This window comes from Streptomyces sp. NPDC015131 (genome assembly GCF_043079975.1).
Taxonomy (GTDB): Bacteria; Actinomycetota; Actinomycetes; order Streptomycetales; family Streptomycetaceae; genus Streptomyces.
In genome coordinates this window covers 111,972-169,642 of sequence record NZ_JBIBVB010000005.1, presented here as the reverse complement: position 1 = coordinate 169,642, position 57,671 = coordinate 111,972, and the positions used below count along the sequence as shown (strand labels likewise).

Annotated in this window: 46 protein-coding genes, 2 tRNA genes and 1 pseudogene (1 of these 49 only partly in view); 30 read left to right on the top strand and 19 right to left on the bottom strand. The window is 72.7% G+C overall.

Translation table 11 applies throughout. The features are described from left to right. The 3 genes from ACF08D_RS20935 to ACF08D_RS20925 form a co-directional block, all read right to left on the bottom strand. On the bottom strand, positions 1-130 hold the start of the coding sequence (locus tag ACF08D_RS20935) for a hypothetical protein (RefSeq protein WP_392224247.1). Its footprint begins 347 nt before the window's first position; only the first 130 of its 477 coding nucleotides appear in the window; the start codon lies at positions 128-130; its stop codon lies off the left edge, out of view. A gap of 246 nt (positions 131-376) precedes the next feature. After that, positions 377-664, bottom strand: a complete 288-nt coding sequence (locus ACF08D_RS20930) for a hypothetical protein (protein WP_392224246.1) — start codon at positions 662-664, stop codon at positions 377-379. Positions 665-1,086: 422 nt separating this feature from the next. Then, positions 1,087-1,551, bottom strand: coding sequence for a hypothetical protein (locus ACF08D_RS20925; protein ID WP_392224245.1), 465 nt, complete (start codon positions 1,549-1,551; stop codon positions 1,087-1,089). A gap of 202 nt (positions 1,552-1,753) precedes the next feature. Between ACF08D_RS20925 and ACF08D_RS20920 the strand changes: the two are divergent. Next, positions 1,754-2,469: pseudogene (locus ACF08D_RS20920) on the top strand (site-specific integrase); the annotation flags it as partial. 67 nt (positions 2,470-2,536) lie between these two features. Here ACF08D_RS20920 and ACF08D_RS20915 read toward each other — a convergent pair. Continuing rightward, positions 2,537-2,610, bottom strand: a tRNA-Pro gene (locus tag ACF08D_RS20915). Positions 2,611-2,744: 134 nt separating this feature from the next. Further along, on the bottom strand, positions 2,745-3,683 hold the full coding sequence (locus ACF08D_RS20910; RefSeq protein WP_392224244.1) for a metallophosphoesterase: 939 nt from the start codon (positions 3,681-3,683) through the stop codon (positions 2,745-2,747). Positions 3,684-3,761: 78 nt separating this feature from the next. Here ACF08D_RS20910 and ACF08D_RS20905 point away from each other — a divergent pair, with 78 nt between their 5' ends. After that, complete coding sequence (locus ACF08D_RS20905) at positions 3,762-4,226, top strand: GatB/YqeY domain-containing protein (protein WP_392224243.1); 465 nt, start codon at positions 3,762-3,764, stop codon at positions 4,224-4,226. Positions 4,227-4,328: 102 nt separating this feature from the next. Here ACF08D_RS20905 and ACF08D_RS20900 read toward each other — a convergent pair whose 3' ends face one another. Next, the gene (locus ACF08D_RS20900; RefSeq protein WP_392224242.1) at positions 4,329-6,593 is read right to left on the bottom strand and encodes a transglycosylase domain-containing protein; all 2,265 of its coding nucleotides are present in this window, start codon (positions 6,591-6,593) and stop codon (positions 4,329-4,331) included. Between the two features lie 648 nt (positions 6,594-7,241). Here ACF08D_RS20900 and ACF08D_RS20895 point away from each other — a divergent pair. After that, positions 7,242-7,586, top strand: coding sequence for a WhiB family transcriptional regulator (locus ACF08D_RS20895; RefSeq protein ID WP_058940833.1), 345 nt, complete (start codon positions 7,242-7,244; stop codon positions 7,584-7,586). A 70-nt stretch (positions 7,587-7,656) separates the two neighbouring features. Here ACF08D_RS20895 and ACF08D_RS20890 read toward each other — a convergent pair whose 3' ends face one another. After that, positions 7,657-9,045: an ArsA family ATPase gene (locus ACF08D_RS20890; RefSeq protein WP_392224241.1), complete on the bottom strand. Its 1,389-nt coding sequence runs from the start codon at positions 9,043-9,045 to the stop codon at positions 7,657-7,659. Next, positions 9,042-10,004 carry an ArsA family ATPase gene (locus tag ACF08D_RS20885; protein ID WP_392224240.1) on the bottom strand — a complete coding sequence of 321 codons (963 nt, stop codon included), beginning with the start codon at positions 10,002-10,004 and terminating at the stop codon, positions 9,042-9,044. Before ACF08D_RS20885 ends, ACF08D_RS20890 begins: the two co-directional genes overlap by 4 nt. Before the next feature lie 72 nt (positions 10,005-10,076). Between ACF08D_RS20885 and ACF08D_RS20880 the strand changes: the two genes are divergently transcribed. The 4 genes from ACF08D_RS20880 (at position 10,077) to ACF08D_RS20865 (ending at position 12,657) form a co-directional block, all read left to right on the top strand. Next, complete coding sequence (locus tag ACF08D_RS20880; RefSeq protein ID WP_019992579.1) at positions 10,077-10,235, top strand: DUF4177 domain-containing protein; 159 nt, start codon at positions 10,077-10,079, stop codon at positions 10,233-10,235. Continuing rightward, positions 10,232-10,702 (top strand): RidA family protein, encoded by a 471-nt coding sequence (locus ACF08D_RS20875; protein WP_392224239.1) that lies wholly within the window; start codon positions 10,232-10,234, stop codon positions 10,700-10,702. Before ACF08D_RS20880 ends, ACF08D_RS20875 begins: the two co-directional genes overlap by 4 nt. A gap of 126 nt (positions 10,703-10,828) precedes the next feature. Continuing rightward, positions 10,829-11,830, top strand: coding sequence for an NUDIX hydrolase (locus tag ACF08D_RS20870; RefSeq protein ID WP_392224238.1), 1,002 nt, complete (start codon positions 10,829-10,831; stop codon positions 11,828-11,830). Further along, on the top strand, positions 11,827-12,657 hold the full coding sequence (locus ACF08D_RS20865) for an MBL fold metallo-hydrolase (protein ID WP_392224237.1): 831 nt from the start codon (positions 11,827-11,829) through the stop codon (positions 12,655-12,657). The genes ACF08D_RS20870 and ACF08D_RS20865 overlap by 4 nt, the downstream gene beginning before the upstream one ends. A 122-nt stretch (positions 12,658-12,779) precedes the next feature. On the opposite strand, the gene ACF08D_RS20860 is transcribed toward ACF08D_RS20865, so the two are convergent. Then, a complete protein-coding gene (locus tag ACF08D_RS20860; RefSeq protein ID WP_156693126.1) occupies positions 12,780-13,454 on the bottom strand; it encodes a Crp/Fnr family transcriptional regulator in 675 nt (224 codons plus the stop codon). Positions 13,455-13,760: 306 nt separating this feature from the next. Between ACF08D_RS20860 and nth the strand changes: the two genes are divergently transcribed. The 3 genes from nth (at position 13,761) to ACF08D_RS20845 (ending at position 17,032) form a co-directional block, all read left to right on the top strand. Beyond that, positions 13,761-14,771, top strand: coding sequence for an endonuclease III (gene nth, locus ACF08D_RS20855; protein WP_392224236.1), 1,011 nt, complete (start codon positions 13,761-13,763; stop codon positions 14,769-14,771). A 310-nt stretch (positions 14,772-15,081) separates the two neighbouring features. Further along, positions 15,082-15,753: an NUDIX hydrolase gene (locus ACF08D_RS20850; RefSeq protein WP_392224704.1), complete on the top strand. Its 672-nt coding sequence runs from the start codon at positions 15,082-15,084 to the stop codon at positions 15,751-15,753. Positions 15,754-15,832: 79 nt separating this feature from the next. Next, a complete protein-coding gene (locus tag ACF08D_RS20845; RefSeq protein ID WP_392224235.1) occupies positions 15,833-17,032 on the top strand; it encodes a MarP family serine protease in 1,200 nt (399 codons plus the stop codon). A 92-nt stretch (positions 17,033-17,124) separates the two neighbouring features. Here ACF08D_RS20845 and ACF08D_RS20840 read toward each other — a convergent pair whose 3' ends face one another. The 6 genes from ACF08D_RS20840 to ACF08D_RS20815 form a co-directional block, all read right to left on the bottom strand. Beyond that, complete coding sequence (locus ACF08D_RS20840) at positions 17,125-17,307, bottom strand: hypothetical protein (RefSeq protein ID WP_392224234.1); 183 nt, start codon at positions 17,305-17,307, stop codon at positions 17,125-17,127. 224 nt (positions 17,308-17,531) lie between these two features. After that, positions 17,532-18,467 carry an alpha/beta fold hydrolase gene (locus ACF08D_RS20835; RefSeq protein ID WP_392224233.1) on the bottom strand — a complete coding sequence of 312 codons (936 nt, stop codon included), beginning with the start codon at positions 18,465-18,467 and terminating at the stop codon, positions 17,532-17,534. Continuing rightward, the gene (locus ACF08D_RS20830) at positions 18,464-18,958 is read right to left on the bottom strand and encodes a phage holin family protein (RefSeq protein ID WP_392224232.1); all 495 of its coding nucleotides are present in this window, start codon (positions 18,956-18,958) and stop codon (positions 18,464-18,466) included. The genes ACF08D_RS20835 and ACF08D_RS20830 overlap by 4 nt, the downstream gene beginning before the upstream one ends. A gap of 38 nt (positions 18,959-18,996) precedes the next feature. Then, entirely contained in the window at positions 18,997-20,520 is a 1,524-nt protein-coding gene (gene nhaA, locus ACF08D_RS20825; protein ID WP_392224231.1) for a Na+/H+ antiporter NhaA, read from the bottom strand. 378 nt (positions 20,521-20,898) lie between these two features. Beyond that, a complete protein-coding gene (gene acs / locus ACF08D_RS20820; protein WP_392224230.1) occupies positions 20,899-22,854 on the bottom strand; it encodes an acetate--CoA ligase in 1,956 nt (651 codons plus the stop codon). Between the two features lie 228 nt (positions 22,855-23,082). Next, the gene (locus ACF08D_RS20815) at positions 23,083-25,641 is read right to left on the bottom strand and encodes a bifunctional SulP family inorganic anion transporter/carbonic anhydrase (protein WP_392224229.1); all 2,559 of its coding nucleotides are present in this window, start codon (positions 25,639-25,641) and stop codon (positions 23,083-23,085) included. Positions 25,642-26,240: 599 nt separating this feature from the next. Here ACF08D_RS20815 and ACF08D_RS20810 point away from each other — a divergent pair. Beyond that, complete coding sequence (locus tag ACF08D_RS20810) at positions 26,241-27,518, top strand: hypothetical protein (protein ID WP_392224702.1); 1,278 nt, start codon at positions 26,241-26,243, stop codon at positions 27,516-27,518. Positions 27,519-27,592: 74 nt separating this feature from the next. On the opposite strand, the gene ACF08D_RS20805 is transcribed toward ACF08D_RS20810, so the two are convergent. Beyond that, the gene (locus ACF08D_RS20805) at positions 27,593-28,579 is read right to left on the bottom strand and encodes an ATP-binding protein (protein ID WP_392224228.1); all 987 of its coding nucleotides are present in this window, start codon (positions 28,577-28,579) and stop codon (positions 27,593-27,595) included. A 124-nt stretch (positions 28,580-28,703) separates the two neighbouring features. On the opposite strand from ACF08D_RS20805, the gene ACF08D_RS20800 reads away from it, so the two are divergent. Next, positions 28,704-29,597, top strand: coding sequence for an oxidoreductase (locus ACF08D_RS20800; RefSeq protein ID WP_392224227.1), 894 nt, complete (start codon positions 28,704-28,706; stop codon positions 29,595-29,597). A gap of 735 nt (positions 29,598-30,332) precedes the next feature. On the opposite strand, the gene ACF08D_RS20795 is transcribed toward ACF08D_RS20800, so the two are convergent. Beyond that, the gene (locus ACF08D_RS20795) at positions 30,333-31,163 is read right to left on the bottom strand and encodes an HAD family hydrolase (protein WP_392224226.1); all 831 of its coding nucleotides are present in this window, start codon (positions 31,161-31,163) and stop codon (positions 30,333-30,335) included. A 579-nt stretch (positions 31,164-31,742) separates the two neighbouring features. Between ACF08D_RS20795 and ssd the strand changes: the two genes are divergently transcribed. The 7 genes from ssd (at position 31,743) to ACF08D_RS20760 (ending at position 36,715) form a co-directional block, all read left to right on the top strand. Next, on the top strand, positions 31,743-32,870 hold the full coding sequence (gene ssd / locus ACF08D_RS20790; RefSeq protein ID WP_392224225.1) for a septum site-determining protein Ssd: 1,128 nt from the start codon (positions 31,743-31,745) through the stop codon (positions 32,868-32,870). Further along, positions 32,867-34,018, top strand: a complete 1,152-nt coding sequence (locus ACF08D_RS20785; RefSeq protein WP_392224224.1) for a TadA family conjugal transfer-associated ATPase — start codon at positions 32,867-32,869, stop codon at positions 34,016-34,018. Before ssd ends, ACF08D_RS20785 begins: the two co-directional genes overlap by 4 nt. Continuing rightward, complete coding sequence (locus tag ACF08D_RS20780; RefSeq protein ID WP_392224223.1) at positions 34,015-34,860, top strand: type II secretion system F family protein; 846 nt, start codon at positions 34,015-34,017, stop codon at positions 34,858-34,860. Before ACF08D_RS20785 ends, ACF08D_RS20780 begins: the two co-directional genes overlap by 4 nt. Next, a complete protein-coding gene (locus ACF08D_RS20775; protein WP_392224222.1) occupies positions 34,857-35,642 on the top strand; it encodes a type II secretion system F family protein in 786 nt (261 codons plus the stop codon). The genes ACF08D_RS20780 and ACF08D_RS20775 overlap by 4 nt, the downstream gene beginning before the upstream one ends. 26 nt (positions 35,643-35,668) lie before the next feature. Continuing rightward, positions 35,669-35,908, top strand: a complete 240-nt coding sequence (locus ACF08D_RS20770; RefSeq protein ID WP_392224221.1) for a DUF4244 domain-containing protein — start codon at positions 35,669-35,671, stop codon at positions 35,906-35,908. Continuing rightward, positions 35,895-36,260 carry a TadE family type IV pilus minor pilin gene (locus ACF08D_RS20765; RefSeq protein ID WP_392224220.1) on the top strand — a complete coding sequence of 122 codons (366 nt, stop codon included), beginning with the start codon at positions 35,895-35,897 and terminating at the stop codon, positions 36,258-36,260. Before ACF08D_RS20770 ends, ACF08D_RS20765 begins: the two co-directional genes overlap by 14 nt. 113 nt (positions 36,261-36,373) lie before the next feature. Continuing rightward, positions 36,374-36,715, top strand: coding sequence for an Rv3654c family TadE-like protein (locus ACF08D_RS20760; RefSeq protein WP_392224219.1), 342 nt, complete (start codon positions 36,374-36,376; stop codon positions 36,713-36,715). A gap of 598 nt (positions 36,716-37,313) precedes the next feature. Here ACF08D_RS20760 and ACF08D_RS20755 read toward each other — a convergent pair. After that, positions 37,314-39,893 (bottom strand): DEAD/DEAH box helicase, encoded by a 2,580-nt coding sequence (locus tag ACF08D_RS20755; protein ID WP_392224218.1) that lies wholly within the window; start codon positions 39,891-39,893, stop codon positions 37,314-37,316. Positions 39,894-39,972: 79 nt separating this feature from the next. Between ACF08D_RS20755 and ACF08D_RS20750 the strand changes: the two genes are divergently transcribed. The 11 genes from ACF08D_RS20750 to ACF08D_RS20700 all read left to right on the top strand — a co-directional run bounded on the left by ACF08D_RS20750 (position 39,973) and on the right by ACF08D_RS20700 (position 56,992). Beyond that, positions 39,973-40,326, top strand: a complete 354-nt coding sequence (locus ACF08D_RS20750) for an STAS domain-containing protein (protein WP_126885862.1) — start codon at positions 39,973-39,975, stop codon at positions 40,324-40,326. A gap of 377 nt (positions 40,327-40,703) precedes the next feature. Further along, positions 40,704-41,162: an ATP-binding protein gene (locus tag ACF08D_RS20745; protein WP_392224217.1), complete on the top strand. Its 459-nt coding sequence runs from the start codon at positions 40,704-40,706 to the stop codon at positions 41,160-41,162. Between the two features lie 400 nt (positions 41,163-41,562). Then, positions 41,563-43,953, top strand: a complete 2,391-nt coding sequence (locus ACF08D_RS20740) for a sodium-translocating pyrophosphatase (RefSeq protein WP_392224216.1) — start codon at positions 41,563-41,565, stop codon at positions 43,951-43,953. Positions 43,954-44,256: 303 nt separating this feature from the next. Continuing rightward, complete coding sequence (locus ACF08D_RS20735) at positions 44,257-44,952, top strand: small secreted protein (RefSeq protein WP_392224215.1); 696 nt, start codon at positions 44,257-44,259, stop codon at positions 44,950-44,952. 106 nt (positions 44,953-45,058) lie between these two features. Then, entirely contained in the window at positions 45,059-46,594 is a 1,536-nt protein-coding gene (locus ACF08D_RS20730) for a methyltransferase (protein WP_392224214.1), read from the top strand. A 457-nt stretch (positions 46,595-47,051) separates the two neighbouring features. Then, positions 47,052-47,249, top strand: a complete 198-nt coding sequence (locus ACF08D_RS20725; RefSeq protein WP_392224213.1) for a hypothetical protein — start codon at positions 47,052-47,054, stop codon at positions 47,247-47,249. Between the two features lie 299 nt (positions 47,250-47,548). After that, positions 47,549-50,395 carry a type I DNA topoisomerase gene (topA, locus tag ACF08D_RS20720; RefSeq protein ID WP_392224212.1) on the top strand — a complete coding sequence of 949 codons (2,847 nt, stop codon included), beginning with the start codon at positions 47,549-47,551 and terminating at the stop codon, positions 50,393-50,395. Between the two features lie 232 nt (positions 50,396-50,627). Further along, positions 50,628-53,894: a dTMP kinase gene (gene tmk / locus ACF08D_RS20715; protein ID WP_392224211.1), complete on the top strand. Its 3,267-nt coding sequence runs from the start codon at positions 50,628-50,630 to the stop codon at positions 53,892-53,894. Positions 53,895-54,043: 149 nt separating this feature from the next. Beyond that, complete coding sequence (locus tag ACF08D_RS20710) at positions 54,044-55,249, top strand: DNA polymerase III subunit delta' (RefSeq protein ID WP_392224210.1); 1,206 nt, start codon at positions 54,044-54,046, stop codon at positions 55,247-55,249. Positions 55,250-55,301: 52 nt separating this feature from the next. After that, positions 55,302-56,840: an alpha/beta hydrolase gene (locus ACF08D_RS20705; protein WP_392224209.1), complete on the top strand. Its 1,539-nt coding sequence runs from the start codon at positions 55,302-55,304 to the stop codon at positions 56,838-56,840. Positions 56,841-56,915: 75 nt separating this feature from the next. Continuing rightward, positions 56,916-56,992 (top strand) — tRNA-Thr (locus tag ACF08D_RS20700). A gap of 64 nt (positions 56,993-57,056) precedes the next feature. On the opposite strand, the gene ACF08D_RS20695 is transcribed toward ACF08D_RS20700, so the two are convergent. After that, positions 57,057-57,626 carry a hypothetical protein gene (locus tag ACF08D_RS20695; RefSeq protein WP_392224208.1) on the bottom strand — a complete coding sequence of 190 codons (570 nt, stop codon included), beginning with the start codon at positions 57,624-57,626 and terminating at the stop codon, positions 57,057-57,059. Positions 57,627-57,671 lie beyond the last annotated feature (45 nt).

The window sequence follows — 57,671 nt, the reverse complement described above, 5'->3', positions numbered from 1 at the left end:
GCACGCCGGCGAGCATCACCCCGCCGGCCGCCCACCCACCGCGCCCCCCACCCTCGGGAGGGCCACCGGTGTGATGCGCGTACGCGTGCTGTGCCGACCCGCTGCCGGGCCCGGGCGCCTGATCACTCATCCCCCCACGCTCCCCCGCCCCCCCGCCCCCGGCCACCGCACCCACCCACCCGGGTGACGTTCCAGGTGGCGCAGCCGCCGCTTCATGAGCTTCTTTCACGGCGGTACGGGGACGGGGCGGGTTTCCCGGGGTCGATGTGCTGATCGCGCCATGCCGACCGTGCGGCTGGACCTCCTGGGTCCCGGCGTCGTAGGCGACACCGTCCGACGAGCCGGCGGTACGCCGTACTGGCCCACGCGCGTATGCCTACTCCGGCGGCATGGGCTGCTCCGGGGCGCCTTCGAACAAATAGGCGTAGAGATGCCGCAGGTAATGCCGCAAGGTGGTTTTGTCGGGAAACTCGATGTTCGTAAGCCGCTCATACTCCGCCACCCCGAAGGAATCGTCACGAAGCATGTCGGTGAAGCCGTCCCGCACCGCTTCGACGTACGACTCGCTGCATCCCATCAAAGTAGGCCGCAGGTACCCACTCGTGTCGTACGCCTGTTCAAGGTCCAGATAGGTATTGAGGAATCCCTCAAAGCGATCATTCATGCCCGGTGCACACCTCCTGTGACACCGTCAACTGTATTCCCGGCACGGCTTCAGTTGGGGCCGTAGAATTTCGGTGCTCCATCGGCGTCGAGGGTGACGCACCGAGCTGATCCCGCAACGCTTCATCGTCCGGGTAGAGGTGGCGCGCGGGTGCATGGCCTTTACCGGCTTGGCGATCGTCCAGCTCCTTGATCCTGTCATCGACGACCTGCGGGTCCAGTGGCCCAGCGGCTCCACCGTGCCCAACTCCGGGGCGACGCCGCCCGGCGCCCCATGGCTTGTGCGCCTCCACTGCCCGGAGCGAGTGAGGACGATCAGTCGGCAGTCCCGCCACTGTTCGTCGGCGTTGTCCCGCAGTTGGACACTCACCGCTCAACGACCCCTCATGGCCCAGGTTCGCCCCGGCCGCCAAGCAGCTGACTTCAGAGGTGTAGCTTCGCTACCCTCACGAGATGGGCAATGCCGTCCCGTGTATGCGTCCTTCGTTGATCCAGCTCTGACCGGCTGTCGGTCTTGTGTACGGCCGTGATCTCGGCAAGCAGGCGTTCACCCTCGCAGCTCAGCTCTTCATTGTCGGTGAGCATCTGCATGCGGAATAGAGCTTCCTGAGCCTTGGATCTGAGGTCGTACGCCCGGATCTGCACAGCCTCAGCGGCTTCCGGAGGAGGCTGCTCATGCGTACAGAACCAGAGGTGCACGAGACACCGCCGATAGTTGATCAAGGCCGCCGCGTAGGCCGTGTAGGCGTCCAGCCGTTCCTGACGCAGCTTCTCGTCCCGTGTGAACTGGTGGCCTCTCTCAGTGGTGCGCCGCTGGACTCCCAGGGTGATCCCCGAACCAAGCAGCGTGCCCAAAACGGCGATGGCGCTGGCGATTATGGCTTCCACCCCTGTAGAAGACCACGGTTCAAGGCAGTCTGTGATCGTTTTCCACGGGAGCGGCTGCGGCGCATACCAGGGGAGTAGGGCCTCTGTATGAGACAGGGCTTGCGGGCCCCACCGAGCCTCTGCCCACCACCCGCCCCGAACACCCATCCCGTCTGCCGTCGACCCACACTCCGTGGAGCAGGCGCAGTGCGCCTGGTGCCGTGTCTGCTCGGCTCCGCTTGGGTCGACGGCAGACGGGATGGGAGTCCCCACCGCCACACCCCACTTGCCGGCACTCGCGTACGGGCCCCTTGCTCAGGCCGAAGCCGTGCTCAAGGGTGCAGAGGGGGCCTCGATGTACACGTACATCGTCGTCGCTCTGCTGACCGGAGCCCGTACGGAGGAACTGCGGGCGCTCACCTGGGATCACGTCTTCCTCAAGGGCATCCCGGACGCCGATCCGCCCCAGCCCCCGCACATCGCCGTGTGGCGTTCGGTCCGGCGGGGTGGAGATACCAAGACCCGGAAGTCCCGGCGAACGCTGGCCCTGCCGGCGCGCTGCGTCGAAGACCAGGGGTGGGACCGGCTCGCCGCTGACGAGGAGTGGGAGGAACACGGGCTCGTCCTCTCCTCGGCTGGGCAAGCCCCTCGATGCGGCCAATGTCCGCCGCGCCTTCCGGCAGGGCGCTCAAGGACGTGAATGGGATCAACGCCGACGAGTGGACGCCCCGGGAGCTCCGGCACAGCTTCGTGTCTCTGCTCTCCGACCGTGGCGTCCCGCTGGAAGTGATCTCGCGTCTTGTCGGGCACTCGGGGACGGCCGTCACCGAAGAGGTCTACCGGAAGCAGATCCGCCCCGTGATCCAGACTGGTGCCGTGGTCATGGACGGGATCTTCGGCGTGGATCCGCAGCGACTGTGGACACGCGGGAAGCGGTAGTCACGCAGACAGAAACAGGTGAGGCACCTACGGATATCCGTAGGTGCCTCACCTGGTGTTTCAGCTGTCGGGGTGGCGGGATTTGAACCCACGACCTCTTCGTCCCGAACGAAGCGCGCTGCCAAGCTGCGCCACACCCCGATGTCGCCGGTTGTCGCGGCGACGTCGTTTACTTTAGCCCACCGGGGCCCGGGGACGAAATCCGGTTTCGGACCGCCCCGGGCGCCCGGCCGCGCGGGGCCTTCCCGGGCCCTGTCGCGCCCCCGGGGCCGGCGTCAGCCCCGCGGGGTCAGCGTCAGCAGCGTGGCCTCCGGGGGGCAGGCGAAGCGGACCGGGGTGTAGCGGTTGGTGCCGCAGCCCGCCGAGACGTGGAGGTACGCGGTGTTGCCGCCCGCCTCGTGGGTCGACAGGCCCTTCACGCGCTCGGTGTCGAGGTCGCAGTTGGTGACCAGCGCCCCGTAGAAGGGGACGCACAGCTGGCCGCCGTGGGTGTGGCCCGCAAGGATCACGGGGTAGCCGTCGGCGGTGAACGCGTCCAGGGTGCGCAGGTATGGGGCGTGGACGACGGCCAGGGACAGGTCCGCGTCCGGTTCCGGGCCGCCGGCGACCCGCTCGTACCGGTCCCGCTTGATGTGCGGGTCGTCCAGGCCCGTGAAGGCCAGCTCCAGGCCCTCCAGCTTCAGGCGCCCGCGGGTGTTGGTGAGGTTCAGCCAGCCCGCCGCGTCGAAGGCGTCCCGGATGTCCTCCCACGGGTTGTGGACGGCCCCCACGGCCGGGGCGTTGCCGTTCAGGCCGTGCCGGCCCTGGGCCTTCTCGATCAGGTAGCGGGCCGGGTTGCGGAGCTTGGGGCCGTAGTAGTCGTTGGAGCCGAAGACGTACACACCGGGGAACTGGAGCAGCGGGCCCAGCGCGTCCAGCAGCTCCGGCACACCGTCCGGGTCCGAGAGGTTGTCCCCGGTGTTCACCACGAAGTCGGGGCGCAGCCCGGCGAGCGCCTGGAGCCACGCCCGCTTCTTCCGCTGGCCGCTCACCATGTGGATGTCCGAGACCTGGAGCATCCGCAGGGGCCGGGTGCCCTGGGGCAGGACGGGGAGGGTGATCCGGCGGAGACGGAAGGAGCGGGCCTCGAACCCGGCGGCGTAGGCCAGGCCGGCCGCGCCGACCGCTGCGATTCCTGCGGTGACTTTCAGGGGGACTCCGTATCGCGCGCGCATGGCGCCATCGTCCCAGAACCGCCGGGGCGCGGGAAATGCGCGGGCGCGCAGGTCACGGCACCTGCCACACTGGTTCGTATGACCACGCTCAAGTCCACGCTTCAGGAAGACCTCAACGCCGCGATCAAGGACCGCGACGAGCTGCGCTCCTCGACGCTCCGCCTGACCCTCGCCGCCATCACCAAGGAGGAGGTCGCGGGCAAGGAGAAGCGCGAGCTCTCCGACGACGAGGTGCAGAAGGTGATCGCCAAGGAGGCGAAGAAGCGCCGCGAGGCGGCCGAGGCGTTCGGCCAGGGGGGCCGCGCCGAGCAGGCCGAGCGGGAGCGGGCGGAGGGCGTCATTCTCGACGCGTACCTGCCGAAGCAGCTCGGCGACGACGAGCTGCGGCAGATCGTGGCCCAGGCCGTCGAGGAGGCCCGGGCGGGCGGTGCCGAGGGCCCGCGCGCGATGGGTGCCGTGATGAAGATCGTGAACCCCAAGGTCGCCGGCCGCGCCGAGGGCGGCCGGGTCGCCGCCGTCGTCAAGCAGCTGCTGGCCGGCTGAGCGGCCACAAGCCCGCGAGCCGAGCGGCCACTGCATACGAAGGGGCGCCCCCGCCGGATCTCCGGTGGGGGCGCCCCTTCGCTCGTCGTACCGCGTACGGCGTCAGCGCCAGCCGCCGCCGCCGTCCTGGCCGCCGCCGATCACGCCCGGCGGGAGGGTGATGCCGCCCCAGGGCCTCCCGGGCTTGTCGTCACCGCCGCCGGCGCCGCCGTCCCGGCCGCCCTGGCCGCCACCGCCGCCCTGGCCGCCGCCTCCGCCGCCGCCCGGCTTGTTGTCGCCGGGCTTGCCCGTGCCCTTGCCGTCCTTCGGCGCCTCGGGGATGTGGATGTCCACGAAGTCGGGCGCCTCACGGCCCTCCAGGGCGCCGTTCATGGCGTCCTTCCAGATCGGGCCCGGCACCTCGCCGCCGAAGACCTTGGCGTGGTAGCGGCCGCCGATGCGGATGGAGAACATCTCGACGTCCTGGCTGGGGCTGCCCACCCACACGGCGCCCGCCATGTTCGGGGTGTAGCCGACGAACCAGGCGTTCTTCCGGGAGTCGGTGGTACCGGTCTTGCCCGCGTTGTCGCGGTTGCCCAGGCCCGCCTTCTCACCCGTACCGGAGTCGATCACACCGCTCAGCAGCGAGTTGATCGAGTCCGCGGTCCGCTCGGACATCGCCTTGCTGCAGTCGGTCTTCGGGACCTTCAGGCTCCTGCCGTCGGCGGTGGTGATCGCCTCGATGGCGGTCGGGGTGCAGTACGTGCCCCGGTTGGCGAAGGTCGCGTACGCGTTCGCCATGTTCAGCGGCGACATGCCCTTGGAGCCGAGCGAGATCGCGGGCACCTCCGGCAGCTTCTCGTCATTGCCCTGCACGGCGCCCAGCTTGGTGGTCATCTCCATGACCGGGCACATCCCGATCTCGCCGATCATCTGCACGAAGTACGTGTTGACCGACATGGCCATCGCCTCGCGCAGCGCGTACGGGCCGACCTCGGCCTCGTTCTCGTTCTCCACGTTCTGCCCCTGGTTCTGCCAGGGCTTGCCGCTGCACGTGGACACGGACTGCGGATAGGGCATCCGGTACGGCGAGGAGTACGTCTGCGTCGGCGGCTTGCCCTGCTCCAGGGCGGCGGCGGCCACGAAGGGCTTGAACGTCGAGCCGACCGGGAAGCCGAAGTTCGACCCGCCCATGCTCTTGTTGACCGAGTAGTTGATCTGGGTCTCGTTCTTCCCGAAACCGTACGGCCGGGACTGCGCCATGGCCATGATCTTGCCCGTGCCGGGCTGGACCATGGTCACCGCCGTGGCGACCTTGTCCGTCTGGTGGACGTGCTCGCTGATCGACGCCTGCGCCGCCTTCTGCGACTGCGGGTCCAGCGTGGTCCGGATCGTCAGGCCGCCCCGGTTCCAGACCTTGTTGCGCTCCTCCCGGTCCTTCCCGAAGACCGGGTGGGAGAGGAAGACCTCGCGTACGTAGTCGCAGAAGAAGCCCGCGCCGTCGACGGCGGTGATGCAGCCGTTCTTGGGCTTGCTGACCTTCAGCTTGATCGGCGTCGCCTTGGCGCGCTCCGCCTCCGCCTCGCTGATGTCCCCGACCGCGGCCATGCGCGCCAGCACGACGTTGCGGCGCTTGGTGGCCTCCTCCACGTCGTTGACGGGGTCGTAGCGGCTCGGCGACTGGACGATCCCGGCCAGCATGGCCGACTCCTCCAGGGACAGGTTCTTGGCGGGCTTGGAGAAGTACCGCTGGGCGGCGGCCTCGATGCCGTACGCCTGCTGGCCGAAGAAGGTGATGTTGAGGTAGTTCTCCAGGATCTTCTTCTTCCCCAGCTCCTCCTCGACCTGGATCGCGTACTTCAGCTCCTGGATCTTGCGGCCGAGGGTCTGCTGGGTGGCCTCGGCGACCTTGTCGGGGTCGTCGCCGGCCTCCTCCACGAAGACGTTCTTCACATACTGCTGGGTCAGCGTCGAGGCGCCCTGGGCCACACCGCCGGACTGGGCGTTGCGGTTGAGGGCGCGCAGGACGCCCTTGAGGTCGATGGCCCCGTGCTCGTAGAAGCGCGAGTCCTCGATCGCGACGATCGCCTTCTGCATGTACGGGGAGATGTCCTTCAGGTCCACCACCGTGCGGTCACGGGAGTAGACCGTGGCGATCTGGCCGCCCTGCGAGTCCAGGATCGTGGTGCGCTGGCTCAGCGGGGGGCGCTTGAGGTTGGCCGGGATCTCGTCGAAGCCCTGCACCGTGCCCTTCGCCGCGAGCCCCAGCGCTCCCGCGGCGGGCAGGGCGATCCCCGCCAGGACGGCTCCGGCGAGCACGCTGACACCGACGAACTTGGCGGCCTGCTGGGTCCCGGTCAGACCACCGCCCGAGCGCTTTTTTGGCATGGCAGCAGCCTAATCCGTCGGTGGTGGCGTTCCGAGGGAGCGGGTGCCCTCCGGGCCGTTCGCGTACCAGGTTGTGACATCCGGGAGGGTGCCTTTGCCCGATCGGGCGGACGGGGTGGGGGTCACCCCGGCGGCCGGGCGCGGCCGGGTGGGTGCCCGGGGGCGAGGCGGGCGCCGGCGCGGGGCCGGGCGGGACGTTCCTCCTCGTTTTCCGGACACGCGGCCAGGCATTGGCCTAAGCTATTCACAACTGTCACAGCAGTTGCGGCCACGGCGTCCCCCCACCTCCCCCCGGGCCCCGATTCCGAGCCGCGCCGGTCCCCCTCAGTGGTCAACCCATGTTGACCCGTTGTCCCCGTCAGTACTTATGCCGTACGACCGGTTTTCCCCGCCGCGTGCGGCCGTCCGCCCGGTGATTCCGGGGGGCGCTCAACCGGATCGCCCCGCCCCGCGTCTTTTATGACGCATGTCTGTCGCTCACTCCCCTGGGTGATCTGCCGCGTACGCATAGTCCGTTCGGACCATTCAAGATTGGGCCCGAAGGGGGTGTTGCGCTGTGCCCACCTTCCGTAACGTCCTCAACTGGTGGCGGTGAATATGCCGCTGCCGCCGTGGGGGAGCCTCGATTCGGGAGAGGACGGCGCCGGTATGGGCTGGGTAGCTGACTGGAGTGCGCAGGCCGCCTGCCGCACTACCGATCCGGACGAACTGTTCGTACAAGGAGCGGCGCAGAACAGGGCCAAGGCGGTGTGCACCGGGTGTCCGGTGCGGACGGAGTGCCTGGCCGACGCGCTGGACAACCGCGTCGAGTTCGGCGTGTGGGGCGGGATGACGGAACGTGAGCGGCGCGCGCTGCTCCGGCGCCGGCCGACGGTGACGTCGTGGCGCCGCCTGCTGGAGACGGCGCGCACGGAGTACGAGCGGAGCGCGGGCATCCTGCCCGTCGCGCTGGACGACGACGAGACGTACGAGACGTACGCGGCGGTCGGTTAGCCGGCCGCCCGGGACGGGCGTTCACCGGCATCCCCACCGGCCCCCACGGCCGTCACTGCTGTCACGGCCGTCACATGTGACCGGCCGCCAGACGGTCGCCGATGGCGCGCAGGCCGTCCAGATCGTGCACATCACCCGGGAGCGCGGGCACTTCGGTCACCGCCACCTCGGGATGGAGCGAGGCGAACCGGTCCCGCGTGCGCCGCTCCCGAGCCAGCACCTGCATCCGCTCCGCGTGGAGGCGCAGCAGACCCGCCGTCAGCTGGGCGACGGCGGGCGGCGCGGCGGCGGCGACTGCGGTCCCGACACCGTCGGTCCCCGCGCCATCGGCCACGGCGCCCTCGGCCACGGCGGCGCTGTCGGTCACTGCGGCATCGGCCACGGCGGCGCTGTCGGTCGTACGATCGCCGGCGCGGTCGGTACGGGTACGGGCTGACGCCGTGGAGTGGCCGGCCTCGGGCTCGGGGGAGTGGGCCTCGGGGCCACGAACACCAGTCTTCCCGTCGCCCTGATCCACAATGCGGCCCTCTTCAAGATTTTCCGCGGCGGCCAGCGCCCGCTCGGCCGACAGCCGCGCGGCCCCGCTGCCGTGGACGCGGTTGAGCACCAGCCCCGCCAGCGGCATCCGCTCCGCCGCCAGCCGCTCCACGAAGTACGCCGCCTCCCGCAGCGCGTCCCGCTCCGGCGCGGCGACCACCAGGAAGGCCGTGCCCGGCGCCTGGAGCAGCCGGTAGGTGGCGTCCGCCCGCGTACGGAAGCCGCCGAACATGGTGTCCATGGCCGCCACGAAGGTCTGTACGTCGCCGAGGAGCTGACCGCCCAGCAGCTTCCCCAGCGTGCCGCTCATCATCGACATGCCGACGTTCAGGAACTTCATCCCCGCCCGGCCGCCCACCTTCGCCGGCGCCATCAGCAGCTTGATGAAGGTGCCGTCCAGGAACGACCCCAGCCGCTTCGGCGCGTCCAGGAAGTCCAGCGCCGACCGCGACGGCGGGGTGTCGACCACGATCAGGTCCCACTCGTCGCGCGCCCGCAGCTGGCCCAGCTTCTCCATCGCCATGTACTCCTGCGTGCCCGCGAAGCCGGCCGACAGGGACTGGTAGAAGGGGTTGGCCAGGATGGCGGCGGCCCGCGCCGGGTCCGAGTGCCCCTCGACGATCTCGTCGAAGGTGCGCTTCATGTCCAGCATCATGGCGTGCAGTTCGCCGCCGCCCCTGATGCCGCCCACCCGGCGCGGGGTGTTGTCGAGCTGGTCGATGCCCATGGACTGGGCGAGCCGGCGGGCCGGGTCGATGGTGAGGACGACGACCTTGCGGCCGCGCTCCGCCGCGCGTACGCCCAGCGCCGCCGCCGTCGTCGTCTTGCCCACCCCGCCCGCGCCGCAGCACACCACGATCCGGGTCGCCGGGTCGTCGAGCAGCGGGTCGACCTCCAGGCCGGGAGCCCCGTCGAGAGTCATGCGCCCACCCCGAGCTTTCTCAGTTCCTTGGCCAGCCGGTAGACACCCGCGATGTCCGCGCCCTCCCCGAGGAAGGGCAGCTCGTACGTCGGGACCTGGAGCTTCGCCAGCGTCTCGCGCTGCTCCCGCTCCAGCTCCACGCGCTGGGCGTGCTCGGCGGCCTGGTCCAGCAGCGGCCCGACCAGCCCGGCCGGGTCGCCGATGCCCGCCGCGGCGAGCGCCCCGGTGATGTCCTCCCGGTGGTCGCCGGCCGCCGCCCGTACCGCGTCCTCGTCCAGCACGTGCGGGCGGACCATGTTGACCACGACCCCGCCCACCGGGAGGTCCGCCTCACGCAGCTCGGCGATGCCGTCGGCGGTCTCCTGCACCGGCATCTCCTCCAGGAGGGTCACCAGGTGCACGGCCGTCTCCGGGGACTTCAGGACCCGCATCACGGCCTGCGCCTGATGGTGTATCGGGCCGATCTTCGCCAGGCCCGCCACCTCGTCGTTGACGTTCAGGAAGCGGGTGATGCGGCCGGTGGGAGGGGCGTCCATGACGACGTGGTCGTACACGAAGCCCCCCTGTTTCTCCCGCCGGCGCACCGCCTCGCACGCCTTGCCGGTCAGCAGGACGTCCCGTACGCCGGGGGCGACCGTGGTGGCGAAGTCGATGGCGCCGAGCTTCTTGAGGGCCCGGCCCGCCGAGCCGAGCTTGTAGAACATCTGGAGGTAGTCGAGGAGCGCCCGCTCGGCGTCGATGGCCAGGGCGAACACCTCACCGCCGCCGGGAGCGACGGCGATCTTCCGTTCCTCGTACGGCAGCGCCTCCGTCTCGAAGAGTTGTGCGATGCCCTGCCTGCCCTCGACCTCGACGAGGAGGGTCCGCCTGCCCTCGGTCGCGAGGGCGAGCGCGAGGGCTGCGGCCACCGTCGTCTTACCGGTACCGCCCTTGCCGCTGACGACCTGGAGCCTGCTCACGTATTCGAGCCTAACCAGTCCCGCCGCGGGCTACGCAGGAGGCTGCCTTCGGCAGCGGATACAGTCGGCCCCATGACCAAGTGGGAATACGCGACCGTGCCCCTTCTCGTGCACGCGACCAAGCAGATTCTGGACACCTGGGGCGAGGACGGCTGGGAGCTCGTCCAGGTCGTTCCCGGGCCGAACAACCCCGAGCAGCTCGTGGCGTACCTGAAGCGGGAGAAGCCGTGACCGGCCGGGTGGAGGCGACCCTCGCCGAGCTGGGGCTGACCCTGCCGGACGTGGTGCCGCCGCTGGCGTCGTACCAGCCGGCGGTCCGGTCGGGCGTGTACGTGTACACGGCGGGCCAGCTCCCCATGGTGGACGGCAAGCTTCCGGTCACCGGCAAGGTGGGCGCCGAGGTCACGCCGGAGGAGGCCAGGAAGCTCGCGCGGATCTGCGCGCTGAACGCGCTGGCCGCCGTGAAGTCGGTCGCCGGGGACCTGGACCGGATCGCACGCGTGGTGAAGGTCGTCGGGTTCGTCGCCTCCGCGTCGGACTTCACCGGGCAGCCGGCCGTCCTCAACGGCGCCAGCGAGCTGCTGGGCGAGGTCCTGGGCGACAAGGGCGTCCACGCGCGCAGCGCGGTGGGCGTCGCGGTGCTCCCGCTGGACGCGCCGGTCGAGGTCGAGATCCAGGTGGAGCTGGTCGCGGACTGACCGGTCACCGGTTCCGGCGGTTTTGCCGTACGGCCGCACACGGCCCCGAGCCCCGGTGGGCGCGGGGCCGTTGCCGTATCCATCTTTCCTCTCGAACATCCCGCCGGATGCGCATAGCATCCGGCCATGCCCAATGGTCAGTGGTACCCCCCGGAGTGGCCCGACCGCATTCGCGCGCTCGCCGGCGGCACGCTCACGGTCGCGGAGCCCCGGCGCGCCGCGACCGTCCTGCTGCTGCGGCAGCCCGCCCCGGGAGCGGTCGGGCCCACCGGGCCCGAGGTGCACATGCTGCGCCGCCGTACGTCGATGGCTTTCGCCGGCGGCGCGTACGCCTATCCGGGTGGCGGCGTCGATCCCCGCGACGAGCAGCCGGTGCGCTGGGCGGGCCCGCCGCCCGCCGCGTGGGCGGCCCGGCTCGGGGTCGCCGGGCCCGCCGAGGCGCAGGCCGTGGTGTGCGCCGCGGTGCGCGAGACGTTCGAGGAGTCCGGCGTCCTGCTCGCCGGCCCGACCGCCGGCTCCGTCGTCGCGGACACCACGGGCGAGGACTGGGAGGCCGACCGGCTGGCCCTGGTCGCCCGCGAGCTGGCCTTCGCCGACTTCCTGGAGGCCCGCGGCCTGGTGCTGCGCTCGGACCTGCTGGGCGCCTGGGCCCGCTGGATCACCCCGGAGTTCGAACCGCGCCGCTACGACACCTGGTTCTTCGTGGCCGCCCTCCCGGAGGGCCAGCGCGCCTCCAACGCCTCCACCGAGGCCGACCGCACCGTCTGGATCCGCCCCGCGGACGCGGCGGCCGGCTACGACAAGGGCGAGCTGCTGATGATGCCGCCCACCATCGCCACGCTCCGGTCCCTGGAGCCGTACGGGACGCCCGCCGAGGCGCTCGCGGCCGCCGCGGACCAGGACCTCGCCCCCGTACTGGCGCAGGCCCGCCTGGAGGACGGCGAGGTCGTGCTGACCTGGCCGGGGCACGAAGAGTTCACCAAACGGGTCGGCACGGAGCCGGGAGCGCGTACGGAGTCGGGTGCTCGTACGGGGCCGGGAGCGCGTGCTCGTACGGAGTCGGGTGCACGGACCGAGCCGGGGGCCCGTACCGGCGCGGGGGACGTTGTGGGGGAGGAGCAGGGATGAGTGACGCCGCCGCACTTCCCGGGCAGCCGCGTGGAGCGGTGACGTCCGGTCCGGCCACCGCGCGGGCCGTCAACGTCCTCGCGCCCAACCCGTCCGCCATGACGCTGGACGGCACCAACACCTGGCTGCTCTCCGAGCCGGACTCCGACCTCGCCGTGGTGGTCGACCCCGGCCCCCTGGACGAGGGCCATCTGCGGCGGGTGGTCGACACCGCCGAGAGCCTCGGCAAGCGGGTCGCACTGACGCTGCTGACGCACGGCCATCCGGACCACGCCGAGGGCGCGGGACGGTTCGCGGAGCTGACCGGCACCGCCGTACGCGCCCTGGACCCGGCGCTGCGGCTCGGTGACGAGGGCCTCGCGGCGGGGAGGGCGATCGAGGTCGGCGGCCTGGTCCTGCGCGTGGTCCCGACGCCCGGCCACACCGCGGACTCGCTCAGCTTCCACCTGCCGGCCGACCGGGCGGTGCTGACCGGCGACACGATCCTCGGGCGCGGTACGACGATGGTGGCCCACCCCGACGGGCGGCTCGGCGACTACCTGGACTCGCTGCGCCGGCTGCGGTCGCTGACCGTCGACGACGGCGTCCACACCGTGCTGCCGGGCCACGGGCCGGTGCTGGAGGACGCCCAGGGGGCGGTCGAGTTCTACCTGGCCCACCGCGCCTCGCGGCTCGCCCAGGTCGAGACGGCCGTCGAGGACGGGTACCGCACGGCGCCGGAGGTCGTGGCGCACGTGTACGCGGACGTCGATAGGTCCCTGTGGCCCGCGGCCGAGCTGTCCGTACGCGCGCAGCTGGAGTACCTCTCGGAGCACGGCCTGATCTGAGCCGGTCCCGGCCCCGCCGACTCGTGGGCGGGGCCGGGACCGGCGGCGGGCGGCGGTACGGCGAGGAGGGCCGCCCCGGCGATCCGGGGCGGCCCTCCTCGTACGCGGGTGGAGCCGGGGCGCTAGCGGGAGCGCTTGGCGAGCCGCTCGACGTCCAGCAGGATCACGGCACGCGCCTCCAGGCGCAGCCAGCCGCGGCCCGCGAAGTCCGCGAGCGCCTTGTTGACCGTCTCGCGGGAGGCGCCGACGAGCTGGGCCAGCTCCTCCTGGGTGAGGTCGTGCACCACGTGGATGCCCTCCTCGGACTGCACGCCGAAGCGCCGCGAGAGGTCCAGGAGCGCACGGGCGACACGGCCCGGGACGTCGGAGAAGACCAGGTCGGACATCTGGTCGTTGGTCTTGCGCAGCCGGCGGGCGACCGCGCGCAGGAGGGCGGTGGCCACCTCGGGGCGCGCGTTCAGCCAGGGCTGGAGGTCGCCGTGGCCGAGCCCGAGGAGCTTGACCTCGGTCAGGGCGGTGGCGGTGGCCGTACGGGGGCCCGGGTCGAAGAGGGACAGCTCGCCGATCAGCTCGCCGGGGCCCAGGACGGCGAGCATGTTCTCGCGCCCGTCGGGCGACGTGCGGTGGAGCTTCACCTTGCCCTCGGTGACCACGTAGAGCCGGTCGCCCGGGTCGCCCTCGTGGAAGAGCGCGTCGCCGCGGGCGAGCGTAGCTTCACTCATCGAGGCGCGGAGCTCCGCGGCCTGCTCGTCATCGAGCGCCGCGAAGAGCGGGGCGCGCCGCAGAACGTCGTCCACGAGTTCTCTCCTATGTCGACCTGCTCAGGGACATTGGGTCCCATGATGCCGGACGGTAAAACAGTGCGATCAATCACAACAAGTTTGACGCACTGGTACGCGTGTCCGTACGGCAGGGGCCCGATTGGGTCGTGATCGTCTGTGGCCGGGGCGGATGTCGGCGGTGGCCCTTAGGCTGGCCGGGTGTCCAATTCGCCGGTGAGAGCGCAGGCCGAGGGGGCCGGAAGAGTGTCCGGGGAACAGAATTCCGCTGTGGGCGAACAAGTGTCGGCCACGCCGAAGAAAGTAACAAAAGCGGACAAAGTGATGAAGTCTGCGAAGGGTTCCGAATCGGCCAGCCGGTCGAAGAGCGGGGCGAAGGCGACGAAGGCGACGTCGGCTTCCAAGCCGGCACAGTCGGCACAGTCCGCAAAGCCGGCCAAGAAGACGGCAGCCAAGGCACCCGCCAAGAAGGCACCTGCCAAGAAGGCGCCCGCCAAGAAGGCGGCGAAGGCGTCTGCCAAGGCGCCCGCCCCGGCGGTGAAGCCCTGGAAGCCGGAGTCGCATCTGGCGATGGTGCGCCGGGCCCGCAAAATCAATCGGGAGCTGGCGGACGTCTATCCGTACGCCCATCCCGAGCTGGACTTCCGCAACCCCTTCGAGCTGCTCGTCGCCACCGTGCTGTCGGCCCAGACCACCGACCTCCGGGTCAACCAGACGACGCCCGCGCTGTTCGCCGCGTACCCGACACCGGAGGACATGGCGGCGGCGGCACCGGAGGAGCTGGAGGAGATCATCCGCCCGACCGGCTTCTTCCGCGCCAAGGCGAAGTCGCTGCTGGGCCTGTCCACGGCTCTGCGGGACACCTTCGGCGGCGAGGTCCCGGGCCGTCTGGAGGACCTGGTGACGCTGCCGGGGGTCGGCCGCAAGACGGCGAACGTGGTCCTGGGCAATGCCTTCGGGGTGCCGGGCATCACCGTGGACACCCACTTCGGCCGGCTGGTACGCCGGTGGAAGTGGACCGAGCAGGAGGACCCGGAGAAGGTCGAGGCGGAGATCTGCGCGATCTTCCCCAAGTCGGAGTGGACGATGCTGTCGCACCGGGTCGTGTTCCACGGCCGGCGCATCTGCCACTCGCGCAAGCCCGCCTGCGGCGCCTGCCCGATTGCCCCGCTCTGCCCGGCGTACGGCGAGGGCGAGACGGACCCGGAGAAGGCGAAGAAGCTCCTGAAGTACGAGATGGGCGGCTACCCGGGCCAGCGCCTGGCGCCGCCCCCGGACTACCCGGGACGCCCGGCGGCACCGCTGGGCACCGGTGACGGCACGGGTGACGAGTGACGGAACGAAGCGGTGGCGGCCGCGCGTTGGGCAGCCGGGGGTGCTCATGACGCGCGCGGAGAGACCGGCACAGGCACAGCAGACGCAGGCACGGGCACAGGCGCAGGGCCGTGAGCCCGGTCTGCGCGCGGGCGCCGCCCACCAGGGCGCGGCCGCCCACCAGGGCGCCGGCGCCGCTCCGGGCCCCGCCCCCGGTCCCGGCACCGGGCCCTCCGGTCGTACCCACCCCGACGCGGCCGGGGCCCCCGACGCGGCCGGGGCTCCCGACGCCGCCGCCCGCCCCGACGCGACCGGGGCCGCCCCGGGCGCCCTGCCGCCCGCCCCCGCCGTCCGGGCCGACGGGCTGCCCGCGTGGCTGGAGCCGGTGGCGCGGGCGGCGCGGACCGTGGCGCCCGAGCAGCTCAGCCGGTTCCTGCCGCCCAAGAGTGGAGGCCGCCAGTCCGCGGTGCTGATCCTCTTCGGGGAGGGGCACCACGGGCCCGAGCTGCTGCTGATGGAGCGCGCCGGGAGCCTGCGCTCGCACGCCGGGCAGCTCTCCTTCCCGGGCGGCGCCCTCGACCCGGAGGACGGCGATCCGGAGACCGACGGCCCGCTGCGGGCGGCGCTGCGCGAGGCCGAGGAGGAGACGGGCCTCGACCCCGCCGGCGTACAGATCTTCGGTGTGCTGCCCCGCCTCTACATCCCCGTCAGCCGCTTCGTGGTGACCCCGGTCCTCGGCTGGTGGCGGGCCCCGAGCCCGTTCCGGGCCGTGGACCCGGCCGAGACCGCCCGCGTGTTCACCGTGCCCGTGGCGGATCTCACGGACCCGGCGAACCGTGCCACCACCGTCCACCCCAGCGGCCACCGCGGTCCGGCATTCCTGGTCGAATCGGCCCTGGTCTGGGGCTTCACGGCGGGAGTGATCGACCGGATCCTCCACTTCGCCGGCTGGGAGCGGCCGTGGGACCGGGAGAAGCAGGTCCCGCTCGACTGGCGCTCATGACAGGCTGAGCTGACGCTGTGCTCCGCGGCCGGACGGGGCGACTGGGGCTACCGGAGACGAATCTGCGAGGCTAATGACGGTGAACGTGCTGGACATTCTGCTGCTGGTCGCCGCCGTGTGGTTCGCGGTCGTCGGGTACCGCCAGGGCTTCGTCGTCGGCATCCTGTCGGTGATCGGCTTCCTCGGGGGCGGTCTCGTCGCGGTCTATCTGCTCCCGCTCGCCTGGGGGCCGCTGACGGGCGACGCCAAGGTGTCGACGACCGCCGCGATCATCGCGGTCGCCATCGTGATCGTCGTCGCCTCGGTGGGGCAGGCGTTCACCACCCACCTGGGCAACAAGCTGCGCCGGCACATCACCTGGTCCCCGGCGCGCGCGCTCGACGCGACCGGCGGCGCCCTGGTCAACGTCGTCGCCATGCTGCTCGTGGCGTGGCTGCTCGGCTCGTTCCTGGCGCAGACCACCCTGCCGACCGTCGCCAAGGAGGTACGGAACTCCAAGGTGCTGCTCGGGGTGGACCGCGCGCTGCCGGGGCAGCCGGACGCCTGGTTCAGCGACTTCGCCAAGGTCCTCAAGCAGAACGGCTTCCCGCAGGTCTTCAGCCCCTTCGCGAACGAGCCGATCACCGAGGTCCGCGCCCCCGACCCGGCGCTCGCGGGCAGCCCGGTGGCCGCCCGCGCCAAGTCGTCGATCGTCAAGGTGGTCGGTACGGCGCCGAGCTGCGGCAAGGTCCTCGAAGGGACCGGCTTCGTCTTCGCCGAGCGCCGGGTGATGACCAACGCCCATGTCGTCGGCGGCGTCGACGAGCCCACCGTCCAGATAGGCGGTGAGGGCAGGCGGTACGACGCGAAGGTCGTCCTCTACGACTGGCAGCGCGACATCGCCGTACTGGACGTACCCGACCTGAAGGCCAAGCCGCTCCGCTTCACGGACGCGGACGCCCGCAGCGGCGACGACGCGATCGTCGCGGGCTTCCCCGAGAACGGCGCGTACGACGTCCGCTCCGCGCGCGTACGCGGCCGGATCAACGCCGACGGCCCGGACATCTACCACCGGGGCGAGGTGCGCCGTGACGTGTACTCGCTGTACGCGACGGTCCGCCAGGGCAACTCCGGCGGCCCGCTGCTCACGGCGGACGGCGAGGTGTACGGGGTGATCTTCGCCAGGTCCCTGGACGACCCCGACACCGGCTACGCCCTGACGGCGGACGAGATCCGCGAGGACATCGAGCTCGGCCGGACCGCCAACCAGCAGGTCGACAGCCAGGGCTGCGCCCTCTAGACGAGAGGGGAGCGCGCCCCGGCTGGGCGAGAGGGGAGCGCGCCCCGGGCCGAAGCTGTGGTGGCGCGCTCCTGATCGGTGCCGGGGTGCGCTCAGTCGCGGGCGGTGTGCCTCAGGCGGGCCGAGACCCAGCGGGCCCGCCGGCGGAGGATGCGGGAGATGCCGAGGCGGGGGTCGGGCCCCTGTCCGGCCGGAGGGCCGCTCCTCGGAGGGGTCGGCCCGGAGGCCGAGCGGCGGTTACGTGCTGAGTCAGCGTAGTCGTGCGTCCAGCCCATACCCCGACGTTTGCCCGGCACCCATGGTCGGTAACCGCCCCGGGGACCGCCAATTGGCCTATGCGCCGGGCAATTGGCAGTTCGTCACACCATCGCCCCGGCGTACGCGGGACCGTACGCCGCCGGCCGGCGGCCCAGGCGGCCGTGAGAGTGGCCGTCAGCGGCCCAAGCGAGCCTGAGTGGCCGTCAACGGCCGTGGGTGGCCGTCAGCGGCCTCAGCGGCCTCAGCGGCGGTCCGGCTCCGGGTCCTGGAGCCAGTTGATGAGTTCGGCCGAGAAGGCCACGGGGTCCTCCTCGTGCGGGAAGTGGCCCAGCCCGTCGAACAGCCGCCAGCGGTAGGGGGCCTCCACGTACTCGCCCGACCCCGCCGCACTGCGCGTACGCATCGCCGGGTCCAGCGAACCGTGCAGATGCAGGGTCGGCACCCGCACCGGGCGCTTCATACGGCGGTTGAACTGGAACCCGTCGGGGCGGGCCAGCGACCGCACCATCCACCGGTACGGCTCGATCGAGCAGTGCGCGGTCGAGGGGATCGCCATCGCCCGCCGGTAGACGTCGAGGGCGTCCCCGGCCGGCTCCTGCCCGGGGCCCGACCAGTCCTGGATCAGCCGCCCCACCAACGCCGCGTCGTCGGCGACGAGCTGACGCTCCGGCAGCCACGGGCGCTGGAATCCCCACACGTACGACCCGGCCCGGGTCTGGGCGAAGTCCGACAGCATCGCCGAACGCCACCGGCGCGGATGCGGCATCGAGGAGACCGCGAGCCGGCGCACCAGCTTCGGCCGCATCACCGCCGCCGTCCACGCCAGGTAGCCGCCCAGGTCGTGCCCGACCAGCGCGGCGTCGGGCTCGCCGAGGGAGCGTACGACCCCGGTGATGTCGAGCGCGAGGTTCGCCGGGTCGTAGCCCCGGGGCGTACGGTCGCTGCCCCCTACGCCGCGCAGGTCCATGGCGACCGCCCGGAAGCCGGCGTCCGCGAGGGCGGGCAGCTGGTGCCGCCACGTCCACCAGAACTGCGGGAAGCCGTGCAGCAGCAGCACCAGCGGGCCGTCGCCCATCTCGGCGATGTGGAAGCGCGCCCCGTTGGCCGCCACGTCACGATGGGTCCAGGGGCCGTCGATCCGTACGGGACTGCCGGTGCTGCTCTCAGGGACGGTCATGCGGACGAGCGTGCCACAACCTCCGGCTCGTCCCCGACCGGAAGGGCGGGACGAATCGGACCGACGGCGGTCTCACGCGGGTGCGGCTTGGCGTTGCCGAGGACGGCGGCCGTCTGCTTGGCGGAGGCGATGGACCGCTCCGGCGGCTTGACCTTCTTGAACTTGGCCACCGCGAGCAGCGCCAGCAGCCCGGCCAGCACCAGGTACGCGCCGCCGACGATGAGGAAGGACCAGGCGAGGCCCAGCCCCAGGTTGTGGATGCCGTACGCGGCGGCGAAGCTCAGCACGGGCAGCGAGAAGAGGGCGAAGACGCCCGCGACGCTCATCGCCGCCCCGCCCATCGCGCCGCGCTTGACGTCTTGTCGCAGTTCGGCCTTGGCCAGCGCGATCTCGTCGTGCACCAGCGCGGACATCTCGGCGGTCGCCGAGGCGACCAGCTGGCCGAGGCTGCGCTCGGCGCCGGGTCCACCCTTGTCGGCGGGGTAGCTCATCGTCTCGCTCCCTCTCTCTCCTACGGTCCGACCTCAGATCATGCCGGACGGTCGCCGTCGGTGTGCGATGCCCCCGCCACTTCCGCCGCGTCGGAACCCGCCTGGGAACCCGCACCGGTCCCTGAGGCGCCCGTCCCGCTCTCGGCGAGAGCGGCGGCGGCCTCCTCGGCGAGGCGCCGGTGCTCGGCGGCCTTCTTCTCGTGGATCTCCGCCATGCGCAGGTGGTACGCGGGGTCGTGCTGCTCGTAGAGGTCGGGGATCCCGTCCATGTCGTCGTCGCGCTCCTCCTCCGCGAGCAGCGCCTGGTACTTCCGTACCCGCAGCTTCAGCAGGATCGCGGCGAAGACGGCGGCGATCAGCGAGCCGGTCAGCACGGCGGCCTTGACCTCGTCGGTCAGCGCGGCGTCGCCGGCGAAGGCCAGCTCGCCGATGAGGAGGGAGACGGTGAAGCCGATGCCGGCGAGCGCGGCGACGGCGAAGAGGTCGGCCCACTCCAGGTCGTCGTTGAGCGAGGCTTTGGTGAAGCGGGCCGCCAGCCACGTACCGCCGAAGATGCCGACCACCTTGCCGACCACCAGGCCGAGCACCACACCGAGCGTCTCCGGCTGGGTGAACACGTCGGCCAGCGCGCCGCCGGAGACCGCCACGCCCGCCGAGAACAGCGCGAACAGGGGCACCGCGACGCCCGCCGACAGGGGCCGCACCAGGTGCTCGATGTGCTCGCCCGGCGAGTGGTCCTCGCCCTCGCGGCGGGTGCAGCGCAGCATCAGGCCCATGGCGACGCCCGCGATGGTGGCGTGGACGCCGCTGTTGTACATCAGGCCCCAGACGACCAGGGCGAGCGGGACGTAGACGTACCAGCCGCGTACGCCGGTGCGCAGCAGGACCCAGAAGAGGACGAGACCGGCGACGGCGCCGCCGAGCGCGGCGAAGTTCAGGTCGCTGGTGAAGAACACCGCGATGATCAGGATCGCGAACAGGTCGTCCACGACGGCCAGCGTGAGGAGGAAGGCCCGCAGCGCCGAGGGCAGCGAGGTGCCGATGACGGCGAGCACGGCCAGCGCGAAGGCGATGTCGGTGGCGGTGGGCACCGCCCAGCCGTCCATGGAACCGTCGCCGAGGACGTTGACCAGCGTGTATACGAGAGCGGGGGCGATCATTCCGCAGAGCGCGGCGATCACGGGGAGGGCGGCGGCCTTGGGGTCGCGCAGCTCGCCCGCGACCAGCTCGCGCTTCAACTCGATGCCCGCGACGAAGAAGAAGATCGCCAGCAGCCCGTCGGCCGCCCAGTGCTGGACGGACAGGTCCAGCCCGAGGGCGGCCGGGCCTATGTGGAAGTCGCGCACCGCCTCGTAGCTGCCGCTGATCGGGGTGTTCGCCCAGACGAGCGCGGCGATGGCCGCGACGAGGAGCAGGACGCCGCCGACGGTCTCGGCGCGCAGCGCGTCGGCGACGTACGTCCGCTCGGGCAGCGACAGCGCGGCGAGGAACTTGCGCGGCGCGCTCTGCGGCGCCTCGTTCGGGGCGCCGGGCTGCTGGGTGCTGGACTTCTGCGCGGCCACGGGGTGGACCTCCGGTCGGTTCGGCGGGCATGGCGAATCACATGCCGACCAGACTTCCCGGCGCACCCTGAAAAATATTGTCGTGTTGTTGACGTGGTCCTTACCCTACCCGGCGTGCGCGAGGGCATATCCGGCGAAAGTCACTTTATTCATGAACCCGGCTCTCGGCACGCGCGGCTGAGGCGCCGCCCGCCCGGGCCGCCCTCCGCCGCACCGCGCACACGGCCGTCCGGACACCGCGCACACGGCCCTCCGCGCACCGCGCACACGGCCCTCCGCGCACCGCGCACATGGCACAGCCTCCGGCGGGCCGCTGGGGGCGGTCCCGCCGGAGGCTGTGGAGGGGCAGCCGGTCATCCGGCTCCTGAGCCGGCCGGGTCAGTCCTCGCTGGAGGCGCTCGGCAGCTTGGACTGGATCAGGTCCATGACCGACGAGTCGGTGAGGGTGGTGACATCGCCCAGCTGACGGTTCTCCGCGACGTCACGGAGCAGCCGGCGCATGATCTTGCCGGAGCGCGTCTTGGGCAGCTCGGCCACCGGGAGGACCCGCTTGGGCTTGGCGATCGGCCCGAGGGTCGCGCCCACGTGGTTGCGCAGGTCGTTCACCAGGGCCTCGTCCTCGCTCGCCGTACCGCGCAGGATCACGAAGGCCACGATGGCCTGCCCGGTCGTCTCGTCGGCCGCGCCCACGACGGCCGCCTCGGCGACCTTGGGGTGCGCCACCAGCGCGGACTCCACCTCCGTGGTGGAGATGTTGTGGCCGGACACCAGCATCACGTCGTCCACCCGCCCGAGCAGCCAGATGTCGCCGTCGTCGTCCTTCTTGGCGCCGTCACCGGCGAAGTACCGGCCCTCGAAGCGGGACCAGTAGGTGTCGATGAACCGCTGGTCGTCGCCCCAGATGGTGCGGAGCATGGACGGCCACGGCTCGGTGAGGACGAGGTAGCCGCCGCCACCGTCCGGCACCTCGTTGGCGTCGTCGTCGACGACGGTGGCGGAGATGCCCGGCAGCGGGCGCTGGGCCGAGCCCGGCTTGGTCTCCGTGACGCCCGGCAGCGGCGAGATCATCATCGCGCCGGTCTCGGTCTGCCACCAGGTGTCCACGATCGGGGTCTTGCCGGCCCCGATGTTCTCCCGGTACCAGATCCACGCCTCGGGGTTGATCGGCTCGCCCACCGACCCGAGCACCCGCAGGCTCGACAGGTCGAACTTCGCGGGGATGTCGTCGCCCCACTTCATGAACGTGCGGATCGCGGTGGGGGCGGTGTAGAGGATCGTGACGCCGTACTTCTGCACGATCTCCCAGAAGCGGCCCTGGTGCGGGGTGTCCGGCGTGCCCTCGTACATCACCTGCGTCGCGCCGTTAACCAGCGGGCCGTACACGATGTACGAGTGCCCCGTCACCCAGCCGATGTCGGCGGTGCACCAGTAGACGTCCGTCTCCGGCTTGAGGTCGAAGACCGCGTGGTGGGTGTACGCCGCCTGGGTGAGGTAGCCGCCGGAGGTGTGCAGGATGCCCTTCGGCTTACCCGTCGTACCGGACGTGTAGAGGATGAAGAGCGGGTGCTCCGCGTCGAACGCCTCGGGGGTGTGCTCGGCCGGCTGGCGGCCGACGACGTCGTGCCACCACACGTCCCGCCCCTCGGTGAACGCGGTCTCCTGGCCGGTGCGGCGCACCACCAGGACGTGCTCGACCTGCGGGCACTTCGCCACGGCCTCGTCGATGGCGGGCTTGAGGGCGGACGGCTTGCCGCGCCGGTAGCCGCCGTCGGCGGTGATGACCAGCTTGGCGTCGGCGTCCTGGATGCGGGAGGCGACCGCGTCGGCGGAGAAGCCGCCGAAGACGACCGAGTGGGCGGCGCCGATCCGGGCGCAGGCGAGCATCGCCACGGCCGCCTCGGGGATCATTGGCATGTACACCGCGACACGGTCGCCCTTGCGGACGCCCAGCTCGGTCAGCGCGTTGGCCGCCCGGGAGACCTCGTCCTTGAGCTCGGCATAGGTGATCGCCCGGCTGTCGCCCGGCTCGCCCTCGAAGTGGATGGCCACGCGGTCGCCGTGCCCCGCCTCGACGTGCCGGTCCACGCAGTTGTACGCCACGTTCAGCCGGCCGTCGGCGAACCACTTGGCGAACGGCGGGTTGGACCAGTCGAGGGTCTCGGTCGGTTCGGTGGCCCAGCTGAGCCGCCGCGCCTGCTCGGCCCAGAAGCCGAGCCTGTCCGCCTCGGCCCGCTCGTACGCGGCCGCCGTCACATTGGCGTTGGCAGCCAGCTCGGCGGGCGGTGCGAACCGCCGCTCCTCCTTCAGAAGATTGGCCAGGCTCTCGTTGCTCACGACATCTCCCATTCCCGGGGCGTCCGATGTGTCCCAGCCCATAGCTCATCAGCCAAGTGCCCGGGTGACAAGGGCTTCCCGCCCATTGGTTTAGACCTCTTGGGTGGCGGGGTGCGCGAGCATCGGCCGACGGGGTGAACGGGGACGGCGGGGCATGTGACCCCTCCTCCCCGGGCGGTGGGGAGAAGGGGCCACCGCCCCTTTCCACGGACGCGGCCGGCCGGAGGTTCAGGCCGGGGCGCCCTCCCTGGACGCGGCGGACGACGACATCAGTGCATGAGCGGCGGCACCGTCCGGGGCCTGGTGCGCGGGCGGAGCCACCCACTCGCACACCCTCTCCGCACCGTCCGTGCGGCCCGTACCGGCCTTACGGTCCTTGGCATCCGTGCGGTCCGTACCGTCCGTACGGTCCTTGGTGTCGTCACCGCTGCCGGACTCCGAGAGCAGGTACGCCTGGGCCTCACCGACGTGGAAGTACATGCCCTGCAGCTCCAGCGTGCCCTCCGCCAGCCGGCGCGCCACGGCCTCGTGGGCCTTCAGGTGCTCCAGCTGCTGGACCACATTGGCGAGGCACAGCCGCTCGACCGCGTCCGCCGGCGGCCTGCCCGAGCCGTCGCCGACCGGACTGCCGAACAGCCGCACCCGGGCTCCCGCCCGTGAGCCGCCCGGCCCGTCCTCCCCCCGCATCCGCTCCAGACTGGGCAGCCCGTGCCGCAGCCAGCGTCGCAGCGGGGTGGGCGCCCCGCCCGGGCTGGTGCTCATCAGGGTCCGCATGGCACCGCAGTCCGAGTGGCCGCAGACGGTGATGGACTGCACCCGCAGCACCTCCACCGCGTACTCGATCGCGGCCGCCACCGAGTCGTCACCGCTCTCCTCACCGGGCAGCGGCACCAGGTTGCCGACGTTGCGCACGGTGAAGAGGTCACCCGGGCCGCTGGCGGTGATCATGCTGGTGACCAGCCGGGAGTCGGCGCAGGTCAGAAAGAGCTGCGAGGGGCGCTGGCCCTCGCGCGCGAGCCGCGCCAGCTCCTCGCGCACCAGCGGCGCGGTGTTGCGCTGGAAGGAGCTGAGCCCGCTGGCCAGCTGATCCCCCCTCACCTGCCGTGCGGACCCGGCCTCCGGGTGCTCGCCGCAGTGGTGGTTGCGCCAGGGCGTCCAGGGGCGGCAGCAGGCGTGGGCGCCGGCGCCGGGCTCGGCGATGCGCAAACCGGCCCGGCCGGTCATCTCGACCTCGCCGCCCCGGGCGGTGTGCGAGGTCTGCCAGTCCTGGAGCGTCTCGTAGGCCGCGTGGTCCATGAACGAGCCGTCCAGCTCGACGACCACCCTGGCACCCTGCGGGATCTGATGCAGCGTCCGGGTCAGCCGGGGCACCGCCAGGAAGGTCAGCTGCCCCCGCACCCGGATGTGCTCGACACCCTTCTCGGTCCGGTGGGTGATCCGCGTCCTGGTCAGCCGGTGCATGGCGACCGCGCTGGCCACGACGATCCCGAGCGCCACGCCCTGCAGGATCCCGATCAGGACGACCCCGGACACCGTCACCGCATAGACCAGCACCTCGCGGTGGCGGGTGACGCTGCGGATGTGCGTGATGCTCACCATCTGGATGCCGATGACCATGACCAGCGCGGCGAGCGCCGGCAGCGGAATCAGATCCAGCACCGGGACGAGGACGAGGGCGGCCAGCACGATCCACAGCCCGTGGAGCATCGTGGAGTGCCGGCTTACCGCACCGGCCGACACATTGGCCACGCTCCGCACGGCGACACCGGCGACGGGCAGCCCGCCGAGCGCGCCGGACACGATGTTCGCCGCGCCCTGGCCCGCCAGCTCCCGGTCGAGGTCGGAGCGGGGCACGTGGACCGTGGTGTTCTTGCGCGCCGCCGCCAGCTTGTCGACCGCGACGGCCGACAGCAGGGACTGCACGCTGGTGACGAGCGTGATGGTCAGGACGCCGGTGGCCAGGCCCAGCACGGGGCCCTCGGGCAGCCCGGGGAGCGCGTGGCTGCTCCAGGAGGGCAGGTCGACACGGGGTACGCTGATCCCGGCGGCGACCGCCAGCACCGTCGCGGCCGCCACGGCGGCGAGCGCCCCGGGGACCTTCCGCAGCACGCTCCCCGCCCGGCCGGGCAGCCGCGGCCAGGCGAGCAGGAGGACCACGGTCACGGCGCTCACCGACAGCGCGGCCGGGTGCAGGTCGGCCAACTGGGCGGGTAACCCGAGGAAGTTGTCCACGGCGGAGCTCTGCGGTGTACCGCCCAGGACGACATGGAGCTGGGCGAGCGCGATGGTGACACCGATGCCCGCCACCATGCCGTGCACGATCGCGGGGGAGACCACGAGCGCCGAGCGGGCCACCCGCAGCGCGGACAGCCCGAGTTGGGCCAGGCCCGCCATCACGGTGATGGCGCAGGTGGTGCGCCAGCCGTAGGTCTGGATCAGCTCTGCCGTGACCAGGGTCAGCCCCGCGGCGGGCCCGCTGACCTGGAGCGGTGAGCCCCCGAGCCGCCCGGCGACCAGCCCGCCGACGGCCGCGGCCACCAGTCCGGCCTGGAGCGGCGCGCCGGTGGCGAGGGCGATGCCCAGGGAGAGCGGCAGCGCGATGAGGAAGACGGCGATCGACGCCGACACATCGGCGCCCGCCACCCTGAACCGCCGCCGTCCCCCGCCCGGTGGCGGTGGGCTGTGCGGCCGTGTGAAGCGGCGCCTCGCGGCGGCGCGGAGCGTACGGCCGGGGCGGCTCGCGGAGTCTGTGGTGTCGTGCGTACGGGGCGGGACGCAGGCAGTCATGTTTCCCGTCTCCTCCGGGGCGGCGCGGTCGCGGGTACGTGCGGGTCGAACGAACGTCGGGTCGCGGCCGTGGGTCACGGCGTGCAGCGGCGGGAGCTGCCAACTCTGTGTAAATGAATCGTAATGCAGAGTAAAGACTCCGGCATTATTTTCGAGGCAAATAGGGCAATCTTTCACTTGATTCAGTGATTAGTCGTTCTAGTACGGCTTGTCGTATCTTCACACCCCACCCGTGGTGCGACGTTGACGGCACTCGCAGCAGTGACTCCGTGGACCACGAGAAGGGTGGGCGGAAGATGGCCGCCACGAAGAAGACCGCCGGGCACGGCCCCGCCGCCGACCCGTACGCCGCGCGTACCAGCCCCACTGGCCACGCAGGCGATGCCGGCGCCACGAGCCCCGCCGACGGTGTCGGCGGTGCCGGTGGTGCGGACCGGGCCGGACGGGTCGCGGACGACACGGCCGCCCGCGACGAGCGGGACCCGAGGGCGCGGCGGGCGGCCGTCCTGCGGCGTACGGCGGCGGCACGCCGCAAGGCCGCCCTGCGCGGGCGCCCGGCCGGTGGCGTCACCGTCGCGGCCGGCGTGGCGGTGGCCGTGATGACGGGACTGACCGGCTGCAGCGCGCTCGACGAGCCCTCCGAAGGCGCGGCCGGCCCCAAGCGGGTGGGCGCGCCCAAGAGCGTGGTCCGCCTGATCGGCGACGGCTCCACCGCGTACACTGGCGCCCAGCCCGGACTGCGCAAGCCGGAGCGCCTCAAGCCCGGCCAGCGGCCGCCGCAGTTCGTGGTCTTCTCCTGGGACGGTGCCGGCGAGGACAGCCAGAAGCTCTTCTCCCACTTCCGCAAGGTGGGCAAGAAGCACGGCGCGACCATGACGTACTTCCTCAGCGGCGTCTACCTGCTGCCGGAGGACAAGGCCAAGCTGTACGTGCCTCCCGGCCACGCCCCCGGCCGCTCGGACATCGGCTTCAACGACACCGAGGGCATCCGGGCCACCGTCCGCGAACTGCGCGGCGCCTGGCAGGAGGGCAACGAGATCGGCACCCACTTCAACGGGCACTTCTGCGGCCCGGAGAGCGGTGTCGGGACCTGGTCCGTCGAGGACTGGAAGAGCGAGATCGCCCAGGCCAAGGCGTTCGTCAAGCAGTGGAAGACCAATGCGGGCCTGGCGTCCGAGAAGCCGCTGCCGTTCGACTACGACACCGAGCTCGTCGGGGCCCGCACCCCGTGCCTGGAGGGTCGCGACAATCTGATCCGGGCCGCGTCGCAGCTCGGCTGGCGCTACGACACGAGCGGGGTCAACAACCAGGTGTGGCCGGGCAAGGAGCAGGGCCTGTGGGATCTCTCGCTGCAGATGATCCCGGTGCCCGGCCGCGCCTTCGAGACGCTGTCGATGGACTACAACTTCCTGGTCAACCAGTCGGGAACCACCAAGGGCGCGCCCTCGATGCACCAGTTCTGGGGCAACCAGTTCCGCGACGGCATGATCCAGGCGTTCGAGCGCGCCTATCACGGCAACCGCGCCCCGCTGATCATCGGCAACCACTTCGAGTCGTGGAACGGCGGCACGTACATGCGGGCCATCGAGGAGACCATCGCGAACGTCTGCGGCCGCAGCGAGGTGCGGTGCGTGTCCTTCCGGCAGCTCGCCGACTGGCTGGACGCCCAGGACCCCAACGTCCTGGCCAAGCTGCGCACCCTGAAGGTCGGTGAGGCGCCGAAGGGCGGCTGGCCGGGCTTCCTCGCCGCCCGGCCGGCCACCGCCGCGTCCCCCGCCGCCCCGGTCGGCGCCGCTGCCGCCCCGGCCGGCGCCGCCACCACCGGGGGCGCTGCCGCTCTCGAGGGTCCTGCTGGGGAAGGTCCCGCCGCTCGGTAGGGTCCTGCCGCTTCGGGGGTTCCGCCGATCCGGGGGTCCCGCCGATCCGGAGGGGCCCCGGCCGCGACCCGCCGTCAGGCCGGCTGAACCGCGCCGAGCCCCTCCCCGAGCACGAAACCGGGGTCGACCTGCGCCGCCAGGTCGGCCCCGGTCTTCGCGTTGCCCCAGCTCTCCGCGTTCTTCAGATGGAAGTGCACCATCTGACGGGTGTACCGCTCCCAGTCCCGGTGCCGGTACGAGTCCTCCGCCGCGTTCTGCAAGGACTGCAGCGCCATCCGGTTCTCGGCCTCCAGCAGCTCGAACCGCGCCACGCGCCCCTTCTCCAGGGAGCGGACCCAGTCCGAGTGACCGACCGTCACCAGCAGGTCGTCCCCGATCTCCTCGCGCAGGAAGTCGACGTCCTCCATGCCCTGCACCTTGTTGCCCACGACCCGCAGCTCGACCCCGAAGTCGCGCGCGTACTCCTTGTACTGGCGGTAGACCGACACGCCCTTACGGGTCGGCTCGGCCACCAGGAACGTCATGTCGAACCGGGTGAACATCCCCGACGCGAAGGAGTCCGACCCGGCCGTCATGTCGACCACCACGTACTCGTCGGGCCCGTCGACCAGGTGGTTCAGGCACAGCTCCACCGCCCCGACCTTGGAGTGGTAGCAGGCCACTCCGAGATCGGACTCGGTGAACGGCCCCGTCGCCATCAGCCGGATCTCCCCGTCGTCCAGCTGGACCGGGCGGGCGCAGGCGTCGTAGATCGGGTTGGACTCCTCGATCCGCAGCAGCCGCGACCCCTCCCCGGGCGGCGTCGTCTTGATCATCGTCTCGGCGGAGGGGATCCGCGGGTTGGTGCCCCGCAGGTACTCCTTGATCAGCGGCAGGTGCGCGCCCATCGCGGGCAGCGCCGCCGCGTCCGCCTCGTCGAGACCGAGAGCGGCTCCGAGGTGCTGGTTGATGTCGGCGTCCACGGCGAGGACGGGGGCCTCGTTGGCGACGAGGTGACGGATGAAGAGCGAGGACAGCGTGGTCTTGCCGCTGCCGCCCTTCCCTACGAAAGCGATCTTCATATTCAGCAAGGGTAGCTCAGGGTAATGACATGATTGCTTGAGGTTGCCGATCCGGTTCGTGGTGTGTATGAGGAAGACCACTCGGCACCGGGGCGGGCACGCCGGGCGCGTAGCCTCGCTACCTATGAGTACGAATCCCGCTGACCCCCTGGTCGCGTTGGGGGCGCTGCCCGGTGTGCCCGACGCCGTGGACACCGTCCGCAAGGCCGTCGACCGGGTCTACGGGCACCGCGTGATGCGGCGCCGCAGCAATGAGGTGACCTCCGAGGCGGCGCTGCGCGGGGCTCGCGCCTCGGCCGCCCTGTCCGGCGCCGACTGGGCGCTGGAGGAGGTGCGCCGCCGCACCGACTTCGGCGGGGACGACGAGGCGCGGACCGTCGGTGCCGCGCTGCGCCTGTCCGCCGAGGCGGGGCAACTGCTGTCCATCTGGCGGCAGTCGCCGATGCGCGTACTGGCCCGGTTCCACCTGGTCGCTGCATCGGCCCCCGGCCGGACGCCGGACGCGGACGCGAGTGCGGGTGCGGCTGCGGCTGCGGCTGCGGATCCGGCGGCCGGTGGCTCCGCCGACGCGGTGGGGCGGCCCCGGCGCGACGGCGAGCCCGTCCACGAGCCGCTGATCGAGGCCCCGCTGCCGGACGCCGACGAGGTCGCGGGCCGACTGGACGGACTCGCGGACCTCATCGTCCGGGGCAGTTCCGCCCCGGCACTCGTCACGGCCGCGATCGTGCACGGCGAGCTGCTGGCGCTCCGGCCCTTCACCTCGTACAGCGGCCTGGTGGCCCGGGCCGCCGAGCGCATCGTGCTGATCGGCAGCGGACTGGACCCCAAGGCGATCTGCCCGGCGGAGGTCGGCCACGCCGAGCAGGGCCGCGCGGCCTACGTCGCCGCCTTCGACGGCTACCTCTCCGGCACCCCGGACGGCATGGCCGCCTGGATCGCCCACTGCGGCAGGGCGGTGGAGCTGGGAGTCCGGGAGTCCACGGCGGTCTGCGAGGCCCTGCAGCGCGGAGCCGCGTAACCGACGGCGGAGACGGGGGCTGTACCTGCATTGCACAGGGTTGCGGCGGTACCGCGAGGGCGGTACCGCCGCTGGCACGTCCATTGAGTTACCAAGCGTCCTCGTTATGTGCCCATCAGGCGGGGATACTTTGCCCGACACCTGGTGCGGCTGGCCCGTAATCGACGGGTCGACGTCGCGTGGGTGCTCAGCTTCCGTGCTGTTCGGTCCGTGGGGCCTTCTTGCTCAACAGGTGATCCTTTCGGATGTCCTTGGTCTCGCGGGCCGTTAAGTCCTTTGTACTACCGTCACGAGTGATTCGAAACCCCTGCCTCCACTTTTTACCTTTCGCCGGTTACCTATCCGCTTCGGCAGGCCCGCCGACCCCACCCACGCCCCGGTCCGGCGCCAGTGCTTCCGCCGGAAGGGCCGCCTCATGCGGCACCCGCGTACGACCGGAGGGGCCGCTGCTTGGTGCCTGCGCACCCGCCAGGAGGTGCCGCGCCCTACGACCCAGCCCGGGCGCCCCACCCGGAGCCCCGCTGGCCGCACCGCACTCCGCTGGCACCCGCCACCCCGGGACCCCCGGCCCAAGGGGTACATCCGAGGGCCACGCTCGCGGGTCGCACCTCGGCGAAGCCGCAACCAGGTGCAGAAGGAGGGCGTAGCCGCCGGCCCCTACCGCCTTTGCCGAGCCCCGCTATCTGCTGCCGACGTGCCGTATCGGCGCAGGCGCACCGCCTCGGCCGCCGGCGGCTACGCGGTCTGGCGCCGGCGGCTGGCGTACCAGACCAGGCCGGCCGTGGCCGCAGCCGCGCCCACCGCCGCGGCTGCCACGAGCGCGGGGCGCGGCGGCATCCGGAAGGCGGGCAGCCGCTGCTTGAGCCGGACCGGACGGCTGAAGACCAGAACCGGCCAGTCCCGCGCCGCCGCCTCCCGGCGCAGCGCGCGGTCCGGATTCACCGTGTAGGGGTGGCCGACTGCCTCGAGCATGGGGAGGTCGGTGGCCGAGTCGCTGTACGCGTAGCAGCGAGAGAGGTCGTACCCCTCTGTTTCGGCCAGCTCCCGGATCGCTTCCGCCTTGGTGGGGCCGTAGGCGTAGTACTCCACCTCCCCGGTGAAGCAGCCGTCGTCACCGACGACCATGCGGGTCGCCACGACCCGGTCGGCCCCGAGCAGCTCGCCGATGGGTTCGACGACCTCGGCGCCGGACGTGGAGACGATCACGACGTCCCGGCCGGCGGCGTGGTGCTCCTCGATGAGGGATGCCGCCTCGTCGTAGATGATGGGGTCGATCAGGTCATGCAGGGTCTCGGCGACCAGGTCCTTGACCTGCTGGACGTTCCAGCCCTTGCAGAGCGCGGAGAGGTACTCCCGCATCCGCTCCATCTGTTCGTGGTCGGCACCCCCGGCCAGGAAGACGAACTGGATGTAGGCAGTCCGCAGGGCGGCGCGGCGGCTGATCAGTCCGCCTTGGTAGAAGGACTTGCTGAAGGTCAGCGTCGATGACTTCGCAATGACCGTCTTGTCCAGGTCAAAGAAGGCTGCGGTGCGCGGCAAGGAGTGGTTTTCCACGAGCCCGAGCATAGGTGCCCGCCATTCGGCGTACGCTGGGGCGTGTGGGTTTGCCTGAGAAGGCTCTCGGGTACACCATGGAAGTCACGGATCGTTCGCGACCGTGCTAACCCGGTCCGGCTCCTCCCCCCCCGAGTCGGCCGGAGAGACGACCCCCGCTCTCCCCCCCGGCGGGGGTCGTCGCATGTCCGGACGCGTTTTCTCCCGCTCCTGGCGGTTGTACCCGGTCATGGCGCCCTCCTGATCCTCGATGCGGCCGGGAGCCGGCACGCCCCCGCTTCGTCACTCAGAGTAGCCGATAGGCTGCTCTGTGGAAGTCGCTGGTATGGGTGAGCGAGATATTCACAACCGGTGAGTTGTCCACAGTTTTCGACCAAGATCCACTTCTTTTCCGGAAGTCCAGCACCGTGTTTCCCGTCGCGAAGTCCTTCGCCGAAGGAATCGCGGAGATCTCGTCCCGTGAAGGCGAGCCGAGATCGTGCGCGGGCGAGGTGGGGCGACAGGCGCGGAGCACGGGCGGTGGCCTCTCGGCACCGCACGGCACCGCGGCCGCGCCATCGCGGCCGGACGGAGGAGAAGGGGGAATCGACCATGGCTGGAAACATCGCTTCGGACGAGGCGTCCCAGGGCGCGCCGGGCCTCGTGCCCGCCGCCGAGGAGCGCCGGGCCGGGCCGCTGATCGTCACCGAGGACACGGAGCTGCTGGACGACTTGCTGCGGCTCTGCGCCGCTGCGGGCGCCCACCCGGAGGTGTACCACGCGCTTCCCGAACGCAGGGCGAGCTGGGAGGCCGCACCGCTGGTCCTGGTGGGGGACGACGCCGCCGCGCGGTGTCGTGGCGCAATGCGCCGGCGGGACGTACTGCTGGTCGGGCGGGAGCCGGGTGATCCCGAAGTGTGGCGGCACGCGGTGGAGATCGGGGCGGAGTGCGTGTTGCGGCTGCCCGACGCCGAGGGGTGGCTCGTCGACCGGATCGCCGATGTTGTCGAGGGCGGCGGGCGGCAGGCGCTGACGGTCGGTGTGGTCGGCGGGCGAGGTGGTGCGGGGGCGTCGACGCTGGCGTGCGCGCTGGCCGTCACCGCCGCGCACCGGGGCCACAGGACGCTTCTTGTGGATGGTGACCCGCTGGGCGGAGGGCTCGACGTCCTGCTCGGAGGCGAGCGCGCGGAGGGGCTGCGTTGGCCGGATCTCGCGGCCTCGAAGGGCCGGGTCGCGGGTGGGGCGCTGGAGGAGGCGCTGCCTTCGCTCGGCGGGCTCCGGGTGCTGAGCTGGGACCGGGGCGACCCCGTGTCCGTGCGGCCGGAGGCGATGCGCTCGGTGCTGGCGGCCGCGCGCCGGCGCGGGGGTGTGGTGGTCGTGGACCTGCCGCGGCAGGCGGACGAGGTCACGGCGGAAGCGCTGGCCCAGCTGGATCTGGGGCTGCTTGTGGTGCCCGGTGAGCTGCGGGCGGTGGCGGCGGCCAAGCGGGTGGCCGTCCTCCTGGGCGCCGCGGTGCGGGACGTGAGGGTGGTGGTGCGCGGGCCGTACGCCGCCGGTGTCGACGACCGGTGGATCGCGGAGGTGCTGGGACTGCCCCTCGTGGGGGAACTGCCCCGGGACGGCGGCCTCATGGCGGCCCTCGACGCGGGCGCACCGCCGGGCGAGGGCGCGCGTGGTCCGCTCGGCGCGTTCTGCGCGGCCTTCTGGGAGCAGGCGTTGGCGACGGAGGGCACGTCATGACGGGCGGGCTGCTGGAATCCGTTCGTCAGCGGCTCGTCGAGAGCGGCACGGACCCCACACCGGCCGGTGTCGCGGCGGCGCTCCGGGCGCAGGGCAGGCTGCTGGGCGACGCGGAAGTGCTGGGAGCAGCACAGGAGTTGCGGTGCGAACTGGTGGGAACCGGCCCGCTGGAGCCGCTGCTCGCCGATCCCGCTGTCACGGATGTGCTCGTCTCGGCGCCGGACCGGGTGTGGGTGGACCGCGGCGCGGGGCTGGAGTTGTCCGGGCTCGTCTTCCGGGACGCCTCGGCGGTACGGAGGCTGGCGCAGCGGCTGGCGGCGGTGGCCGGGCGGCGGCTGGACGACGCCCGGCCCTGGGTGGACGCGCGGCTCCCGGACGGGACCCGGATGCACGCGGTGCTGCCGCCGGTGGCGGTCGGCTCGACCTGCCTGTCCTTGCGCGTGGTGCGGCCGCGGGCTTTCCGGCTGGAGGAGCTGACCGTGGCGGGGACGGTTCCGCCGGGTGGGGACCTGGTGCTCCGGGCGCTGGTGGAGGCGCGGGTGTCGTATCTGGTCAGCGGTGGGACGGGCTCGGGAAAGACGACGCTGCTGTCCACACTGCTCGGGCTGGTGGGTGAGCGGGAGCGGATTGTTCTGGCCGAGGACTCGGCCGAGTTGCGGCCCGACCACCCGCACGTGGTGCGGCTGGAGGCCCGGCCGCCGAACCAGGAGGGGGCGGGCCGGGTCACCCTCCAGGACCTGGTGCGCCAGGCGCTGCGGATGCGGCCCGACCGGCTGGTGGTGGGCGAGGTGCGGGGCTCCGAGGTCCTGGACCTGCTGGCCGCGCTGAACACCGGCCACGAGGGCGGCTGCGGCACGGTCCACGCCAACACCGCCGCCGATGTGCCGGCCCGGTTGGAGGCGCTGGGCACGGCCGCTGGCCTCGACCGGGCCGCACTGCACAGCCAGGTGGCGGCCGGCCTGTCCGCGGTGATCCACCTGGCGCGGGACAGGGCCGGACGGCGCCGGATCGCCGAGGTGCGTGTGCTGGAGCAGGAGCCGAGCGGCCTGGTGGGCACGGTGCCCGCTCTGAGGTGGGGAGTCGACGGGTTCGTCCGGGAGCGGGGCTGGGAGCGGCTGCGGTCGCTGATCGGGGGTGAGCGGTGGTGACGGGACAGCCGGTGTACGCGGCGGTGTGCGCGGGGGCCGCCGCCTGGCTGCTGCTGGAGCGTGGCGGCGCCTCACGGCGGGCCCGTCTGCTCTTGGCCGGCGGCGAGCCTCCGCGCGCCGCTGCCTGGTCCTGGCGGCTGCGGACGCCCGCCGTTCGTCTGCGGCGGGAGTGGCTGTGCCTGGTGGTGGCCGCGCTTGTGGCGGTAGCCGCGAGGTCGGTGCTGCCGCTGGTCGCGGGCGCCTGCGCGATGCCTCTGGTCGGGCGGCGGCTGCGAGCCCGGGAGCGGGCGAAGGAGCGCGAACGGCGCGTGGACGCGGTGATCGCGTTCTGCGGGGCGATGGCGGGGGAGTTGCGGGCCGGATGGCATCCCGGTCAGGCGCTGCTCTGGGCGGCCCGCACGACGAGGGCGCTGGGCGGTGAGGAGGCGGCAGTGCTGGCGGCGGCACGGTTCGGCGGGGACGTGCCGGAGGCGCTGCGGCGGGCGGCGCGGGAGCCCGGCGCGGAGGGTCTGGCGGGTCTGGCGGCCTGCTGGCAGGTGGCGGTGGACGGCGGGGCCGGTCTCGCGGCCGGCCTGGACCGGCTGGAGGCCGCCCTTGTGGAGCGGCGGGACCAGCACGAGCGGCTGAAGGCCCTCTTGGCGGGGTCCTGGGCGACGGTCGCGCTGCTCGCGGTACTGCCGGTGGTGGGTCTCGCGATGGGCTGGGCGCTCGGCGCCGATCCCCTGCGCGTGCTGTTCCACACCCCGGCAGGGCTGGCCTGTCTGGCGGTGGGCGGGTGCCTGGAGGGCCTGGGGCTGTGGTGGGCGGGGCGCGTCGTCCGGGCCGCGGGGGAGGAGTCATGAAAGAGCTTTCCCTGGGGCTGTGGCCGTGGGTCCTGGTGTGGTTGTGGCCCTTCGTCACCGTGTCGGCCGGCCTGGCGTGGCTGCTCTGGGCAGTGGTGTCGGCGCGGCGGGAGCGGCGCGTCCGCGGGCGGATGGCCGCGATCGCGGGCTCACGGCAGGAAGGGCGAAGGTCCTGGTGGCCTCGGGTCGTGTCGTCGGCGCGGCCGTGGGTGGGGCCGGTGGGGTCCGTGGTCGCGGGCTGGGTGCTGTTCGGCGGGCTCGCCGGGCTCCTCCTCGGAGCGGCGGCCGCGTACGGCGTACGGAAGTGGCAGCGGCGTCCGCGACCGGAGGGGGCCCGGGAGGACCGTGAGGCCGCACGCGGCTTGCCTCTGGCGGCGGACCTGCTGGCCGCGTGCCTGGCCGCCGGGGCGGGGCCTCGCGAAGCGGCGGAAGCCGTGGGGCAGTCCCTGGGCGGCCCTGTGGGGGACCGGCTGGCGAGCGCGGCGGCCGAGCTGCGGCTCGGCGGCGAACCGGCCGACGTGTGGGCCCGGTTCGGGGACACACCCGGCGCCGGACAACTGGCGCGCTGCATGGAGCGAGCCTGCGCCTCGGGCGCCCCGGCCGCCGAGGCGGTGGGCCGGCTGGCGGCAGCGATACGGGCGGACCGCGCCCGCCGGGCCACGGCCCGCGCTCAGCGGGCCCAGGTGCTGATCACCGCACCGGTGGGGCTGTGTTTCCTGCCCGCGTTTCTCGCGGTCGGGGTGGCGCCGGTGGTCATCGGACTGGCGAGCGAACTGCTGTGACGGATCGACATCTCATGGGGGTTGTGATGGCTGACTGGACGACGACGGCGCGGAAGACTCTGGCGGCCCGGGCACGGGCGGCGCGCGCGTGGGGCCTGCGGAGGCGAAGGGCACGCGGCGACGCGGGGATGACCACCGCCGAGTACGCCATGGGGACGCTGGCCGCGTGTGCCTTCGCGGCGGTGCTGTACAAGATCGTTACGAGTGACGTGGTGTCGGGCGGGCTGGAGTCGCTGATCGGGAGGGCGCTCGATGCCCAGTTCTGAGGTCGGTGGCGATCGCGGATCGGTGACCGCCGAGGCGGCCACGGTCCTGCCGGCGCTGGCACTGTTCACGATGGCCCTCGTCTGGGCGCTGATGGCGGCTGCCGCGCAGATTCAGTGCGTCGACGCCGCGCGGGCCGGGGCGCGGGCGGCGGCCCGTTCGGAGCCACGTGCGGATGCGGTGGCCGTCGCCCGGTCGGCCGCGCCGGAGGGAGCCCGGGTGGCGGTGGAGCGGGCCGGGGATCTCTGGCGGGTACGGGTCGAGGCCCCAACGCCCGGGCCCGGGCCCCTCCGGCTGACGCTCCGGGCGGAGGCGGCGGCCCTGGCCGAGGACACGGTCGGAGCGGTGTCATGAGCGGTGACATGACCGGCGCGGGCCGGCCCCCGCTCCTCGGGTCCGGCCGGGCGGCTCCCCCGTCCAGAACGCGGGCTCGGGCGGACCGGGGGTCGGCGACGGTATGGGTGGCGATGGCGGCCACCGTGATGTGCGCGGTCTTCGCGGCGATCCTCGCCCTGGGCCAGGCGGTCGCCGCCCGGCACAAGGCGGGCGGCGCGGCCGACCTGGCCGCCCTCGCGGCGGCGGACCGGGTGCTGTGGGGCGCGGAGGACGCGTGCCGGACGGCCACCCGAGTGGCCAGGGTGCAGGCCGCGGAGGTGGTGAGCTGCAGCGTACGAGGAGAGATCGCGGACGTGACGGCACGGGCCCGGTTCGGGCCGTACGCGCCGACGGTCACGGCGAGAGCGGGCCCGCCGGAGGGCGCCCCGCCCCGGGCTGCCCCTCCAATCACTGGGGAGCTGTCGCCCGACTGACGACTGACCCGGCGGGGGCGCCGGTTCGGGGACTTGCTGCTCCTGGGCTGTCCCTGTCGGGCTCGCCCACGGCGGACCGCCTCTGTTGAGCCGCTCACTCCGGCTGACCGTGCGGCGCCGACCCTGCCGGGGGCCCGCCCGCCTGAGGGCCGACACGCTGCGCGGGCCGCCCGCCGGCGGCCGGTCGCCCCGGACCGGGCCGGCGCCGGGCTGTCCCTCCACGGCTGCCGGTACGGCGGCGGCCCACCGGGACCGAGCCACCCCGGCAGCCCCTGGAGGGGCTTCCAGCGGTGCGCCGTCCGAGACCCGGTCGGCGCCGCCAGGCTCCCATCCGGCCTACTGCCCCCGCCGTCGCACCGGCCGTTGCTCGGCCTGCTGCCTCCGCCCGACCAGCCGCCGCCGCGCGCAGGTCGTGACTCGACTCACCGCCCCCGCCCGCACCGACCGCCGCACACCGGCCACCGCGCCGCCGACCCCGCCCGGGCCGCCCTCACTTCGTCCGACCGGTTACCGTGCCGCCAGATCCCGCAGGGTCGCCCTCAGCCCGCTCGACCGCCGCCCACCGGCTACCGCGCCGCCGGACCCCGCACGCTCGCCCTCAGCCCGCCCCACCGGCCTCCGCCCCACCAACGTCCGTCCCACCGGCTTCCGCCCCACCGTCCTCCGCCGGGTCCTCCGGAGCGGGCCGGTCCTGGACCGACGGTTCAACCGGCGGGTCCTGCGCGGGGGGCTCCGGGGCTCCTCGGAGCAGTTCCGTGAGGAGGCGGACGGCGCCGCGCTTGTGCAAGGGGTCGTTGCCGTTGCCGCACTTCGGTGACTGGATGCAGGAGGGGCAGCCGGCGTCGCACTCGCAGGAGGCGATGGCGTCCCGTGTCGCGGTGAGCCACTCGCGGGCGGTGTGGAAGGCCCGTTCGGCGAAGCCCGCGCCGCCGGGGTGGCCGTCGTACACGAAGACCGTGGGAAGCAGGGTGTCCGGGTGGAGCGGGACGGACACGCCCCCGATGTCCCAGCGGTCGCAGGTGGCGAAGAGCGGCAGCAGGCCGATGGAGGCGTGCTCGGCGGCGTGCAGGGCGCCGCCCAGCTGCTCCGGGTTCACCCGGGCGGCGTCCAGCTGGTCCTCGGTGACGGTCCACCACACGGCGCGGGTGCGCAGGGTGCGGGGTGGCAGGTCGAGCTTGGTCTCGCCGAGCACCTCGCCGGTGATCAGACGGCGGCGGAGGAAGGAGACGACCTGGTTGGTGACCTCGACGGAGCCGTAGCAGAGGCGTCCGTCGCCCCACGGCACCTCGGTGTCGGTCTCCAGGACGGAGATGGCGGTGGTGTCGCGGGCGGTCGTGGAGTACGGCGGGTTGGCCTCCTCGACCAGGGCGACCGAGTCCTTGAGGTCGAGTTCCCGGACGAGGTAGGTACGGCCCATGTGGAGGTGGACGGCGCCCTCGTGGACGGCGGCGTGCGCGGCGGACTCGTCGACGGTGCCGAGCAGCCGGCCGGTACCCGCCTCGACGATCCGGACGGGGCTGCCGCCCTCGCCGCGGATGTCGGTGAGGTCGGCGGCCCGTTCGCGGCGGGTCCAGTACCAGCCGGACGCGCGGCGCCGCAGCAGCCCGGCTCCCTCCAGCTGGGGCAGCAGGTCGGCGGCGGCCGGCCCGAACAGCGCGAGATCGGATTCGGTGAGCGGGTGCTCCGCCGCCGCGGCGCAGAGGTGGGGCGCGAGGACGTAGGGGTTGTCGGGGTCGAGGACGGTCGACTCCACCGGCCGGTGGAAGAGGGCCTCCGGGTGGTGGACGAGGAAGGTGTCCAGCGGGTCGTCGCGGGCCACGAGCACGGCGAGGGCGCCCTGCCCGGATCGTCCGGCGCGCCCGGCCTGCTGCCACAGCGAGGCCCGGGTGCCGGGGTAGCCGGCGATGACGACGGCGTCCAGGCCGGACACGTCGATGCCCAGCTCCAAGGCGGTCGTCGCGGCCAGCCCGAGCAGCTCGCCCGAGTGCAGGGCCCGCTCCAGGGCCCGCCGCTCCTCGGGCAGGTAACCGCCCCGGTAGGCGGCGACGCGGGGCGGCAGCGAGCGGTCGACCTCGGCGAGGCGTTCCTTGGCGATGACCGAGATCAGTTCCGCGCCGCGCCGGGAGCGTACGAAGGCGACCGAGCGGACGCCCTGGACGGTCAGATCGGTCAGCAGGTCGGCGGTCTCGGCGGTGGCGGTGCGGCGTACGGGAGCGCCCTGTTCGCCCTGGAGTTCGGTGAGCGGCGGTTCCCAGAGGGCGAAGACCAGCTCCCCGCGCGGGGAGGCGTCGTCGGCGACCTCGCGCACCGGGAGGCCGGTGAGTCGCCCGGCGGCGACGGCCGGCTGGGCGGAGGTGGCGGAGGCGAGGAGGAAGACGGGCGAGGAGCCGTAGCGGGCGCAGACGCGGCGCAGCCGGCGCAGCACCTGGGCGACGTGCGAGCCGAAGACGCCCCGGTAGGTGTGGCACTCGTCGATGACCACGTAGCGCAGGGCGCGCAGGAAGGAGGACCAGCGGGGGTGGGACGGGAGTATGCCCCGGTGGAGCATGTCGGGGTTGGTGAGGACGTAGGTGGCGTACTGGCGGACCCACTCGCGTTCCTCGAAAGGGGTGTCCCCGTCGTACACGGCCGGCCGGATCCGGTTGCCCAGCGGGGCGGCGAGGCCCTTGACCGAGCGGCACTGGTCGGCGGCGAGGGCCTTGGTGGGGGAGAGATAGAGGGCGGTCGCGCCGCGTCCGTTGGCGGCCTCGGCGCCGTCCAGCAGGGTGGACAGGACGGGGGCCAGGTAGGCGAGGGACTTGCCGGACGCGGTTCCGGTGGCGATGACGACCGAATCGCCGTCCAGGGCGTGCTCGGCGGCGGCCGCCTGGTGGGCCCAGGGGTGTTCGATGCCCGCCGTTCGGATGGCGTTGATCACTTCCGGGCGGATGCGATCGGGCCAGACGGCATGCCGACCCGCTCTCGGGGGCAGGTGCTCCGTATGAGTGATGCGCGCAGCCCGGTTCGCCCCTGTGGCGAGACGGTCGAGGACCGCACCGGGGGAGGGGCGGGTGTCCCCGCTCTCGGGCGGTCGACTGGGGCGGTGATTCATGGCCATCGGCACCGAGTGTGTCACCGGCGTGACGGACAATGCTCCCAAGGCGTCGTGCATGGCTGCTGGTAAGTGATTGAATGCCATCGCGGCTGGCGATCCGTCCCCTGGCTCCGTCCGGAGAATCCGAGGGGCGACCGCTCGATAGCAAGGTGCTGGAGGATCCGTGGACCTGTCCCTGTCGACTCGCAATGTGTCCGGCCCGAGCGGCGACCGTACGGTCGTCGAGGTCGGTGGCGAGATTGATGTGTATACCGCGCCCAAGCTGCGCGAGCAGTTGGTCGAGTTGGTGAATGACGGCAGCTACCACCTGGTTGTCGACATGGAGGGCGTGGACTTCCTCGACTCGACCGGCCTCGGCGTGCTGGTGGGTGGCCTGAAGCGCGTCCGCGCGCACGAGGGATCGCTGCGCCTGGTCTGCAACCAGGAGCGCATTCTCAAGATTTTCCGGATCACCGGTCTGACCAAGGTGTTCCCGATCCACACCACGGTGGACGAGGCCGTCGCGGCCACCGACTGACCCGGTTCGCGGCACGGCTGGTCGCCCGTTCGGCCCAGTGGGCTCGGGCCGGTTCGCTCCCGAACCGGTCCACGCCGGCCGGGTCGGCGGGCCGGTCCGGCCGTACGCCCGTGTGCCCGTACAGCCAAACCACCGTTGGCCCGGCCGGGCCAACGCTGGAACCGGGCGGACGACCGCCGGGCCGGGCGCACCGGCCGGTGTGCCGCCAAGTGTCGGACCAGGTCCGGTCCGAGCCGGTCCGAGTCGGCCCGGCGGCAAGGGGCCGGGCCGGCGGCAGCGAACCGGGCCGGACGGGCACGGGTTCGGAACGAAGAGCAGGGTGCCGGGCGTCCAGCCCGGCCCTTTGAGAGGCACGCTCGCACGTCGAGGGGGACCGTATGGCCACCGTTGAACTCCGCTTCAGCGCCCAGCCGGAGCACGTCAGGACCGCCCGTCTGGTGGCGGCCGCCGTGGCGCGCCGGGCCGGGGTCGACGACGCCGTGCTCGACGAGGTCCGGCTCGCCGTCGGCGAGGCGTGCTCCCGAGCCGTCGGTCTCCACCGCAGCAACGACGTGATCTCGCCGATCCGGGTGGTGCTGACGGAGGAGGAGAAGACCTTCTCCATCGAGGTCGGGGACGAGGTCCCCGGAGCCGGTGTGGCGGCGGCCGACGCCGCCGGGGTCCCGGGCAGCCGCAGCGCCGCACCGGCGGAGGAGTTCGACGACGCCGAGGGCCAGGACGAGATGGGGCTCGCCGTGATCACCGGTCTGGTGGACGACGTCGAGGTGTCGGCCGGGGAGGCCGGCGGCGTCATCAGGATGACCTGGCCGGCGAATCCCCCGGCCGTGGTGTCCTGATCCCCCGGTCCCGACCCGTCCCTCGTCCCCGGTCCCCCGGCACCTTCCCCGCCCCAGATCCCTCCCGGCCCGGTCCGGACCGTCCCGTCCCGACGCCCCTCTTGGCCCAGGCCCGGTCCGTGTCCTGATCACTGCCCTGGTCGGTCTCCCCGCCCGGTCCGGACCACCGCGCGAGCGAAATCGAAGACCCTGCTGAGCAGGGTCTTTTTCTTTTTCCTAGATCGTCCCGCCGGTCGTCAATGGGTTAAAGTCATTACTGCTTTCGAGTGGATTTCGTGCATCCTGCATTTGCCGACCGGCAAGCGAAGGTCAATTCTGTTCTACGGCGCTCTGTTTTGATCAGGTTCTGCTCCCTACAATCCGTCCACGTCTTGAGCTCTTCTGACGTCAAGGAGGACGAATGGCGGGGCTCTTCAGTACACACGTGTCCGACCACCCGACTTCTCTCGCGGCCGCGGTACTCACCGATGACAACCGGATCATCATCGCGGTGATCGCGGTGGTCGCGGTGGCCGCCCTGATCGTCGCGCAGCTCCTGGTACGACAGGTACTGGCGGCGGGCGAAGGCACCACCGCCATGCAGAAGATCGCGGCGGCCGTTCAGGAAGGCGCGAACGCCTATCTGGCCCGCCAGCTGCGGACGCTGGGAATCTTCGCGGTCGTGGTGTTCTTCCTGCTTCTGCTGCTGCCCGCGGACAACTGGTCGCAGCGCGCCGGACGATCAGTCTTCTTCCTGGTGGGCGCCCTTTTCTCGGCGATCACCGGTTACATCGGCATGCGGCTCGCCGTACGCGCCAATGTGCGGGTCGCGGCGGCGGCGCGCGAGGCGACTCCGGGGCCCGGAGAACCCAAGAAAGACCTGACGTCCGTCTCCCACAAGGCGATGAAGATCGCTTTCCGCACGGGCGGCGTTGTCGGCATGTTCACGGTCGGCCTCGGCCTGCTCGGCGCGTCCTGTGTGGTGCTCGTGTACGCCGCCGACGCCCCCAAGGTGCTGGAGGGCTTCGGCCTCGGCGCCGCGCTCATCGCGATGTTCATGCGAGTCGGCGGCGGCATCTTCACCAAGGCCGCGGACGTCGGCGCCGACCTCGTCGGCAAGGTGGAGCAGGGCATCCCCGAGGACGACCCGCGCAACGCCGCCACCATCGCCGACAACGTCGGGGACAACGTCGGTGACTGCGCCGGCATGGCCGCCGACCTCTTCGAGTCGTACGCCGTGACGCTGGTCGCCGCGCTGATCCTCGGCAAGGCGGCCTTCGGAGACCTCGGCCTGGCCTTCCCCCTGATCGTGCCGGCGATCGGCGTGGTCACCGCGATGATCGGAATCTTCGCGGTCGCCCCGCGGCGCGCCGACCGCAGTGGGATGGCCGCGATCAACCGGGGCTTCTTCATCTCGGCGGTGATCTCGCTCGCCCTGGTCGCCGTCGCCGTCTTCACGTACCTCCCCTCCTCGTACGCCGCCCTCGACGGCGTCACCGAGTCCGCGATCAGCGCGCACGACGGCGACCCGCGCGTGCTGGCGCTGGTGGCGGTCGGCATCGGCATCGTCCTCGCGGCGCTGATCCAGCAGCTCACCGGCTACTTCACCGAGACCAGCCGCCGTCCCGTCAGGGACATCGGCAAGTCCTCGCTGACCGGGCCCGCCACCGTCGTGCTGGCGGGCATCTCCATCGGTCTGGAGTCGGCCGTCTACACCGCGCTGCTGATCGGGCTCTCGGTGTACGGGGCGTTCCTGCTGGGCGGCGCGTCGATCACGCTGGCGCTGTTCGCCGTGGCCCTGGCTGGCACCGGACTGCTCACCACCGTCGGTGTCATCGTCGCCATGGACACCTTCGGCCCCGTCTCCGACAACGCCCAGGGCATCGCCGAGATGTCCGGCGACGTCGAGGGCGAGGGCGCGCAGGTCCTCACCGACCTCGACGCCGTCGGCAACACCACCAAGGCCATCACCAAGGGCATCGCCATCGCCACGGCCGTACTGGCGGCGGCGGCGCTCTTCGGCTCGTACCGCGACGCCATCGCCACGGCGGTGCGCGACGTCGGGGCCAGGGCGACCGAGATGAACCTGACCATGGACATCTCCCAGCCCAACAACCTCGTGGGCCTGGTGCTCGGCGCCGCCGTCGTGTTCCTCTTCTCCGGACTGGCGATCAACGCGGTGTCGCGGTCGGCCGGTGCGGTGGTGTACGAGGTGCGCCGGCAGTTCCGCGAGCACCCCGGGATCATGGACTACTCCGAGAAACCGGAGTACGGGCGGGTCGTCGACATCTGCACCAAGGACGCGCTGCGCGAACTGGCCACCCCCGGCCTGCTCGCGGTGCTGGCTCCGATCGCCGTCGGCTTCACCTTCGGGGTCGGCGCCCTCGGCGCGTACCTCGCCGGCGCGATCGGCACCGGCACCCTGATGGCCGTCTTCCTCGCCAACTCCGGGGGTGCCTGGGACAACGCCAAGAAGCTGGTCGAGGACGGCCACCACGGCGGCAAGGGCAGCGAGGCGCACGCCGCGACCGTCATCGGCGACACGGTCGGCGACCCCTTCAAGGACACGGCCGGCCCGGCGATCAACCCGCTGCTGAAGGTGATGAACCTGGTGGCGCTGCTGATCGCTCCGGCGGTGGTGCAGTTCAGCTACGGCGACGACGCCAGCCCCGGCGTACGGGCGGTGGTGGCGACGCTCGCGATCCTCGTGATCATCGGCGCGGTGTACGTCTCCAAGCGGCGTACGGTCGCCATGGGTGACGAGGACGACAACAAGGCGGGGCGGGTCGCGAGCAAGGCGGCGACCCTGTAACTCCCCCCCGTGCACCGCTGTAACACTCGCTCAGGAGGGAGGCGGACGGGACGCGGTGACGTTCCGTCCGCTCTTCCGCTTCCTTCCGCTTCCTTCCGCTCACCCCGCTCTCTTCCGCCTTCTTCCGCTCTCTTCCTGCCGCTCGGACGCCCTCGGGCGGGAGCGCCGACGGTGAGCCTTCTCTCTCGATTCTCTCTTGCTACAAATGGTTATAAAGGCGTACAAAACGGTCTTAGGGGCCGCGAAAGTCCCTCACTTGGCGTGTATGTTCCGGGGCCGAGAGCCTCGGAAGGGACCAAACCGGTGAACAAGAAGCTTGCGGCCGCACTGTCCGGCGGTGCGGTACTGATGCTCGCACTGTCGGGCTGCAGCGACGACGAGGGCGGCGACGGCGGCAACAAGGTGGATGCCTGGGCCAAGAGCGTCTGCGACCAGGCGCAGCCGCAGATCCAGAAGCGGGCCAACGCGCAGCAGACGATCATCTCGACGGCCGCGGACGGCAAGCCGGCCGACATCCAGGCCGCCGACTCCAAGGCCTTCCAGGACATCGCGGACGCGGACAAGGCGCTCGCCAAGGCGGTGCAGGACGCCGGCGTACCGCCCGTCGAGAACGGCGAGAAGCTCCAGCAGGACGCCGTCAAGGAACTCAACGCCACGGCCACCGCCTACGTCGGCCTCAAGAAGCAGGTCGACGCGCTCGACCCCAAGAACCAGCAGAAGTTCGCCGAGGGACTCCAGACCGTCGCGGACGGGCTGAAGAAGATCGAGCAGATGGACCAGGACGCCCTGGCCAAGCTCCAGGCCGGCCAGCTCGGCCAGGCCATGGCCAAGCAGCCCGGCTGCCGCAGGGCCGAGGCGTCGGTCCCGCCCGCCAAGCCCGGCCCCGACGCTTCCACTTCCGCCTCCGCCTCCGCCGCGGCGTCGGCCTCCGCGCCCGCCAAGGCGTCGGCGCCCGCCAAGGCATCCGCGTCCGCCTCCGCGGGCGGGGACGCCGAGTAGCAGCCCGGCAGACCGCGCGCGGCCCGCGCCCCTCCCGATCCCGCTTCCCGGGAGCCGGGGGCCGGGCCGTGCGCCGATTGTCAGTGGCGGCGGTCACAATGGGCAGGTGAGTACGACCAGTCAGACCGCCAGCCTCCCGGTGCCCGACCGCGCCGACCGCCTCCGCGACGCCCTGCTCGCGGCCGACTTCACCGCCGACGGGCTGCTCGAACTGCTCGGCGCGCCCGCGTATGCCGCGCTCGCCCGCAGCGAGACCGTCCCCGCCCTGCGCGCCACCCGCGCGGACGGCCCGCTCGCCACGCTCGTCCGCCTCTTCCTCCTCCAGCGGCCCGTGGCGTACGACCGGGCCCGCGCCGTGCTGCCGCTGGACGAGGCCCTCGCCGACGGCTGGGCCGTGCGGGACGGCGACGAGGTCCGCGCCACCGTGGACGTACGGCCGTACGGCGGGCCCGAGGGCCAGGACTGGTTCATCGTCTCCGACCTGGGCTGCGCCGTGGGCGGCGCGGGCGGGGCGAGCGGCCGGGGCGAGGGCGTGGTCCTCGGCGTCGGCGGGGCCTCCACCACGCTCGCCGGGATCACGGTGCGCACGCCCGTCGGGTCCGCCCTGGACCTCGGCACCGGGTCCGGCATCCAGGCGCTGCACGCCGCGCAGCACGCCACGCGCGTCACGGCGACGGATCTCAATCCCAGGGCGCTGGAGTTCGCCCGGCTCACGCTCGCGCTGTCCGGCGCGCCGGCGGCGGACCTGCGGGCGGGTTCGCTGTTCGAGCCGGTGGCGTCGGAGACGTACGACCTCATCGTCTCCAACCCGCCGTTCGTGATCTCGCCCGGCGCCCGGCTGACCTACCGGGACGGCGGGATGGGCGGGGACGACCTGTGCCGGTCGCTCGTCCAGCAGGCGGGCGAGCGCCTCAACGACGGGGGGTTCGCGCACTTCCTGGCCAACTGGCAGCACGTGGAGGGCGAGGAGTGGCAGGAGCGGCTGCGCTCCTGGGTGCCACGCGGGTGCGACGCCTGGATCGTCCAGCGCGAGGTGCAGGACGTCACGCAGTACGCCGAGCTGTGGCTGCGGGACGCCGGCGACCACCTGGACGCGGGCGGAGAGGCGTACGCGGCGCGGTACGAGGCGTGGCTGGACGAGTTCGAGGCGCGCAGGACCAGGGCGGTCGGCTTCGGCTGGATCACGCTGCGCAAGTCCGGTGCGGCCGAGCCGTCCGTCGTGATCGAGGAATGGCCGCACCCGGTGGAGCAGCCGCTCGGCGATGCCGTACGGGCGCACTTCGCGCGGCAGGACTACCTGCGTACGCGCGACGACGCGGCGCTGCTCGCCGACCGCTTCGTGCTGGCGCCCGAGGTGGTCCAGGAGCAGGTCGGGCTGCCGGGCGCGGAGGACCCGGAGCACGTGGTCCTCCGGCAGAACCGCGGGATGCGCCGCGCGACCCGGGTGGACGCCGTGGGCGCCGGCTTCGCCGGGGTGTGCGACGGCACGCTGGCGGCGGGCCGGATCCTGGACGCCATCGCCCAGCTGATGGGCGAGGACCCGGTCCTGCTGCGGGACCGCACGCCCCGGGCGATCCGGCTGCTGGTGGAGGAGGGCTTCCTGGAACCGGCCCCCGAGACGCCGACGCCGCCGGCCGGCTGAGGCGGAACCCGGAGCCGCCCGGAGCCCGGAGCCCGGAAGCCTGGGGCCCGGAAGCCTGGGGCCCGGAAGCCTGGGGCCCGGAGCCCGGCGCGGGCGGGGCCGGGGCCGGGGCTGGTGGTACGTCGGCACCGGGCGGCCCGCTCAGTGCCGGTCGCCGCCCAGCCCGGCCGCGTCACCCCGCCCGGCCGGGTCACACGCCGCCCACGCACCCCACCCCGCCCGGCCGGGTCACACGCCGCCCACGCACCCACCCGCCGCCCACGCACCCACCGTCTCCCACGCGACCCACCCCGCCCACGCACCTCACGCCACCCCCGCCCCCGGCGCCGCGTGGGTGAAAGCGCGGCGCGTCGCCCGTGCCGTTCACCCGCAATTCGCGCCCACGACGTCCGGAGGTGCCAGCCTCGGCCCCGGGGCCATCAGGGGACCACCGAGCGAACGGGAACGGGGTACGGACATGGAGAGCGGACCGGCCATCTTCGCCGGCGCGGCCTTCACGCTGTTCGGCGCGGGGCTGCTGCTGTGGACCGGGACACGCGCGCTGCACCGGCAGCCGGTCGCGCTGGGGGTCAGCCCCGTGGCGGCGATCACGTTCGCGGCCTCGCTGGGAGCGGCCTTCCTCATCCTCGGGGTGTGGTGTTTCGGCCGCCTCTGAGGCCACGGCGGAACGGCGCGCTCCGGGAACGGACGGGAAAGGATCAGGGACCGCGGGAGAGTGAGAGGGGAGTCCGGGCGGCAGGAATGCCCGGACTCGGGTTACCGTTCGAGTGGCCGTTGCGGTCTTTCGCCGTTTGACACGGGGGCGGGTTGTACCGTCACACTCCGCAGCGTCAGCGGTGACAGCCGACCGGCAACGTCACCGCACCGCGCCACAGCAGTGCGCAAGGAGTGCCCTCGGTGCGACCACACCGTGCGGCACGCGCCACCGAGCGTCGACCGGAGAGAAGAGCGAAGTTGTCCCCGACCAGCGAGACCGCACAGGGCGGCCGCCGACTCGTCATCGTCGAGTCGCCTGCCAAGGCGAAGACGATCAAGGGCTACCTCGGCCCCGGTTACGTCGTCGAGGCGAGCGTCGGGCACATCCGCGACCTCCCCAACGGCGCCGCCGAGGTGCCCGAGAAGTACACCGGCGAGGTACGGCGTCTCGGGGTGGATGTCGAGCACGACTTCCAGCCGATCTACGTCGTCAACGCGGACAAGAAGGCCCAGGTCAGGAAGCTCAAGGAGCAGCTGGCCGAGTCCGACGAACTTTTCCTCGCCACCGATGAGGACCGCGAGGGCGAGGCCATCGCCTGGCACCTGCTGGAAGTCCTCAAGCCCAAGGTCCCGGTCCACCGGATGGTCTTCCACGAGATCACCAAGGACGCGATCCGCGCCGCCGTGGCCAACCCGCGCGAGCTGAACAAGCGCATGGTCGACGCCCAGGAGACCCGCCGCATCCTCGACCGCCTCTACGGCTACGAGGTCTCGCCGGTCCTGTGGAAGAAGGTCATGCCCCGGCTGTCCGCCGGCCGGGTGCAGTCCGTGGCCACCCGCCTCGTCGTCGAGCGGGAGCGCGAGCGCATCGCCTTCCGCTCCGCCGAGTACTGGGACCTCACCGGCACCTTCGCCACCGGCCGCACCGGTGACGCCTCCGACCCGTCGACCCTGGCCGCCCGCCTCGCCACCGTGGACGGCCGGCGGGTCGCCCAGGGCCGCGACTTCGGCCCGGACGGGCAGCTGAAGGCGTCCTCCGGCCAGGTGCTGCACCTGGACGAGGCGAACGCCCGCGCCCTGGCCGCCGCGCTCGCGGAGACGTCGTTCGCCGTCCGCTCCGTCGAGTCCAAGCCGTACCGCCGCTCCCCGTACGCGCCCTTCCGCACCACCACCCTCCAGCAGGAGGCCAGCCGCAAGCTCGGCTTCGGTGCCAAGGCGACGATGCAGATCGCGCAGAAGCTGTACGAGAACGGCTTCATCACCTACATGCGTACGGACTCGACGATCCTGTCCGACACGGCCGTCGCGGCGGCCCGTGCGCAGGTCACGCAGCTGTACGGGGCCGACTACCTGCCCGACGCGCCGCGCGTCTACGCGGGCAAGGTCAAGAACGCGCAGGAGGCGCACGAGGCGATCCGCCCCTCGGGTGATCGTTTCCGCACCCCCGCCGAGACCGGGCTCACCGGCGACCAGTTCCGCCTCTACGAGCTGATCTGGAAGCGGACCGTCGCCTCCCAGATGAAGGACGCGGTCGGCAACTCCGTCACCGTCAGGATCGCCGGCCGGGCGAGCGACGGCCGGGACGCCGAGTTCACCGCGTCCGGCAAGACGATCACCTTCCACGGCTTCATGAAGGCGTACGTCGAGGGCGCCGACGACCCCAACGCCGAGCTCGACGACCGCGAGCGCAGGCTGCCGCAGGTCTCCGAGGGCGACGCGCTCACCGCCGAGGAGATCACCGCCGACGGCCACGCCACCAAGCCGCCGGCCCGGTACACCGAGGCCTCGCTGGTCAAGGAGCTGGAGGAGCGCGAGATCGGCCGCCCCTCGACGTACGCGTCGATCATCGGCACGATCCTCGACCGCGGCTACGTCTTCAAGAAGGGCACCGCCCTCGTCCCGTCCTTCCTCTCCTTCGCCGTGGTCAACCTGCTGGAGAAGCACTTCGGCCGGCTCGTCGACTACGACTTCACCGCGAAGATGGAGGACGACCTCGACCGCATCGCGCGCGGCGAGGCGCAGGCGGTGCCGTGGCTGAAGCGCTTCTACTTCGGCGAGGGCGAGGCGGCCGGCGCCGCCTCCGAGGCGGGCAACGGCGACGGCGACCACCTCGGCGGCCTGAAGGAACTGGTCACCGACCTGGGCGCGATCGACGCCCGGGAGATCTCCTCCTTCCCCGTCGGCAACGGCATCGTGCTGCGCGTCGGGCGTTACGGCCCGTACATCGAGCGGGGCGAGAAGGACGCCGAGGGCCACCAGCGCGCCGACGTGCCGGAGGACCTGGCGCCCGACGAGCTGACGGTCGAGCTGGCGGAGGAGCTGCTCGCCAAACCGAGCGGCGACTTCGAGCTGGGTACGGATCCGGCGACCGGCCACCAGATCGTCGCCAAGGACGGCCGCTACGGCCCGTACGTCACGGAGATCCTCCCCGAGGGCACCCCGAAGACCGGCAAGAACGCGGTGAAGCCGCGCACGGCCTCCCTCTTCAAGTCGATGTCCCTCGACACGGTGACCCTGGAGGACGCGCTGCGCCTGATGTCGCTGCCGCGCGTCGTCGGCACCGACGCCGAAGGCGTGGAGATCACCGCGCAGAACGGCCGGTACGGCCCGTACCTGAAGAAGGGCACCGACTCGCGCTCGCTGGAGAACGAGGAGCAGCTCTTCGGCATCACGCTGGAGGAGGCGCTGGCGATCTACGCCCAGCCCAAGCAGCGTGGCCGCGCCGCCGCCAAGCCCCCGCTGAAGGAGCTCGGCACGGACCCGGTCAGCGAGCGTCCGGTGGTCGTCAAGGACGGGCGCTTCGGGCCGTACGTCACGGACGGCGAAACGAACGCGACCCTGCGGACCGGCGACAGCGTGGAGACGATCACGCCGGAGCGCGGGTACGAGCTGCTGGCGGAGAAGCGGGCGAAGGGCCCGGCGAAGAAGACCGCCAAGAAGGCCCCGGCCAAGAAGACGACCGCCAAGAAGACCGCGGCGAAGAAGACCACGGCCGCGAAGAAGACCACGGCCGCCAAGACGACGGCCGCGAAGAAGACGACGACGGCCAAGAAGGCGGCGGCCAAGAGCACCGCGGCGAGGAAGACCGCCTCGCCGGAGGACTGACCGGAAGCATCGGAGTCACCGGCCTGACCGGACGCGCCGGTCGCGCCGGCTGACCGGTCGCACCGGGGTCGTACCGCCCGTACCGGACGCACCGACCCGACCGCGCCGTAGGCCGTCCACCGCCCCCTCCCCACCAGCCCCGCGCCCGCGCCGGCCGGTACCGGAGGGGGCGGTGCGCATTGGTCCGGGCGGGGGACGACTGGGTGTCATTCCCTCCGGATAGGCTGAGGGGATGACGCGAGCCGAGCAGCCAACGGTCTTGAGCCCCACCTCAGACTCCGACGCCGCACTTGCCGCGGACTCCCGCGAGCGCGCCGTCCGGGCCCTGTTGCGCAACCCGCCGCTGAAGCGGTTGTGGAGCGCGCAGCTGGTGGGCGGGGTCGGTGACGCCCTCGCCCTGTTCGTCCTGGTCCTGCTGGCGCTCCAGGCGGCGGTCGTCGAGGACGCCTTCGGCGGCGGGTACCGCGGCGCGGCCCTCGCGGTCGCCGCGGTGTTCGGGGTGCGCATCCTGTCCACGCTGCTGTTCGGGGCCGTCCTGCTCGGCCCGCTGACGACGCTCACCGGGCCCAAGGGCCCGCTGGACCGGCGCTGGACGATGGTGGGCGCCGACGGGGCCCGGGTCGCGCTCCTGGTGGTCGCCCCGCTGTGGATCGACTGGACCCCCGACCTGGCCCTCGGGTTCCTCCTCGGCACGGTCTTCCTGGCCGGGGTCGCCGAGCGCTTCTGGACCGTCGCCAAGGAGGGCGCCGCCCCCGCGCTGCTGCCCGCCCCGCCCCCGGAGGGCGCCTCGGTGCGCCCCCTGCCGGACCACATGGACGCGCTGCGCCGGCTGTCGCTGCGTACGGGCTTCGCCGCCGTCCCCGGCGCCGCCGCCGTGCTCCTGGTCGCCACCCTCGTCGGCAATCTGCTGGCCACCGGCATCGACTGGTTCTCCGGCCACCAGGCGGCCCTCGGGTCGTACGTGGCGGCCGGGCTGTTCGCCGCGTCCGTCTCCGTCCTGTACTTCCTGGAGCTGCCCGACGGCCAGACCCCGCGCCCGCGCTCCCCGCTGGAGGGGCTGCGCCGCCCCTCGACCGGGAGCGGCGTCGACAAGGGGCGTACGGGCGCGATACCGCTGCTGGTGCTCGCCTGCGCGGCCGTCGCCGGAGCCATCGCCTCCGCCACCGCCGTCGCCGTGCTGCACGCGCGCGACCTGGGCGGCGGGCCCGTCGCGTTCGCGCTGCTCGTCCTGGCACTGACCGGCGGCACGGGCCTGGGCATCCGCCGCGCCCCCGCCGTGCTGCCCGCCCTGTCCCGGCGCCGTCTGCTGGCGCTGGCGATCGCCGCGACCGGGGTGGCCCTGCTCGCGCTGGGCCTGGTGCCCGACACGGCGACCGTGCTGTTCCTCGCGCTCGGCGCGGGCTTCGCGGCCGGTGTCGCCGCCAACACCGGGCACACGCTGCTCGACCAGGAGACCGAGGAGTTCCGCCGGCCGCGGCTGACCGAGCACCTCCACGCCGTCGTACGCGTGTCGATCGCGCTGGGCGCGCTCGCCGCCCCGCTGCTCGCCGCGGCCATCGGTCCGCACCGGCTCGCCAACGGCGACTTCGTCTTCGCCCACGGCGGCGCCGCCTTCACACTGATGCTCACCGGTGCCCTGCTCCTGCCCGTGGCGGCGCTGGTGCTGGCGAAGACCGACGACCGCTCCGGAGTCCCGCTCCGCCGCGACCTGCGGGAGGCGCTGCGCGGCGCCGACCCCGAGCAGGCCCCGTCGGGGACCGGTTTCTTCATCGCCCTGGAGGGCGGCGACGGCGCCGGCAAGTCCACGCAGGTGGAGGCGCTGGCCGAGTGGATCCGCGGCAAGGGCCACGAAGTGGTCGTCACGCGCGAGCCGGGCGCGACGCCCATCGGCAAGCGGCTGCGCTCGATCCTGCTCGACGTCTCCAGCGCCGGGCTCTCCAACCGCGCGGAGGCGCTGCTGTACGCCGCCGACCGCGCCGAGCACGTCGACTCACTGGTCCGCCCCGCCCTGGAGCGCGGCGCGGTGGTCATCTCCGACCGGTACATCGACTCGTCCGTCGCCTACCAGGGCGCCGGCCGCGACCTGTCGCCGACCGAGATCGCCCGGATCTCCCGCTGGGCGACCAGCGGTCTCGTACCGCACCTCACGGTCCTGCTGGACGTCTCGCCGGAGACCGCCCGCGAGCGGTTCACGGAGGCGCCGGACCGGCTGGAGTCGGAGCCGGCGGAGTTCCACCGGCGGGTACGGTCGGGATTCCTCGCCCTCGCGGCGGCCGACCCCGCGCGCTACCTGGTGGTGGACGCGGGCCAGGAGCCGGAGGCGGTCACCACCGTCGTACGCCACCGCCTCGACCAGATGCTGCCGCTCTCCGAGGCCGAGGTGAAGGCCATGGAGGAGGCCCGCCGCCGCGCCGAGGAGGAGGCCCGCCGCAAGGCCGAGGAGGAGGCGGCGCGCAAGGCCGAGGAGGAGCGCTTGGAGCGGGAGCGCCAGGAGCAGCTGGCGCGGCTGCGTGCCGAGGAGGAGGAGCGCCGGCGCCGCGAGGAGGAAGAGGCGCGGCAGCGCGAGGCCGAGCGGCAGGCCGAGGAGGCCAGGCGCCGCGCCGAGGAGGCGCGCCGGCTCGCGGAGGAGGAGCGCCGGCGGCGCGAGGCCGAGGAGAAGACCCGCCGCGAGGAGCAGGAGCGGCTGCGCCGGCTCAAGGAGGAGCAGGAGCGGCTGCGGGCCGAAGCCGAAGAGCGCCGCCTGGAGAAGCAGCGCAAGGCCGAGGAGGCCCTGCTGAGGGCGGAGGAGGCGCGCCGGCTCGCCGAGGAGGCCGCCGCTGCCGCCGCGGCCCGGGCGGCGGCCGAGTCGGCCGTGGCGGCGGTGTCGGCCCCCTCGGAGGCGGAGACCACGGTGCCGACCCCGGTCGTCAACCCCGACCAGGAGACCCAGGAGGTCCCGGCGCCGCGCGTCAACATGCGCAAGGACGCCGAGGAGACGACCCGGCTCCCGTCCGTTCCGGAGGCGCAGGCCGCCGGCACCGGCCCGGCCCGCGCCGACGACGAGACGACGGTGCTGCGCCCGGTGCGCGAGGAGGGCGTCGCCGACGTCGAGGAGACCGCGGTCCTGCCGCCCGTCCGGGAGACCGGACCGGCCGCTTCCGCCGCCGAGGAGACGGCGGTGCTTCCTCCGGTACGGGAGGGAGGGCCGGCGGACCGCGTTCCGCCCGGCTTCTTCCGGGACGAGGAGCCGGGGAGGGCGCAGGGCACCGGGAGGGCGCCGGGCACCGGACGGGCAGCCGGCACCGGGCGTGCGTCCGGCGCCGGACAGGGCCCTGAGCAGGCGTCGGGCGCCGACCGGACCCGGGAGCTGCCGCAGCTCGACGAGCAGGGCAGGCCCCGGCGCCGCTCGGACTGGGCGGAGGAGACCCCGCTGGACGACCTGCCGACCCTCGCGGACGAGCTGCTGGGCCCGCACGACGACGAGGACCGGGGGCGCGGGGGCGGCGGCCGGCGCCGCTGACCCCCCGGCCCCGGGGCCCCGGCCCCGAGGGGCTACGGGCCCGTTGTCGGACCCCTGCCCCACAATGAGCAGCAGGCAGCAGGCAGCAGGCAGCAGGCAGCAGGCAGCAGGCAGCAGCAGTACGTACGACGAGAGGAAGGCGGTGACCCATGCCCGTGTGGGACGACCTGGTCGGCCAGGACCGGGTGGGCGAGCAGCTCCGCGCCGCCGCTCGTGACGCGGACGCGCTGGTCACCGCCGAGGCGGAGGGCACCGCGCCGCCCGACGCCTCGAAGATGACGCACGCCTGGCTGTTCACCGGCCCGCCCGGCGCCGGGCGGAACACCGCCGCCCGCGCGTTCGCCGCCGCGCTCCAGTGCGTCAGCCCCGACCGGGCGCTCGGCGGGGAGCCGGGCTGCGGCTTCTGCGACGGCTGCCACACGGCCCTGGTCGGCACGCACGCGGACGTGTCGTCCATCGCGGCCGTGGGCACCCAGATCCTGGTCGACGACATGCGGGACACCGTCCGCAAGTCCTTCACCTCGCCTGCCAACGGCCGCTGGCAGGTGATCCTCGTCGAGGACGCCGAGCGGCTGAACGAGAAGTCGGCCAACGCCGTCCTGAAGGCGGTGGAGGAGCCCGCCCCGCGCACGGTGTGGCTGCTGTGCGCCCCCTCCATCGAGGACGTGCTGCCCACCATCCGCTCGCGCTGCCGCCACCTCACCCTCCGTACGCCGCCGGTCGAGGCCGTCGCCGATGTCCTGATCCGGCGCGACGGCATCGAGCCGGACAGGGCGTACGCCGCGGCCCGCGCCACCCAGGGGCACATCGACCACGCCCGGCGCCTGGCCACCGACGAGCGGGCCAGGTCCCGGCGGGCCACGGTGCTCAAGGTGCCCCTGCGGGTGGCGGACGTCGGCGGCTGCCTCAAGGCGGCCCAGGAGCTGATCGACGCGGCGGCCGAGGACGCCAAGGAGGTCGCCGAGGGCACCGACGTCAAGGAGACCGAGGAGCTGAAGGCGGCGCTCGGCGGCGCGCCCGGCGGCCGGATGCCGCGCGGTACCGCGGGCGCGATGAAGGAGCTGGAGGACAAGCAGAAGCGCCGCCGGACCCGTACGCAGCGGGACAGCCTCGACCTCGCCCTCGGCGAGCTGACCGGCTTCTACCGGGACGTCCTCGTGCTCCAACTCGGCGCGGGCACGGCCCTGGCCAACGAGGACGTGCGCGACGCGCTGGAGCGGACGGCCCGCGAGTCCACCCCGGAGGGGACCCTGCGGCGGATCGAGGCCATCCTCGCCTGCCGCGACGCCCTGGACCGCAATGTGGCCCCGCTGCTGGCGGTGGAGGCGATGACCCTGGCGCTCCGCGAGGGGTAATCCGTACGGGGATGGCGGACACGTGACGTGAGCGGACGGATACGCTCCGGACATGGAATCCAGCCGCCTGCTCCGCACGTCCGCCGTCACCCTCTCGCTCGCCGGTCTCCTCCTGGCGGGCTGCACCGAAGCGGGTACGACCCCGGCCGCCTCCGCCCCGGCCGCGTCGGTGGCCGCCTCGGCCGAGCGGCTCAAGGCGTACTACGGCCAGCGGCTGAGCTGGCGGGCTTGCGGCGTGGAGGGCTTCCAGTGCGCCACGCTCAAGGTGCCGCTCGACTACGCCGAGCCGGACGGCGAGCAGATCCGGCTCGCCGTGTCCCGGGTGCGGGCCACCGGCCCCGGCGCCCGCATCGGCTCGCTGCTGGTCAACCCCGGCGGCCCCGGCGGCTCGGCCGTCGGCTACCTCCAGGGGTACGCGGGGATCGGCTACCCCGCCCCCGTCCGCGCCCGTTACGACATGGTGGCCGTCGACCCGCGCGGCGTGGCCCGCAGCGAACCGGTCCGCTGCCTGGACGGCCCGCGGATGGACGCGTACACGCAGGTGGACCAGACGCCCGACGACGACCGGGAGACCGCGCGTCTCGCCGCCTCCTTCCGCGACTTCGCCGCCGGCTGCCAGAAGCTCTCCGGCCGCGTGCTGCCCCATGTCTCCACCGTCGAGTCGGCCCGCGACATGGACATCCTGCGCGCGGTGCTCGGCGACAAGAAGCTGAACTACGTCGGCGCCTCCTACGGCACCTTCCTCGGCGCCACGTACGCCGAACTCTTCCCCACCCGCACCGGCCGCCTCGTCCTGGACGGGGCGATGGACCCGTCGCTGCCGACCGCCGAACTGAACCGCGACCAGACCGCCGGCTTCGAGACGGCCTTCCGGGCCTTCGCCGCCGACTGCGTCAAGCAGCCCGACTGCCCCCTGGGCACCGGCTCGACCGCCGCCGCGTCCGCCCGCCTCAAGGCGTTCTTCGCCGCGCTGGACGCCAAGCCCGTCCCGACCGGCGAGAGCCGCCCGCTCGGCGAGGCCCTCGCCACCACGGGCGTGATCGCCGCCATGTACGACGAGTCCGCCTGGCCGCAGCTGCGCGAGGCCCTCACCCGGGCGATGGGCGGCGAGGGCTCCTCCCTGCTGGCGCTGGCCGACAGCTACTACGAGCGCGAGGAGGACGGCACGTACTCGAACCTGATGTACGCCAACGCCGCCGTGAACTGCCTCGACCAGCCCCCCGCCTTCACCGGCCCCGCCGAGGCCGCCGCCGCGGTCCCGTCCTTCGAGAAGGCGTCCCCCGTCTTCGGCAAGGGCCTCGCCTGGGCGTCCCTGAACTGCGCCTACTGGCCCGCCAAGGCCACCGGCGCCGCCCACCGCATCGAGGCCAGGGGCGCCGCCCCGATCGTCGTCGTCGGCACCACCCGCGACCCGGCCACCCCCTACAAGTGGGCCCGCTCCCTGGCCGCCCAGCTCTCCTCCGGCACGCTCCTCACCTACGACGGCGACGGCCACACCGCCTACGGCCGCGGCAGCGACTGCGTGGACACCGCGATCAACACCTACCTCCTCGACGGCACGGTCCCCCCGCCCGGCAAGCGCTGCAGCTGACGCGGTACGAGGCACTCCCGGGACCTGTGTAGACTTGTCCCCGCTGCCGCACCCACTGCCGGGTGCGCCCGGCGTGCCGCCTTAGCTCAGTTGGCCAGAGCAACGCACTCGTAATGCGTAGGTCTCGGGTTCGAATCCCGAAGGCGGCTCCATCAGACCCCAGGTCCGGAAGATACCGGCCTGGGGTTCTCTGTTGCCCGGGTGATCTGCGGCGCCTCAGTACCCCCGCTCCACCACGTCGGTGATCTTCACCGACACTTTCGTCTCCGCGGAAGAGGTGCTGAGCACTGACGGCGTGTAGTCCAGCCTCGTCCGGTCCGACAGCTCGGCCGTCCCGATGACCGGGCCCGACTGGTCCCCCCGGATCTCGTAGGTGATCTCGTACACGGCGTCCGGGGCGATGGCCCCGCTGTCGCCGACGTGGGTCAGTTCCGGTTCGACCGTCAGGGTGCAGCCCGCCGACCCGAAGCACTGCCGCTGGGTGGTGCGCAGCCCGATGGTGAAGCTGCCGACGCCGACCTCCGCGTACGTCGGCTCCGGGGTCGGTGCGTCGGCGTCGGTGGTGGTGACGGCCTCGTCCGTGGCGTTCGGCGCGGCGGTGGCCGCCGGTTTGCTGTCGTCGTGTCCGGACCCGTTGACGATGACGCCGGTGGCGACGACCGCGGCGATCACGGCGGCGGCCGAGCCGATGATGACGGCATGGGTACGGGACTTCCGGGGCGTCACCGCCGACGGAGGAAGCGGGGGCGGGCAGTTGGGCATGGGTGGTGGCGTGGCGTCACTCATGAGTCCCCCAGGGGTGGTGGATGCGTTGTCGGCATCCTCCTGCCG

Coding starts and splice junctions, on each gene's coding strand:
- ACF08D_RS20710 (WP_392224210.1), top strand. CDS start 54,044: ATGCCCGTGTGGGACGACCTGGTCGGCCAGGACCGGGTGGGCGAGCAG.
- ACF08D_RS20765 (WP_392224220.1), top strand. CDS start 35,895: ATGCCCAGTTCTGAGGTCGGTGGCGATCGCGGATCGGTGACCGCCGAG.
- ACF08D_RS20775 (WP_392224222.1), top strand. CDS start 34,857: ATGAAAGAGCTTTCCCTGGGGCTGTGGCCGTGGGTCCTGGTGTGGTTG.
- ACF08D_RS20785 (WP_392224224.1), top strand. CDS start 32,867: ATGACGGGCGGGCTGCTGGAATCCGTTCGTCAGCGGCTCGTCGAGAGC.
- ACF08D_RS20830 (WP_392224232.1), bottom strand. CDS start 18,958: ATGAGCTACCCCGCCGACAAGGGTGGACCCGGCGCCGAGCGCAGCCTC.
- ACF08D_RS20890 (WP_392224241.1), bottom strand. CDS start 9,045: ATGACTCTCGACGGGGCTCCCGGCCTGGAGGTCGACCCGCTGCTCGAC.
- ACF08D_RS20695 (WP_392224208.1), bottom strand. CDS start 57,626: ATGAGTGACGCCACGCCACCACCCATGCCCAACTGCCCGCCCCCGCTT.
- ACF08D_RS20805 (WP_392224228.1), bottom strand. CDS start 28,579: ATGAAGATCGCTTTCGTAGGGAAGGGCGGCAGCGGCAAGACCACGCTG.
- ACF08D_RS20705 (WP_392224209.1), top strand. CDS start 55,302: ATGGAATCCAGCCGCCTGCTCCGCACGTCCGCCGTCACCCTCTCGCTC.
- ACF08D_RS20800 (WP_392224227.1), top strand. CDS start 28,704: ATGAGTACGAATCCCGCTGACCCCCTGGTCGCGTTGGGGGCGCTGCCC.
- ACF08D_RS20870 (WP_392224238.1), top strand. CDS start 10,829: ATGCCCAATGGTCAGTGGTACCCCCCGGAGTGGCCCGACCGCATTCGC.
- ACF08D_RS20740 (WP_392224216.1), top strand. CDS start 41,563: ATGGCGGGGCTCTTCAGTACACACGTGTCCGACCACCCGACTTCTCTC.
- ACF08D_RS20795 (WP_392224226.1), bottom strand. CDS start 31,163: ATGCTCGGGCTCGTGGAAAACCACTCCTTGCCGCGCACCGCAGCCTTC.
- tmk (WP_392224211.1), top strand. CDS start 50,628: ATGACGCGAGCCGAGCAGCCAACGGTCTTGAGCCCCACCTCAGACTCC.
- ACF08D_RS20835 (WP_392224233.1), bottom strand. CDS start 18,467: ATGACCGTCCCTGAGAGCAGCACCGGCAGTCCCGTACGGATCGACGGC.
- ACF08D_RS20900 (WP_392224242.1), bottom strand. CDS start 6,593: ATGCCAAAAAAGCGCTCGGGCGGTGGTCTGACCGGGACCCAGCAGGCC.
- ACF08D_RS20755 (WP_392224218.1), bottom strand. CDS start 39,893: ATGGCATTCAATCACTTACCAGCAGCCATGCACGACGCCTTGGGAGCA.
- ACF08D_RS20815 (WP_392224229.1), bottom strand. CDS start 25,641: ATGACTGCCTGCGTCCCGCCCCGTACGCACGACACCACAGACTCCGCG.
- ACF08D_RS20810 (WP_392224702.1), top strand. CDS start 26,241: ATGACGGGACTGACCGGCTGCAGCGCGCTCGACGAGCCCTCCGAAGGC.
- ACF08D_RS20840 (WP_392224234.1), bottom strand. CDS start 17,307: ATGGGCTGGACGCACGACTACGCTGACTCAGCACGTAACCGCCGCTCG.
- ACF08D_RS20880 (WP_019992579.1), top strand. CDS start 10,077: ATGACCAAGTGGGAATACGCGACCGTGCCCCTTCTCGTGCACGCGACC.
- ACF08D_RS20745 (WP_392224217.1), top strand. CDS start 40,704: ATGGCCACCGTTGAACTCCGCTTCAGCGCCCAGCCGGAGCACGTCAGG.
- ACF08D_RS20770 (WP_392224221.1), top strand. CDS start 35,669: ATGGCTGACTGGACGACGACGGCGCGGAAGACTCTGGCGGCCCGGGCA.
- ssd (WP_392224225.1), top strand. CDS start 31,743: ATGGCTGGAAACATCGCTTCGGACGAGGCGTCCCAGGGCGCGCCGGGC.
- ACF08D_RS20930 (WP_392224246.1), bottom strand. CDS start 664: ATGAATGATCGCTTTGAGGGATTCCTCAATACCTATCTGGACCTTGAA.
- ACF08D_RS20725 (WP_392224213.1), top strand. CDS start 47,052: ATGGAGAGCGGACCGGCCATCTTCGCCGGCGCGGCCTTCACGCTGTTC.
- ACF08D_RS20910 (WP_392224244.1), bottom strand. CDS start 3,683: ATGCGCGCGCGATACGGAGTCCCCCTGAAAGTCACCGCAGGAATCGCA.
- ACF08D_RS20895 (WP_058940833.1), top strand. CDS start 7,242: ATGGGCTGGGTAGCTGACTGGAGTGCGCAGGCCGCCTGCCGCACTACC.
- ACF08D_RS20905 (WP_392224243.1), top strand. CDS start 3,762: ATGACCACGCTCAAGTCCACGCTTCAGGAAGACCTCAACGCCGCGATC.
- ACF08D_RS20760 (WP_392224219.1), top strand. CDS start 36,374: ATGGCGGCCACCGTGATGTGCGCGGTCTTCGCGGCGATCCTCGCCCTG.
- nth (WP_392224236.1), top strand. CDS start 13,761: ATGAAGTCTGCGAAGGGTTCCGAATCGGCCAGCCGGTCGAAGAGCGGG.
- ACF08D_RS20865 (WP_392224237.1), top strand. CDS start 11,827: ATGAGTGACGCCGCCGCACTTCCCGGGCAGCCGCGTGGAGCGGTGACG.